Genomic DNA, 57,671 nt, shown 5'->3' with positions numbered 1-57,671 from the left:
GCCCAGAGATTTGTGAGGGTGTGCCACCAAACAACGCGGCGAAGAAACCCACCGCAATAGCGCCATAAAGGCCGGCCATCGGACCAAGTCCTGAGGCTACCCCTAGCGCTAAGGCTAGCGGCAAAGCAACAATACCGGCGGTTAAACCACCGGTGATGTCACCACGTAAATTACTTACATTTAACTTAAACATGAAATGTTTCCTAAATTCTTATCGCGCAAAAGTGCTTATCGCTTAAGCTGCGCTTCTGCGTGAGATTGATCCATTACCTCAAACTCACCAGACTCGCTGTTGTAGCACAACACTTCGCCACTACCTATATTATAAACCCAACCATGAAGCGTAACTTGTTTGTTTGCAATTTTTGCGGCAACAGCAGGGTGTGTACGTAAATGCTGAATTTGCTGTACCACGTTTTCTTTCGTTACATCTTCTAGGTGATCGTGGGTTAGTTCAGAACAACCACTACGCTCTTTAACAACTTCAGTCGCAGCGCGACAATGGCCCAGCCATTCTTTAACGTGCGGCAATGAAGAAAGCCCTTCTGGCTTTAATGCGCCTTTCATTGCACCACAGTCTGTGTGTCCACAAACAACGATATGCGTAACGCCTAGTGCTGCAACAGCAAATTCGATTGAGGCAGTCATACCGCCCGTTTGGTTGCTATGCGGCGGCACGATGTTGCCCGCGTTACGACAGATAAACAATTCACCCGGCTCGGTTTGCGTTACCAAGTTTGGATCTATACGAGAGTCTGAACACGTGATAAAAAGCACTTCTGGGTTCTGACCGTTCGCCAGTTTTTGGAAAGCTGCTTTTTTTCCTGGATAAACTTCTTTCTGGAATTTAGCTACACCTGAAATAACGTGATCCATAAATATCTCCATTGAATAATTATTTTTTTACTGTCTGCGCCAGTGTCGCCTGATAGATTAATAGTTTAATATACCAGCTCGTGATAGCCTACACCTATCAAGCGTAAGAATTATAAAAATTAGGCGACGTAATAACCATGTTACTAAACGGTAAAACTCCATCGATTAACCAAATTCGTTATTTTGTTGCTGTAGCTAAATACTTAAGCTTTCGTCAAGCTGCCACAAGCCTAGGAATTAGTCAGCCTACTTTAACGAGTCAAATTAATGCCCTTGAAAGCAGTTTGGATTTAGTCTTATTTGAACGTTCAAGAACTGGCACCTTATTATCGCCTCAAGGCAAAGCGCTACTCGAAGCGGCGGAAGAAGTACTTCAAGCTAATCACCGTTTCAATGAAATAGCACGGGATCTGGCTGAAGGTGAAGTGGTTACCTTCCGCCTTGGTATCCCCCCTACGCTTGGTCCTTACTTGTTGCCCCATATTTTACCCGAATTGCATCAGCGCAAGCCAGGGCTTCGATTCTACGTGCGAGAAGCTGCACCACAGGCACTACAACATGGATTGCTGCACGGTGAATACGACTTAATTATCTCACCACTTTCCAGTGAATATTCGCAGCTTATAACTGAGCCTCTGTTTAACGAACCGCTTAAATTCGTTGTGCCTTCTGATCATAAGCTTGCCGGAAATGCCTTTGTTCGCCCCGAGCAAATTGCTGGAGAAAAGGTACTCACGCTAGAAGATAGACACCACTTTCATCATCAAGTGCAACATATTTGCGATGAAATTGGCGCAAACCTGCAACGAGATTATGAAGGAACAAGCCTAGATACACTGCGCCAAATGGTAGTAATGGGAATGGGCGTAGCATTTTTGCCTGGGCTATATATTCATTCAGAGTTGCATCACCCTGAAGCACTTCATGTTTGTGAAATAGAGGGCATGCCTATTGAAAGGCAGCACTCCTTGGCATGGAGAAATACCGCTCCCGGTCGCAAAACCTTTAGGGAAATTACCTCTGTGATAAGGGATATTATAGGTAACCGACTTTCCACTGCGGTGGATGTCATTAACGATTAATCACTTGTCTATGCCTATATGTTATCGCGAGCTACCTCACGAGCATGACAAAATTGATTAAAAATAATGGTATATTTACGGCAATGCATGAGAAAAATTCATAAATTATGATTGAACGTCAGCACCTTAAAATAATTAGCGCTATTCATAAACACGGCACAATGACAGAAGCCGCCAAGTCGTTGTTCGTTACCCAGTCAGCGCTTAGTCATTCGATGAAAAAGCTTGAAGCAAGCTTTTCGTTGCCACTGTGGCAAAAGGAAGGGCGAACGTTAGTGTTAACCCAAGCTGGCAAAAGCCTGGTTGGGCTTTCTCAGCGAGTGCTTCCTCAATTCGAGCATATCGAAGCACAGCTTCGTCGCATGGCGGAAGGCAAGCAAGGTATATTGCGTATTGGTATGGAATGTCACCCTTGCTTTGAATGGTTGCTAAAAGTCGTTGCGCCTTTTTTAAAGGCCTTCCCTGATGTAGACGTTGATGTAAGACGTGCTTTTTCATTCGGAGGCTTACAAGCCTTGCATGGTTACGACATCGATTTATTGCTAACGCCCGACCCATTATATTTAGATGCAATAAGCTACACTGGCGTATTAGATTACGAGCAGGTATTGGTGATGCACAATGAACACCCTTTGACTGAATACGCCTACATTAAACCAGAGCAATTGACCAATGAAGTGCTGATTACCTACCCGGTGGAAACCAATCGCTTAGATATTTTTGCTGGGTTTCTTACCCCAGCTGGCGCAAGCGTAAAACAACACAGAACCATTGAAACCACTGAAATTATTTTGCAAATGGTGGCCGCAGGGCGCGGTGTTACCGCACTACCTAAATGGTTGGTTGATGAAGCGAAAGAAAGTGCGGTGTTAACGTATAAGCCCTTAGGTGAAAAGGGCTTACAAAAAACCTTGTATTTAGGACACCGAAAAGAGGTAGACCCGATAGGGTTTGTTGACGAATTTATAACCTTAGCCAAAGCTAGCAGTCTGAAATAACACATTCATTACGTCGATTTTGTTACTACCGCTTATGCCATTCCAGCAATAAATTATTGGCAGGCATCTTATGTATTTCACGCAGCACCAAATCATTACTCCATGCTGTCAGCTCGCTGATATCACGATAGCCACCATATCCACGTTCGATAAGTGATTCATGAAATACTCTGTTACTTTCAGAAGAGAATTCGCCGCCAATAGTAAAGGGGCCATATTGACAAAAAACACCACCCGAGGGTAAGTATTCACTTACTGATTTCATCAACAGTTCAGCTTCATGACGCTGCATAATGTGGGCGGTATTAGCACTGTAGATACCTTGAATGGGTAGCGATGGAAAGCTGTCTTTACCTATAGTTAACGCCACGGGCTTTGTGACATTGAGTAACGAAGCTTCTTCTAACCAGGCTATAATACCTTCATGATAGTCAGGTTGGTCGCTACAGTACCATTGCAAATGCGGCAAGTTTTCAGCGAAATATACCGCGTGCTGACCTGTCCCACTGCCAACTTCTAATACGCCTTTACAATTAGCAAACGTGCGATTAAGCACAGCTAAAATTGGCGCTTTATTGTTTTCGCACGCTTGGCTAAACGGCTTTGAGAACGACTCAGTCATGTAAATTAGGCCCCAACCATTTCTCAGCTTCTTCCAGTGTCCAACCTTTGCGCGTGGCATAGTCTTCCACTTGGTCTTTTTGTATTTTAGCCACGGCAAAGTATTTACTTTGAGGGTGGGAGAAATACCAACCCGACACCGCCGCACCTGGCCACATGGCGTAGCTTTCGGTTAGTTTCATGCCGGTGTGTTGTTCCGCCGATAATAAATCCCAGATAAGCTGCTTCTCGGTATGCTCTGGGCACGCGGCATAACCTGGCGCAGGGCGAATACCTTGGTACTTTTCACGAATAAGATCGTCATTGGTTAAGTTTTCACTCTCGGCATAGCCCCAATACACTTTACGCACTTGTTCGTGTAGGTATTCGGCAAATGCTTCGGCTAACCTATCAGCCACGGCTTTCACCATAATACCGTTGTAGTCATCACCTGCCTTAATAAAACTATCGGCAAGTTCATCTTCGCCTATTCCGCCAGTCACGGCAAAGGCACCAATATAGTCGTTGATGCCTGATGATTTCTCGGCAACGTAATCAGCCAAACAATAGTTAGCAAATTTATCTTTCAACGTTTGTTGACGAAGATGATGCGCTACACCTTGCACTTCTGAGCGCGACTCATCGGTATACACTTCAATATCATCATCTACGCGGTTGGCATGAAACAGGCCGATAACCCCTTTAGCGGCTAAAGAATTGTTAGCTATAATGTTATCTAGCATCTCGTTTGCATCGGCGAATAAAGATCTTGCTTCTTCCCCGACCACTTCATCTTCTAAAATTCGTGGGTATTTACCAGCCAAAGACCAAGTTAGGAAGAAGGGTGTCCAGTCGATATACGGACGCAGCGTAGCGATATCTACATCCACTGGCGTTACGCCTAATTTTTTAGGGGTTACCGGTGCTTCTGTAAAATCTGGCGCGAAGGCATTAGCTCGCGCTTGCGCTAAGGTCACAGGCTTACTTCGAGGCTTCTTACGAGCATGCTGGTCGCGTACTTTGTCGTATTCTTTTGCCAGTTCTTCGGCGTAAATATCCCGAGAACCTCGGTTGAGCAGCTTTTGGCAAACGCCAACGGCGCGACTCGCATTGGGAACATACACTACAGGTGCATGGTAATTTTGCTCAATTTTCACCGCGGTATGTGCTTTAGATGTGGTTGCACCGCCGATTAGTAGCGGTAAGTCGAAGCCTTGGCGCTCCATCTCTTTTGCCACATGCACCATTTCATCAAGTGAAGGCGTAATAAGACCAGAAAGGCCTATCATGTCTACGTTTTCATCTTTTGCCACTTGCAAGATAGTGGCGGCGGGAACCATCACCCCAAGATCAATCACTTCAAAGTTATTACATTGCAGCACAACGCCTACAATGTTTTTACCAATGTCGTGTACGTCACCTTTCACGGTGGCAAGCAATATTTTGCCATTGCTCTTAGTACCATCGGATTTTTCGGCTTCAATGTAAGGCTGTAAATGAGCCACGGCTTTTTTCATTACCCGCGCCGATTTCACAACTTGAGGCAAGAACATTTTGCCTTCACCAAACAAGTCGCCAACAATGTTCATGCCGTCCATCAACGGCCCTTCAATTACATGCAGCGGGCGCTCAGCTTGTAACCGGGCTTCTTCAGTATCATCGATGATGTAATCGGTAATGCCTTTAACAAGCGCATGGGCCAAACGCTTATTGACGTCTTGCTCTCGCCAGCTTAAATCTTCTTTTGCCGCTGCTTTGCCGTCGCCTTGATAGTTAGGGGCGATATCGAGCAAGCGTTCAGTAGAGTCACTACGGCGGTTAAGAATGACATCTTCTACCGCTTCGCGAAGCTCCTTTGGTATTTCATCATAAACTTCAAGCTGCCCCGCATTCACAATAGCCATATCCATACCAGCACGAATGGCGTGATACAAAAACACCGAGTGCATCGCTTCGCGTACAGGGTTGTTACCTCTAAACGAGAACGATATATTAGAAAGCCCCCCCGAGATATGCGCATAAGGGCAAAGCTCGCGAATTTTTCGAGTTGCTTCTATAAAGTCTACGGCGTAGTTATCGTGCTCTTCTATACCCGTTGCTACCGCAAAGATATTCGGGTCAAAGATAATGTCTTCTGGCGGAAAGCCGATAGATTCGGTCAGTAATTTATAACTGCGCTGACAAATCTCAACTTTTCGAGCTTGCGTATCGGCCTGCCCAGTTTCATCAAATGCCATGACTACCGTGGCAGCACCATAACGTTTGATTTTTTGTGCTTGGGCAAGAAAGCTTTCTTCGCCTTCTTTAAGGCTGATTGAGTTTACAATCGCCTTGCCTTGCACGCATTTTAGCCCCGCTTCAATCACTTCCCATTTTGATGAGTCAATCATAATAGGAACCCGACTGATATCAGGCTCTGAAGCAATCAGGTTTAAAAAGGTGACCATGGCCTGCTTGGAATCAAGCAAGGCCTCGTCCATATTGATATCGATAATTTGCGCGCCGCTTTCCACTTGCTGGCGGGCAACATCAAGAGCCGTTTCATAATCACCCTCTAGAATAAGGCGTTTGAAACGTGCTGAACCGGTAACGTTAGTACGTTCACCAATATTAATAAATGTAGAAAATTGTGCGCTCACGCTGCCTCCTAATGTACAAACGGCTCAAGGCCAGACAAACGCATTTTGGGTTCGAACTTAGGCACCTTTCTTGGTGCTATGCTGCTTACCGCCTCGGCAATAGCACGAATATGTTCTGGCGTACTGCCACAGCAGCCGCCCACAATATTCACTAAACCTGACGCTGCCCACTCTTTGATATGCTCGGCCATTTCAGGCGCTTCTAAGTCATATTCGCCAAACTCGTTAGGTAAACCCGCATTGGGGTGAGCAGAGACAAGGCACTCGCTAATAGTTGAGACTTCTTCGACATACTGGCGTAACAAGTCAGGCCCCAAAGCGCAATTCAAGCCAAACGAAAACGGGCTAATGTGGCGCATTGAATAATAAAAGGCTTCAGAGGTTTGCCCCGAAAGCGTTCTGCCTGAGGCATCGGTAATGGTGCCTGAAATCATCACTGGCAAATACTTACCTAGTTTTTCGAACACGGTTTCCACGGCGAAAGCTGCCGCTTTAGCATTTAGCGTATCGAAAATGGTTTCAAGCATAATCAAATCTACGCCGCCTTCGATTAGCGCTTCGGTAGACTCTGTGTAAGCTTCTACTAAGGCGTCGAACGTCACGTTGCGCTTACCTGGGTCGTTAACATCAGGAGAGATAGACGCAGTACGATTCGTTGGACCTAATACACCGGCAACAAATCTTGGTTTATCAGGGGTTTTCGCTGTGAACTCATCAGCCGCTTTTCTGGCTAATTTGGCGGCAGCAATGTTGATATCTCGGGACTGCGCTTCCATGTCGTAATCCGCCATGGCTATTGTGGTGGCGTTAAAAGTGTTGGTCTCAACGATATCAGCGCCAGCTTCAAAGTAATCGCAATGAATTTGGTAGATAATATCTGGCTGTGTGATGGCCAAAAGGTCGTTATTGCCTTTTACATCACAATGCCAATCGGCAAACTGGGTGCCGCGATAGTCTTCCTCTTCCAGCTTATGCTGCTGGATCATGGTACCCATCGCACCATCTAATACAAGAATACGTTGTTGAGCAGCGCTTAGCAGTGTTGCTTGCGCGCTAGAATCTGGATGTTGACTCACGCGTCACCTCTTTGGCTGTGATTTTTCAGCTAACTGATTTAAGTCATACGGCGTTGTTTGGTAAACATAGTAGTTTAACCAGTTTGTGAAGAACAGACTCCCGTGGGAGCGCCACCTGACGATGGGTGGCTTGGTCGGATCGTTATCCGAAAAATAATTTTTTGGTATGGCGGGTGACTGCCCAGCTTTAACATCCCTGAAATATTCATCTCCAAGGGTATCAGCATCATATTCTGGATGGCCCGTAACAAACACCATGCGCTTATCTTCTGAAGCAACAATATAAGCGCCTACTTCTTCAGACTCTGCCACCACATGTAACCCATCTACACTATTATAATTCGTGGTATCAATATGACCATACCGGGAATGAGGCGCATAGAATACCGGGTCGAAGCCACGCAATAATTCATTATGAGGGTCATTTACTTTATGCTCAAACACGCCAGAAAACTTTTCTTTGCGCAGCGTGCGGGTAAAGTTATAGAAGTGGTACATGGCAGCATGTGCAGCCCAACATAAATATAGCGTTGAGTTAACGTGACGCTGTGCCCATTCTAAAATGGTGGTCATGGTATCCCAGTACTTTACGTCTTCGTATTTTAGCAAAGCTAGAGGTGCGCCAGTCACGATAAGTCCATCGTATTTTTTGTCTGCCACTTGCGAAAAGTCGTGGTAGAAAGCATCCATGTGAGACTGAGGTGTATTTTTGGGCGCCTGATTATCGATACGAATAAAGTCCACATCAATTTGAAGTGGCGTGTTAGAAAGTAATCTCAACAGCTGTACTTCAGTCTCAATTTTATTAGGCATCAAATTTAAGATACCCACTTTAAGAGGACGTATATCCTGATTCGCCGCCCTATTGCTCTCCATGGTGAATATATTTTCGCCCAATAACACATTCTGCGCAGGCAGTTGTTCTGGTATACGAATTGGCATAGAAGGCTCCAGTCATAAATTACTATGACTGTATTGTGGCAATTACCACACAGATGTCAACATCTTTACGTCTAGACGTCTAAACGTGCGTTTGAGTGTATTATTGGGAAGGGGATTGTTTGTGTACCATAAACAACATTTCTGCTTCGGCACGGGGAATATCACAGGCTTCCATCACTTCTTCGATACTTGCGCCTTGCTTTACTAACTCGGCCGCTCGCTGATAGAGCCTCAAAGAGGGGTCTTGGAGTTTTAGTTCGCGGATCTGATTTTCGAAATCATCTTGCTTAGCTTGAAGGGCTTGCAGATGGCGAGTAACCACTAAGCTTCTGGTTTGCGCTTCGTTTTGTTGATGACCAAAATTTCGAATCTGGGTATCCATATCGTCGGTACGACGAGTTACAAGGTCTTGAAGTTCAACTATCGCCGCATGGTTTTTTCGCTCTTTTAACGTCAACCATATCGCAAAAATACCAAGCACTATTACAAGTGCAAGCAATAGTAGTTCGTTGACTGTTGGAGCAATAAACTGCAGATCCATATGCGAAGATGCCTTAATTCGTACCTATATAAACCGGAAATAAAAAAGGCAGATAACCCAGTTACCTGCCCTTTAGACGTGTAGGCTGACTAAATTGAACTTAGTTCATCCCACTCTTCGTCACTTAAGAGTTTGTTTAAATCAACTAGGATGAGAAGCTCACCGTCTCGGTTGCTTACCCCTTGGATAAACTTAGCACTTTCTTCAGTACCCACGTTTGGCGCACTATCAATTTCAGACGAGCGAAGGTAAACCACTTCAGCCACGCTATCAACAAGTATACCCACGACTTGTTCATCAGATTCGATGATAACAATACGGGTATTATCTGTTATTTCTGTTGGTGGTAACCCAAAACGTGCACGTGTATCAATGACCGTAACAACATTACCACGTAGGTTAATAATACCTAGTACGTAGTCAGGTGCGCCGGGTACAGGTGCAATTTCAGTGTAACGTAATACTTCTTGCACTTGCATTACGTTAATACCGTATGTTTCTTCACCTAAGCGGTATGTCACCCATTGAAGGACTTCATCATTACTATCGGTGGTATTACTGTTCGTTCTTTCGTCGCTCATGAACCTGGCTCCCAATACTCGGCGTCTGGTCGTTACTGCCTAAGCCTTTGTTAAGCATAGATATTAATTCGTTAACGTCAATTAACGCGCACATTTTCTCTTTAACCATCCCTGCTAACCAGGGACGCTTACCGGTAGACTCACGCCATTTGACGTCAGCTTTTGCCAAGGTGACCGTGTTGACCAGTTTCTCGCTGGCCAATCCCCACGAACTATCCCCTAACATAATAAGATATCGGTAGTTCAATGACTCTGCGAGACGCTCATCATACTTTTCTGGCATGACCCACCTTGCAGAATCTACAACGCTAAGCTTTTCTTCGCGATGTATCATCACCCCCATAAACCAATCTGGTTTCCCAAATAAAGGGCCTATCTTTTCAATTTGATGTATACCACCTAGGGTGGTTAATGGCACCGCTAACGTTAGCCCTGCCACTTCAAAAAATAATGCCTGAAAATTATTTTCAAGGCTGTCGACCAACAATTCTTTTTCTTCTGATTGCCCCTCTTCTGAGGAGGCATTGACTGACTCTGCAGTCTCATTATCTATTTCATTGTAGTCGCTTTTTTCGTATTGCGTAGTTTCTTCGACATCTTTGCCTGTGCTAGATGACACTGCTTCTATGATGGCTTCTTCAACCACTATTTGTTCAGTGGTAGGTGCTTCATCAATCGTTGCCTCTTCGGCTAACGTTTGCACTGCCTGCTCAAGCAATTTTGCCGTTCGCGCAGTAACGTCTGCCGGATCATCTGGCTCTTTTAATAGGCTATCGAGATAAGCCTCTACAACGTCTTCCCGTGCAAAAGGTCCTTGATTGCTCATCTAACTTTACTTCTCCAAAACCTCAAGTAACTTGCTGTAAGCCGTTACCCCTCGGGTTTTCGGGTATGCTGCGGAAATTGGCAACTGTACTAAACTCGCATCTCTAAAATGCGTATCTACGGGAATTACACCTTGCCAAACCCGCTCTCCATAATCGCTCATTAAACGCTTTCTTGATTCAAGTGCTGCGTTAGTGCGTTTGTCGAACATAGTAGGAATAATTACAGTGTCAAAAGACTTTTGCAGAGAGCGCCCCATTATTTCCATGGTGCGTATCATTCTATCTAAGCCTTTCAGCGCCAAATACTCTGTTTGTGTCGGCACTATCACTTTGTTACATGCTGCCAATGCGTTGACCATAAGTACACCAAGTACTGGCGGGCAATCAATAATGACGACATCAAATTCATTCTCTACTTTGGCCAGCGCTTTTTTCAGCACTAAGCCCATTCCTTGCTCGCTTCCCATTGTTCTGTCTAATGTGGCTAATGCCATGGTAGCGGGCAAAACGTACAAATTATCTAGCTTAGTTGGACACAAACAGTCCATGACCATATCGGCAGTGATGTCAGAAGACTTAATAAAAATGTCGTAGACAGATTGACTCAGCAACTCTGCATCTATGCCGAAATAATAACTCAATGAGGCGTGGGGATCGGTATCAACCATCAATACTCGCTTCCCGCGCTGAGCTAACAAACCACCTAAGGTTACTGTCGTTGTTGTTTTACCAACTCCGCCTTTCTGGTTTGCAACTGTCCACACCTTCATCGTTTTAATTCCCAGCTTATATTTACTTGGGTTGTTGTTCATTCAAAGACAGCACTAACGCTGCATTTGAGCTATCTCATTTCGGTTAGAATACAGCTGCTCATGTCATCTATATCTATACTATTAACCGATATGTTTGCAGCAGCTACCGCTTGAGGCATGCCATAAACAACACATGAATCCTGATCTTGAGCCCAAATGGTAGCGCCGTTATCTTTCATCGAACGGCAGCCTTCTCGTCCATCAGCGCCCATGCCAGTTAAAATAATACCCAATAAATCGCCACCATAAGCTTTGGCTAGCGAACCGAAGGTTAAATCAACACTCGGCTTATAATTGATTTTATCAGACGGGTTAGCGTCGGTAATTACTACTTTCTTATGAGAGCCGGAACCCTCTATCAACATTTGTTTGCCACCGGGGGCTAAATAAGCACACCCTGGTTTTAATATGTCGCCATGTTCAGCTTCTTTAACCCTAATGTCGCAATGAGAATTAAGCCGCTGTGCAAATGCGTTAGTAAAGGTACCGGGCATATGTTGTACCAGTACAATTGGATAAGGAAAGTCTGATGGCAGTGATACCAATATCTTCTGCAATGCCACTGGACCACCCGTAGATGCACCAATTGCTAAACACTTATACCTTTTACCAGAAGCCTTAATCGAGGAAACTGTGGGCTGCCTCGTGGCATCTTTCCTTCCGCTAAGTAGACTAGAACTTTTGAAAAACGCTTGTTTTGGCGCGTTATCAGGGAACTTTCTACTTTCAATACGCTTTAATACAGGGCGTTTTATGCCGACACCACGCCGTGCAATCAATCTCACTTTTGTACAGAGCAGTCGTGCTGCATCTTTACGGTCTTGGGCGATATCTTCGAATTTCTTTGGCAGAAAATCTAATGCACCGGCTTCTAACGCATCTAGCGTTGCTTGCGCACCATGGTGCGTAAGAGACGAAAACATCAAAATAGGCACCGGCCGTTTTTCCATAATGGCTTTTACCGCCGAAATACCATCCATTATCGGCATTTCCACATCCATTGTAACTACATCAGGTAGCAGTGTATCTATTTTGTCTAGAGCATCTTGCCCGTTACGAGCTTCACCAATAACTTCAAGTTCTCTATCATCGTCGAGAATTTCACGAACTCGACGACGATAAAAAGTAGAATCGTCCACGACCAGGACTTTAAAGACCATGGATGTTAATTTCCTATCTGTTACGCCGTATTACTTTAAAGGCTTTCGAGCATAACGCTTCAGTAAGCTAGGGACATCTAAGATGAGTGCAATTCCACCGTCAGATGTAATAGTTGCTCCCGCCATACCAGGCGTTCCCTGTAATAAGGCATCTAATGGTTTTATAACCACTTCTTCTTGGCCTATTAGCGCATCAACAACAAATCCAACTTGCTGGGTGCCTATTTGAACCACGACGACGTGACCTTTTTCTTTGCTTATATTTTTAGGTCCGCGGATCAACCATTCTCCGAGGAAGAACAGTGGTATCGCTTTAGAACGAACTATCATGGTTAATTGGCCATCAACCGTATTGGTTTTCTTGATGTCCATATTGATAATTTCGTTGACCGCTCCTAACGGTAACGCAAATGTTTGTTTGCCAACCACAATCATTAGGGTAGGTAATATCGCAAGCGTTAGTGGAACTTTAATATCGAGTCGAGTACCTTTTCCAAGCTGGGAATCAATATTAATAGTACCGTTAAGCTGGTTAATTTTTGTTTTAACCACATCCATGCCTACACCACGACCCGAGATATCACTTATCTCAGTTTTGGTTGAGAACCCTGGTGCAAAAATAAGGTTGAACGCTTCAACATCAGACATACGCGCAGCCGCATCGGCGTCTAAAACACCTCGGCTTATAGCAATCTCTTTTAGTTTTTCTGCATCCATTCCCTTACCGTCATCTTCGATGGTAAGTAGGATATGGTCACCCTCTTGAGAAGCCGATAGTCTCACGGTTCCCATTCGAGTTTTACCTGTAGCCACACGATCATCTGGCATTTCAATACCGTGATCTACCGAATTTCTCACTAAGTGAACCAGTGGGTCGGCAAGTGCTTCTACCAGATTTTTATCTAAATCTGTCTCTTCACCTTCTAATTCTAAGGTGATTTCTTTTTTCAAAGTACGTGCTAAGTCTCGAACAACGCGAGGGAAGCGGCCAAACACTTTCTTAATTGGCTGCATACGGGTTTTCATAACCGCACCCTGCAAATCGCCCGTTACCACATCTAGGTTAGCAATTGCCTTCGACATACTTTCGTCGGCATTGGTTATTCCTAAACTCAGCAAACGATTTCGTACTAATACTAACTCGCCAACCATATTCATAATTTGGTCTAGGCGTTTGGTATCAACACGCACTGTGGTTTCTGCTTGAGGAGGAGCAGGCGTTGCTTTTTTATCGTCTTTTTTAGCAGCGGGTTTAGCCGGCTCTGCCGTCTTCTTAGCTGCTGGACTAGGTGCGGGTGCTTTCCCGGCAGGCGTTGATTTAGCAGGCGTACTAGCGGCAGATTGTTCTGCTTTAGCCTTCTGAATCGCTTCCGTCGCTTTTTTATCTACAGGCGGTGTATTTGCTTCAGGCTCAGTCCCTTGAGCCGTAGGCCCTTGCCCTGAGCCATGTAATTGGTCAAGTAGTGCTTCAAACTCATCATCGGTAATTTCTTCACCACTAGGTGCTGCCGCTTTCGGTGCAGCCGCAGGCGCTGGTTCTTCTTCTTTGAATTTACCTTTGCCGTGGAGTTCGTCTAACAGTGCTTCAAATTCATCGTCGGTAATATCATCACCTGAACCACCGGCTGCCGGTGCAGCCGCTTTTGGTTCTGCCTTAGGCGCAGGTTTGCCCGGCGCACTCGAACCATGAAGTTCATCAAGCAAGGCTTCAAATTCATCTTCAGAAATTTCGTCAATGCCGCCATCGCCACTATCAGCAGGCCCTTCAGATACGGGCGCTTCTTCCAACGCGAACTCTTCCTCGGCAACAGGAGTTTCACCCGCGTCACTGCTGTCACCAAAGATATTTTCGTCTGGGGTTTCTGGGGTGCTTAACTTATGTAGCAAATCAACAAGTTTTGCGTCTGCAGGCACTAGGGGTTCTTGCGCTTTAACACGCTCAAACATCTCTACGACTACATCGGTGGCCTGAAGAATGGTGTCCATTAATTCAGGCGTAAGAGTACGTTGTCCGTTTCGCATTACATCGAAAACGTTTTCTGCACCGTGGCAAATTTCAACTAATTCGGTAAGCGACAAAAAGCCGGCGCCACCTTTTACGGTATGGTAACCACGAAAGATAGCATTAAGTAAATCTGCATCTTCAGGATTATTTTCCAGATCAACGAGCTGTTCTTGTAATTGTTCAAGGATCTCCCCAGCTTCAACTAGAAAGTCCTGTAATATATCCTCGTCAACATCAAACGCCATGCGCCCGCTCCCCTAAAAACCTAAGCTAGACAAAAGATCATCTACGTCATCTTGGCCAGATACAACATCATCGCGTTGGTCTGCATCAATAATTGGACCTTCGGCTTCGACACTATCGATCTTGTTAACTTTTTCGACTTTCGCTTCAGATGGCTTGCCTAGTTCCGCCTGTTCGGGTTCACCGAACATCGTAAGCATATTAACTAAGCTATCTTCCACTTCTTTTACGAGTTCAATCACTCTGCGAATAACTTGACCGGTAAGATCTTGGTAACCTTGTGCCATTAACACTTCGGTAAGCAATGATGTAAGCTTAGCCGATTGTTTCGATCCGTCTTCTAGCAATTCGTCTAAATCTGCACATAAAACTTTGAATTCACCCAACTCAAGTTGACGATTCATCAGTTTTTTCCACTCCGGCATGATTTTCTCGATGCGGGTAGAGAGCACTTCAGCAATTGGCATACTCTCTTCAACTGCATCCATGGTGGTATTGGCAGCTTTTTCCGTTTCTTCGATAACGTACATGAGTCGCGTTTGCGCATCAGGAATGTCATCAACGGTTAAATTTTTAATACGTTCATCGATTTGGAAGTTATTTAACGAGTCATGAAGTTGACGCGTTAATTTACCAACTTCAGCAAAGAGCTCAATGGACTCTTTCATCGAAACAGCTTCTAAGACAGCGTTCGCTGATGCGTTATCGCCCTCTTCAAGATACGCTACCAATTTTTTGGCTTCTTCGAGCGTTATAGAGACACTTTCATTTGTCGACATCCAGTAAACCTCATTTCTCTGGTGAGCGTCTGGATCAACCTAAACGTTCGAAGATTTTATCTAATTTTTCTTTCAACGTAGCGGCAGTGAAAGGTTTAACAACATAACCATTCACACCAGCTTGCGCTGCGGCAACGATTTGTTCTTTCTTCGCTTCTGCTGTCACCATAAGAACCGGTAGGTGTTTCAACTTATCATCTGCACGTATAGCGCGTAATAAATCGATACCTTGCATACCTGGCATATTCCAATCTGTTACAACAAAGTCAAAATCACCTTGTTGTAGCATAGGTAGCGCGGTGTTACCGTCGTCCGCTTCCTGGATATTGGCAAAACCCAAATCTTTTAGCAGGTTCTTTATGATACGTCTCATGGTAGAAAAATCGTCAACCACGAGAATTTTCATACTTTTATCCAAAATAGCCTCCAATGAGGGGTTAATTGTTATTAATTTCTATTCTTCGTCAACTTGCCACGATTTCATTCGTGATTTGAGTTTTAACATGGCCTGACTATGAATTTGGCTCACTCGCGATTCACTAACATCAAGAACTTCGCCAATTTCTCTAAGGTTCAGTTCTTCATCATAGTATAAAGAAAGTACAATCGCTTCCCGTTCGGGTAATGTAGTAATAGCATGTGCTAGCGCTTTTTGGAAAGCCCCTTGCATCAAATCTTCTAACGGCGCGTCGCTACCTCGGTTTTTTTCTGTAGAAATAACATCTTCAGAAACCCCTAAATCTTCGATCCCCACCAATTTACCGGCATTCACTTCGTTAAGCATTTGATGATAATCTTGCATGCTTACATTCATTTTAGCTGCAATATCAACATCTCGCGCGTCACGACCAGTTTCACCTTCAACTTGAGAGATTGCTTCGGTAATGGCTCGTCCGTTTTTGTGCACGGAACGAGGTGTCCAATCACCTTTTCTGATTTCATCAAGCATCGCGCCACGAATACGTATACCCGCAAAGGTTTCGAAGCTTGCGCCTTTGGAACCGTCAAAATTTCGTGCAGCTTCTAGCAGTCCAATCATACCGGATTGGATTAAATCGTCGACAAGTACACTGGCTGGCAGTCTCGCCATTAAGTGGTGTGCTATTCGCTTCACCAGCGAAGCGTGACGCTCAACTAACTGTGACTTGTCCGTTTGCTGTTGATAAGCGGCTGCTTTGCTATTCAACGCTGACTTCCTACTGCTTTATCTGCTATTAGTTGTTCAATAAAAAACTCTAAGTGACCTCCTGGTTGCGCAGGAATAGGCCAAGATGCTGCTTTGGCTGCTAGCTGGCTAATCGCCACTGCCGCAGGAGAACTTGGATAAGCATCTACAATTGACGTTTGCTTACGTACCGCTCGTCGTATGTTCTCGTCAAAAGGAACCGTTGCCACCAATTCTAGCGCAACATCCAAAAATCGCCCTGTTACTTTCGATAGTTTGCTGAAGAGTTCCTGCCCTTCTCTAACATCGCGGACCATATTGGCGACCACTTTGAAGCGAAAGACACCGTGCTCTCTGTTAAGAATTTTAATTAACGCATAGGCATCGGTGAGTGAAGTAGGCTCATCGCACACTACCACCATAATATCTTGAGAGGCTTTGGAGAAACTTAGCACCATATCGGAGATACCTGCTGCGGTATCGACGATAAGCACATCAATGGGCGAACGCAATTCGCTGAAAGCTCTAATAAGCCCTGCATGCTGCGTTGGTGATAGCTCTGCCATTGATTGAGAACCTGATGTGGCTGGTGCTATTTTTATACCGTGAGGGCCCGTAACGAGAACATCGTCCAAGGTACACTCACCAGATAATACGTGGGAGAGGTTTTTCTCTACTCGCAATCCTAGCATTACATCCACATTGGCCAGACCTAAGTCTGCATCCAATACCATTACCCGCTTTCCCTGCTTTGCCATAGCAATAGCCGTGTTTAGCGTAATATTTGTTTTACCAACGCCACCTTTACCTCCGGTGACGGCGATAACTTTGATTAATCGTGATTGCTTCATTTTTCGTAAGCTACTCGCTTGATCATCAATCATACTGCTCGTGCTGTTTTAACCACATTGTTACTAGTAGTATGATTCAAACCGTACTTTTTATAAAGCTTTGCAGCAGCAGATACTAAAGATTTTGCTTCTGCAATCTTAATGTCTTCAGGAACTTTCTGTCCATCTGTTACATAACTGACAGGTAACTGGTACTCCACCGCTGCGCTAAGCACTTCGCCTAGAGAGTAGCACTCATCAAGCTTTGTAAAGATACAACCGCTAAGTTCCACCCCTTCGTACGCATCTATAATACGTTGTAACGCAGCATATTGGGTATTCGCTTGCGCTACTAGGTATTTTTTCACTGGCTGCATTTGACCGTTATCAAATTGATTTATCTGTTTAATTAATCGACTATCTCGCTGACTAAAGCCTGCCGTATCAATTAACACTAGTCTCTTATGGCGTAATTGAAACAATAAATCTGATAATTCTTCACTACTTTGTGCTTTACGCACTGTGCAGCCAATAATTTTTCCATATGTGGCTAATTGCTCAAACGCTGCAATACGATAGGTATCTATCGTAATCATGGCAACGGAGTCAGCACCATATTTCTGTGCATAGCGAGCAGCTAATTTAGCGACTGTGGTGGTTTTACCTGTTCCGGTAGGACCCACTAACGCAACTGCGCCCTTTTGCGTAAGTATATCGTTACCTGTCACATTAATGCGATTAGCCAATAGGTTTAAAAGATAAACCCAAGCGTCACGCTCGTTGTAATGCGACGGCGTGTAACTAATTAGTTGCTCTGCCAGTGATTGACTCAGTCCCATATCGGTTAGACGCTGAATCAAATAGTGATGTACAGGTTGCTGACGACGACTTTTTGCTTCCATCAAATCGGCCACTTGGTATTGAAGTACATTTCGTAGTGACGCCAACTCTTCTTTAATCTGAGACAATTCGTCAGACTGAGGAGCTCTGCTTTTATCAATACTTTCATTCAGGCTAGATGCCTGATGGCTAGGGAATTCAGAGGTGTTTTGATTTGCTTCTACATCGTCGATAAAGGCTTCTGAAAAGTCTAAGTGCGAGGCAATTTGATTGGCATGCTGAGCGTTGGCACTAGGTGCTGAAGATGAGCTTTGAATGCTGCCACCATGTTGTTTTTCCAACAGTGCTTTTAAGCTATCTGGACCATCATCACCGATGATTTCACTAAGACTAGGTACAGCCGCTTTCGCTTGACCTGGTGCTCTAGGTACAGGCTTTTTAATCGACAGTTTGGCTTCTGGCTCTTTATCGTAAGCGGCTACCAGCTCGATACCGTCAGCAAGCTTTCGGTTCGACATGATAACGGCATCGCTACCCAATTCCGCTTTAACTTGGCTTAAAGCTTCTCGCATATCTTTGCCAAAGAAACGTCTGATTTTCATTGAAAACTCTCCAATCACCCAGTGTCAGATTATTGACCGACCGAACTGACTATTTTTATCTGCTTATCGTCGGGTACTTCCTGATAGGAAAGTACATGTAAACCCGCGACCGAATACTTTAAGAAGCGAGATAGTACGGGGCGCAACATACCGGAAGTGAGAAGTACCGCAGGCTCACCTTCTAATTCTTGTTGCTGACTAGCTTGCTGCAATGATTTTTGCAGCTTATCGGCCAGTCCTGGTTCTATACCAGCGCCATCTTCGCCACCTGCTTGTAATGACTGGTGCAACATCTGTTCCAACTCTGGCGCCAAGGTTATGACGGGTATCTCTTTCGCCCCTTGGGTAATTTCTTGGGTGATTAGACGTTTAAGCGCAATTCGTACCGCAGACACCAGTACATCTGGGTCTTGGCTACGTGGGCCGTATTCGCTCAGGGTTTGTACAATGGTACGCATGTCACGAATAGGCACCCCTTCAAATAGCAAGGTTTGCAGCACTTTAACGATAGTGCTCAACGGCAGAATATCAGGGACTAACCCTTCAACTAATTTAGGATGCTGCTTGGCTAGCATATCTAGTAGCTGTTGAGCTTCTTCATGTCCAAGTAGTTGGTAGGCGTTGTTTGTCAGCAATTGACTTAAGTGAGTAGCAACCACAGTAGCAGCATCAACCACGGTATAACCCAGTGTTTGCGCATGCTCACGCTTATTCGGTTTGATCCATACCGCATCTAAGCCAAAGGCAGGGTCTTTGGTAGCACGACCTTCCAGTTTGCCAAATACTTGACCCGGATTAATCGCAAGCTCTTCATCGTGGCTTATTTGCGCATCGCCAATGGTTACACCCAACATCGCAATGGTGTACAGGTTAGGCTCTAAATCTAGATTGTCACGAATGTGTACCGGTGGAATAAGAAAGCCTAGCTCTTGAGATAACTTCTTACGAACCCCTTTAATACGAGTGAGCAGTTCTCCGCCCTGAGACTTATCTACTAAGGGGATTAGTCGGTACCCGACTTCTAAGCCGATGGTGTCGACATGCTGCACATCATCCCACCCAAGCTCTTTTATTTCAGGCGCAACAGTGTCATCTTTCACTATGTTTGCTGGGGTTTTAGGCTTTTCTGCCTCGCGTTTAGCCGCAACCCCCTGCCAGTAGGCGTAACCGGCTATAAGCACTGAAAAACCAATAAAGGCTAAATGAGGCATGCCGGGGATAATACCCATAACGAATAACACACCAGAGGCAATATAAAGGGCTTGGCTATTACCCAATTGACTACGAATTTCTTTGCCCATTTCTTGGGTTTCGTTTTCTCGGGTAACAATAATAGCGGTAGCCACAGACAGTAACAGTGAGGGTATTTGCGCCACCAAACCGTCACCAATGGTTAAAATGGTGTAAACCTCGATGGCATTTCCAAAACTTAACCCGTGTTGAATCATGCCAATAAAAAGGCCACCCACAATATTGATAAGCATGATAAAGAGGCCGGCAACAGCGTCACCTTTCACAAATTTTGACGCACCGTCCATCGAGCCATAGAAATCTGCTTCGGCGGTTATTTCTTCTCGGCGAGCACGCGCCTGATCTTGGTCGATATAACCCGCATTCAAATCGGCATCAATAGCCATTTGCTTACCTGGCATAGCGTCAAGAGTAAAGCGAGCACTTACTTCTGAAATTCGACCTGCACCCGCGGTCACTACTTTAAAGTTGATAATGAGCAAGATAGCAAAGACCACCACCCCCACCGCATAGTTGCCTCCAATTACCACAGCACCAAATGCTTCGATAACCTTACCTGCAGCATCCCCGCCTTCATGTCCATATAGCAGGACGACACGCGTGGAGGCAACGTTTAACGCCAACCGCAGTACGGTAGCAATCAACAACACAAGGGGAAAAATACCGAAATCAACCGGTTTTTGGGTTAATACCGCCACCAAAATAATGACTAAAGACAGCGCAATATTGAAGCTGAACAATACGTCGAGTAAAAATGGCGGCATGGGAAGAATAACCATGCCCATAATGGCAAGAAGAACAATGGGAGCGCCTAAGCCACTGGTAATGTTCTGCAGCTGACTTTTATCGAATCGCTGTAGGTAACCGGATAACTGCATTGCAGGGAGTCTCTCTATCGGAAAATTGACGCTAAACGCTATCTTTCAATGACTATTACAACTACCGTGCCAGATTTATACAAAACCGATTAAACGTAAGTGGGGGCCGCAATTCGCAGAACTACAGTTAAGAGTGGCTCGCTATAAGCTTCGATTTAAGCGTTAATTTAAGCTGATAGCAGCGCCTTAGCGGCGCAGTTCTGGTGGTATGGGTAAATCACGTTTAAGCGGCTTGGGTCGTTTTCCTTTACCCGCTCTGTGTGCTTTTAACTGATAAACGTGCGCTAACACTTGCGCTACCGCCATAAACAAGGCGTTAGGTACTTCACCATCAATTTCAGTAGAGTAGTACACTGCGCGGGCTAGCATTGGTGATGGAATAAGTGGCACATCGTTGGCGGTGGCTATTTTACGAATATGCATCGCCAATTCATCGGTACCTTTTGCCACAACCACTGGGGCGCGATTGCCGCTGTCATCATACTTTATGGCGACAGAATAATGGGTAGGGTTGGTCACAACTACATCGGCCTGAGGAACTTCTTGCATCATGCGCTTGGTGGCAGCTTGATACTGTAAGCGACGAATTCGCCCTTTTACCAAAGGATCACCTTCAGAGTTTTTACGCTCGTCTTTCACCTCTTGTTTAGTCATCTTTATTTCTTTGTTGTGCTTATACATTTGATAAGGCACATCAATAAGTGCAATAGGTATCATGCCGCAAACCAACATAATAAAGGCCCACTTCAGTATATCTAACGCGTGAAAAATATTGCCTGGGTACAGCTCTAAATCAAGGTGTAGCGCTTCATCTTCAAAAAACAGCAGTGCGCCTAACGCCATCCCAACGATAACAACCACTTTGGCGATGGATTTAATTAACTCAACCAAACCATTCATGCCAAACATACGCTTAAACCCACTAAGCGGGCTCATTTTAGACCCTTTGAACTTGGCACCTTCCCACGTAAAGTTGTAGCCGCCTAATGCGATAGAACCGTATATTCCGGCTAGCATGGCCACCGTCATATAAACCAATACAGGTACGCTGACCGTAGAAATGGCTTCGCCCCATGCGCCAAACATATGGGTGGTATCGTAGGTTTCATCTCGCGACAAAACGAACATACGTTGCGTCAGCTTGAATACCGACTCTGCAATCCAGCCCCCAACGAACAAAAACATAAAGGCACTGACCACCAGCACTAAAGTTGTCGATAGTTCTCGGGATCGGGCTATCTGCCCTTTTTTTCGAGTGTCTTCGAGTTTTTTCCCCGTGGGGTCTTCTGTTTTTTCGCTAGAATCGGAATCAGCCATGTATCACCTGACTTATTTTCATGGGCAAATCCTAAGAAGTTGACACATAAACTGCTCTGCCCGCAGCCACTGCGTTTCAAAATGCGCGGTAAAGTTATCTAGGGTTATCCAGATGATGAGCAAGCCCATCACCTGTGCAATAGAAAAACCAATACTAAAAATATTAAGTTGAGGTGCCGCTTTGGTCATTACACCAAACGCTAAATTCACAATAAGGAGTGAAACAATGGGCGCCAATGATAGCGTAATCGCGGAGATAAACATCCACCCGCCCCAGTGGGCAATTTCCCTAAACTGCTCCCCTGTCCACCATGCTTCTCCTATCGGGAACGCATGAAAGCTCAACACAATCATGTGGATCATAGATAGATGCCCGTCTAACGTCCAAAAAAGCAAGGTAGCTAGAATTAAGTAAAACTGCCCTACGGCCGGGACGTTAATACCATTGACTGGGTCTACAATTGAGGCGAAACCTAAGCCCGTTTGCATAGCAATAATTTGCCCAGCCAGTACAAAAGTATTTAACACCATCATGGAAATAAACCCGATAGCTACGCCAATTAATAGCTGTTGAATACCTAGAATAAAGGTGCCTAAATTGACTAAATCATCAACGGGGGCTGGTGGCACTACCGGCATAATAATCAGCGTAAGCATAATGCCTAGCAGAGCACGAACTTGTGGGGGAATAGATTGTGCGCTTAGGCCAATCATTGCCACAAATAAGCCACTAATACGCATAAAAGGCAGCATTAAATCAGCAAGAAACTGATTGATGGTAGCCAGTTCAACGACCATATTAACCAACAACCTGAGGTATCATTTCTACCATGTGGAAAGTGAAGTCCATTAACTTTTGTACTAACCAGTTACCACCCCAGCTAAGCGCTAGTAGTGTAACAAGTAAGCGCGGCAAGAAACTCATGGTCTGTTCGTTAATTGAGGTTGCCGCCTGAAACACGGCAACCACTAACCCTACAATGAGGCTTGGAACAATTACCGCAGACACCAGAACGATGACCATAAACATGGCTTCACGGAGTATTTCAACAAAGACTTCTGGTGACATAAGCCCTCCTACACACCCATACCGAAACTGGTAGCTAGTGTGCCAAATATGAGATTCCAGCCATCGACTAACACAAACAACATGAGTTTAAATGGCAAAGAAACAATCATGGGTGAAAGCATCATCATACCCATTGCCATCAATATTGAGGCCACAACAAGGTCGATAATAAGAAACGGGATAAACAGCATAAATCCGATTTGGAACGCGGTTTTTAGCTCGCTGGTCACAAAGGCAGGAATAAGGATAGTTAGCGGTACTTCGTCTGTATCTGCATATTTCCCCTCATCACCAGCAATACGCACAAAGGTTTCTAAATCTTTCACTCGGGTTTGCGACAACATAAACGCACGCATGGGCCCTTTAGCTTGCTCTATAGCATCCATGCTTGTCATTTGCTCAGACAAATACGGCTGTAATGCCCGCTCATTAATTTCTTCAAACACCGGCGCCATAATAAACATAGAAAGAAACAAACTCACTCCTACCAAAATTTGGTTTGAAGGAGATTGCTGCAAACCAATGGCTTGTCGCAGAATTGATAACACCACTATGATACGGGTAAAAGACGTCATCATCATAATAAACGCGGGAATAAGACTGAGCGCTGTCATGATAAACAGCGCTTGTAACGTCATGGTGTAATCTTGCGAACCGTCATCGTTAGTCACGACGGTAACAGCTGAAATGCCTTGCTGTGCCAGTGCAGGCTCAGCAATCGCCAAAGAAGCTAACACTACAAAAAATGCGGTCCAAAACTTACGCATCGTTTTTATCTTCCTTTATTGAAGGGTTCAGCTTACCTGCCATGGCGGCAACCAGCTTTTGTTTAAATGCGTCACCGCTGCCCTGCTGCCCATTTGCCACTGGCGTTTCTAAGTGCTTTTCAAGTTTACTTAAATGGGAAATATTATGACTGGTCACGCCCACTAGGTGTTGTTCGTCGCCCACCTGAATAACCATTATTTTTTCTTTCGTGCCTGCCACCATACTGGCGACCACCTTCATTTGCCCACCACCCATGGTACCGACATTAAATCGACGCATAAGGTAAGCGAGCGCAAAAATAATTCCAACCACTAAAAGAAGTGATAGAAAAATTGACACTACAGAGGTGGGATTAGTGATTGATTGGGTAGATTGCGCATTCACTACTTGCGTAAATATAAGGGGCAGCATTGCGCAACCCCTTGCTATGTAAGAAGATTTATCGAAGCTTCTTGATTCTCTCGATTTGACTAATAACATCCGTTAACCGAATACCGAATTTATCGTTGACCACTACTACTTCACCATGAGCAATCAACGTGCCATTTACCAATACATCTAATGGCTCACCAGCAACTCGGTCCAGCTCCACCACAGATCCCTGGTTCAACTGTAGCAGATTTCGGATACTTATTTGACTACGCCCTACTTCCATCGAGATAGTGACTGGAATATCCAAAATGGTATCCAGCTTCTTTTTCTCTTCTTGGGTTATGGGTGTGTCGTCGGTTAATTCGTCGAGTTCTGCAACCTGAACATCATCATTTTCCTGATCGTCAGCTTCAGAATCGGCTTGCTCCGCCATGGCGGCAGCCCAATCGTCCATACCGTCTTCACTCATGGGATATTCCCCTCACCTTACAGGTCTTCTTCGAGTACTTGCAGCTCGGCATCATTATCTATAATGCGCCCGCCGCGGGTTAATAATTGTAACTCAGACTTCACAGAAGTCGGTCTTGCAATCTTTTCTACTATCTTCAGGGCTAAGTTATCTCGTGAACGACCTAGCTTAGCTCTGAACGTAGGTAAATCTTCAATTAGCACCGTAATGGTTTCTGGCATTTCCACAGGAATAATTTCACCTGGTTTAAATTCCATTACTTGGCGTAATGACACATCCACATCAAGCATGTGGGTTGTCAGTGCCACTTTTACGTCCATGATTTCATCGCGAAGTGCTTTACTCCAGCGCAAATCGGTATCTTCTTTATCGCTTTGCACACCCGCATCTAGCAATTCGCGGATAGGCTCTAGCATTGAGTATGGAAGTGACACGTGGAAATCGCCACCACCACCGTCAAGCTCTATGTGAAATGAGCTGATCACGACCACTTCAGTGGGGCTCACAATGTTCGCCATCGCCGGGTTTACTTCTGAGTCTAAATACTCAAAAGACACATCCATTACTGGCGCCCACGCTTCTTTGTAATCTTCAAAAATAATCTTAAGCAGCATTTGAATAATACGCCGCTCAGTTGGCGTAAATTCGCGCCCTTCAATTTTTGCATGATAGCGGCCATCACCACCAAAGAAGTTATCTACCAGAATGAAAACCAAGCGGGCTTCCATGGTAATAAGACCGGTACCTTTAAGCGGGCGAAATCGCACCATATTCAAGCTGGTGGGTACAAACAACGTATGAATGTATTCACCAAATTTAATCATTTGAATACCGTTAATTGACACTTCCGCAGAACGGCGCATCATATTGAACAAACTCACTCGCATGTGACGAGCAAAGCGTTCATTAACGATTTCAAGCGTAGGCATACGCCCACGAACAATCCTATCCTGTGAGGAGAAGTCGTACTCTAGCGTAGAAGCATCGGAGTCGGCTTCGCCAACCTCGTCTTCTTCTACATCGTCTACCCCGTGTAGGAGGGCATCGATTTCATCTTGAGATAATAAATCACTCACAGTTATCTACCTGTTATTGCATCACAAAACCAGTGAAGAGCACACGCTCAACCACATCACTTCCCGCGATGTCTTTAAGCACTTTTTGTACTTCAGTCACCGCTTGTTCACGCAGTTCAATTTTTCCTGCTTCAGTCACCAAGTCATCGGCATTTGATGTACTAAAGACTTGCAGCAAAGTGCCTTCAATCAACGGTATGTGGGTTTTAGCCAACTCTTCATTGTCTGAGCCTCGCACTAGAAGCTGCACTTTAATTTGCACTAAACGGTCTCGACCTGAGCCCGGAACGTTAAAAACGAAAGGGCGTGGCATGGCGACATATAAGGCGGTACCTACTTCAGCACTTCCCCCTGGGGCCGCTGCTTCAGTGGCCACCTGCTCGTCGGTTTCGGCAAGTTGCTCTGCAGCTACAGGCTCTTCACCACCAGCAAATAAAAGAAAATAGGCTGCTGCACCACCGCCAACTAACACTACGGCGATAATAATAATCAGCATCATTTTGCCTTTCTTTTTACCACCTTCTTCAATCTGTAACTCTTCTTCAGCCATGTCTAATCCGTCAATATCCCACGAGGAACTCGTATTATCAGGCTTACGACGCAAATGGCAACGTAAGCCTGCATAAATTTGCAGTTCTTATAGCAGATAGCGCAATTGTACATCAACCCTACTTAAGTCTTTGCCTTCGCTATCAACCTACTAAGCGTAATAGTCTATACCGCCTTTCGCTTCCCTTGTGACAGACTGCTCTATCACCGTGGAACCCTCGTCGAACTCACCGTCGATATCTTGGCTAGGTACACCGTTACCTGCAAGTTGCTGGCCACTTCCATCACCATTTTGTGATGAGTTATCTTTACGCACTTCTGATTCACCTAAATTAATGCCTTGCTCTGCTAACATATCTTTTAACCTAGGCATGGCATCGGCTAGTGCATCTTTAGCGTGCTGCGACTGCACAATGAAGCTCACACTGGCTGCATCACCCGATACATTCACTCGTACCTGCATACTGCCCAGTTCAGGCGGATCGAGCCTAATTTCTGCCATACTGTTTCGCGCATTCACCATCCAGCGAATTTTCTCATGCAATTGTTGCTGACCTTCGGGCTTTAAAATATTGACGGGTTTGTCAGCGCCATCAAATTGAAGCTGGGTCTTGGTTGACTCCGCACGAACTTGATTACTTTCATTCATGAGAGAGTCAATGCTAACGAGTTCACTTTGCAGTACTTGATGAGCGCTTTGTTGGGTACCGTTTACCAATTGCATAAACTGCCCTGCTAGTACGTCAGTTTGCCCCGCTACATTCTGCATTTGCGTTTGTGTTAACCCCGCTTCAGAAGCCGCATCGGCCACAAGTGCCGAAAGATCTATCCCAGGCTCCCGTCCTTGAGCGACTTGTTGCTGAAACTCATTAATACCAGCAATCAAGTTAGACTTAACCGCTTGTTGTTGGGCTGCGGTTGTCGCAGTAGGTAAAGATGCCGCTACGCGCTCGGCAAATGCTTCAGCCGCCTTTTGTGCACTTTCTGGTGACATCATCGCAATTGACTGCAATAAAGACTCACCTTGGCTATCGGTAAGTATATCGCTAGCTTCTGTGGAGACTGTATCGACAGGGTTGCTATTCGTTTGCGTTGTTGCAGTAGATTGGCTTGAAACACCGTTAGCTAGCGCTGCATTTAGTGCTTCTTTGGTGTCAGTTTGCGCAGTAATTTGCTCTTGAAGAAGACTTAATACTAACGCCTCATCGGCACTCAAGGCTTGTTCATTTGCTTCTTGTTCGGCTAATAGATCTTGCTCTGAAATTTGCGTCTGAGCATCAGAACTTTCGTCTTCATTTTCGCTAGCATCACCCAAAAACTGCGCAAGCAGGTTAGCTAAGGGGTCGACTTTTTCAGACTGCCCCGTATCGACTTCGCTCGGTGCAGTGTTTTCATTTGCTTTAGCCAATAAGGCCGCAGTGAGTGCTTTTATTGCTTCTAAGGTTTCACTACTAAGCCCTTCGCCTGCATCTTGACCAAGTTCATCACCGGCTTGATTCTCTAGCAAGTTCATTAAATAAGCGGTTATTTCTGTTGCAGAGCTTGTATCAACATCCTCAGGAAGATTCTTCGAGGTTAATGCACCGGTTACTACTGCATCGCTTTCGTTACTACCGTTATTAGACGCCAACGCACTTAATACATCCTCGCCCGCCAATTCATCACCCGCTAGCAAAGCTTGTGCTAATTGCTTCGCGGCTAATTCGGCATCCTCTATCTCGCCTGCGTCTAATAAATCATCAGTAATTGCGGTAGCCTCTGCATCTGAAGTAACGGTGTCATCGCCAGACGCGCCCATCATGGATGTGACATACTCAATCCAATCTGTGGGGCTTTCGCTATCCCCGTTTCCAATACTTGTTAACTCTTCTGGTGGTAAATCAATATGGCCGCCAAAGAAGTCTTTTTTGTTGTCGCCGCCATTTTGGCTGTCCTCTTTGCCTGTACCTTTATCATCAATAAGGAGTGAGCCATCTTTCTTTGCGTCAGTGTCGATTCGACGTGACTGTGCATCGGCAATGATTAATTCATCCGTGCCTTCGTCAGGTGATGTTAACTCGCCTTCTTGGGCTTTTTTGTCTGTTTGATCACCATTTCGTGCTTGTGTTTCATCATCTTTCACCGGAGGTAAATCAACATTCCCCCTCTCTGGGTCGGGAGAATGTCTATCAGCGGATTTCTTATCAATAGCAGGGTTTGTACTGTTGTTCACCGATGCGCTGGTGTGTCGCGTGGAATGACTTTTGTTCTGGGCCTCGAGAGACTTTGTACTCGATTCTTTTGCTTGGATATAAGCCGCTTCAAACGCTTTATTATTCTGCGATGAATCTTCTGAACCCATACCAGCTTCTACGGCTTTTGCCGTTGATGAGGCCGAAAAAGGCAACGCGGCAATGTCTGTTTTTTGTGCGGCAACTTGTTGCATCATATTTTTACCGTCCTGCTAAGACTTTGAAAGTCAGAACCATGAAAACCCAGATTGAATCGTTTTATCTCTACACCCCCTGTGTCCGTGGGCTGCAGGCCGATACTTAGCTAATAAAAGTTCCCGTATCGGTATTCAAGTTAGGCGTATAAACACGTTAATTAGTAGTGAGTTTGCAAAGAGTGTTCCATTGTGGAGGTTAACCGACGAGATATTTAAAAAATCGAAAGGATTGAACGACTTGGGGTAAGTAGCAAATTGGATAAACTGCCTAGAAGAATGTTTTTCCGCTTCTAAAAAATTTCTGTGTGGCAAATTCGTCCATCATGGCTTGCTCTGCCCTCGCTTCTTTTGCCACTTTAGCTAAATGGCGTTTATTAAGAAGCAACTCTACCGCTTTCACTTTTTGCTGCTGCTTTAGCCAAAGTTGCTTGCGTTGATCGGCTGCCATATTAGCCTGTGCTATCACATTCATTTGCTGCTCGCAGGCTTTATCTAATTTGCCTACAAACGATAAATGCTGTTGATAATGGGTAGCAGTAACACCCGCTTTTCCCGTTTGCTGAATGCCTTTTAAGTAATCAATTCTATATTGCTCAAGGCTTGTCAGCTTTTGTTTCTGCTGCATCACATTTTGCTGCGCTTGTTGGAACATTTGCGCAATGCGCTGCTCTCTTTCTCGTTCAAACTCAGCCAGACGCTCTAGTTGTTTAGACATAATTGATTACCCTTGCCCTAAGCCTTTCGCTAATGCAGCCATGCCTTCAAGGCACTCATCATAAGGCAACACATTTTTCATACCTTGTTGCAAGAACGCATTGATTGCAGGCTCTGCACGAATGGCTAAATCGATGCGAGGATCTGAACCTTTTGCATAGGCACCAATAGAAATGAGGTCTTGGTTTTGTTTATAGTTCGAATAAACTTGTCTTACTCTGCGTGCCATTTGTTGATGTTCATCGCTGACCACCATAGGCATTACACGGCTAATAGATGCTTCAATATCGATGGCGGGGTAATGACCGCTATCAGCGAGCGTTCGCGATAACACAACGTGACCATCTAAAATCGCCCTTGCGGCATCGGCGATTGGATCTTGTAAATCGTCACCTTCGGTAAGTACTGTATAAAATGCGGTAATAGACCCTTGTTTCTCGCTACCGTTACCAGCCCTTTCTACCAATGCGGGTAACCTGGCAAATACCGAAGGCGGATAGCCTTTTGTTGCGGGTGGTTCACCTACTGCTAATGCAATTTCACGTTGGGCCATGGCATAACGAGTAAGAGAGTCGATAAGCAGTAATACTTTTAAACCTTGATCGCGAAAGTATTCAGCAATGGTAACTGCCGTTTCGCAGCCCTTTAAGCGCATTAACGGTGAAGTATCAGCAGGCGCTGCTACCACTACCGCACGGGCACGCTCTTCTTCGGTTAAGATATCGTGGATAAATTCTTTTACTTCTCGACCCCGTTCTCCCACCAAGCCAACCACAACCACATCGGCTTCGCAGCCCCGGGTCATCATACCGAGTAAAACACTTTTCCCCACGCCACTGCCTGCAAAGAGCCCCATACGTTGGCCTACCCCAACGGTATTCAGTGCATTAATGGCGCGAACACCCACATCCATAGGTTGGGTAATAGCGCGGCGAATTAAGGGGTTAATAGGAGGCCGCGTAGTAGGTACGCGGGTTTCAGTTTGAATTTCGCCAAGCCCGTCTAAAGGGTTACCGTTTCCATCAACCACACGACCCAACAGCCCCATGCCAACAGCAAGACCACTTTGGCGGTTTAGTGGCATTACCCGACTTCCTGGTACGATGCCCCGTACTGCTTCGGTAGGCATAAGATAGGTGATATCGGCACCAAACCCCACCACTTCAGCTTCAATTTCGCCTTCAATGGTTTGCACAAGACACTGGCTACCTACGGGTAATTGGCACCCAACAGCTTCAAGTGTAAGGCCTATGCCTCTGACCAGTTTGCCTGCGGCCACAATAGGCGGCGATGACACTTGTTTCTGCAAACTATCAAAATGTGCATGCCAAGGGCTACTCATCTGATAAACCCTGATTCACCATGAACTTATCGATTACGTCGCGACAGCGGCGTTCTATGGAAACATCTACGGCGTTTTGTTCAGTCGCAATGTCACAGCCACCGCGCTTCATGGTAGGCGCTTCAATGAATTGCCACTCTTTCTCTTTCAACGTTGCTTCCGAATAATGTTCAGTTACTAGCGCTATATCATCAGGATGCATATGAATTTGATACCGTGTTTGATTTACCGGCAGGGCTTTCATTCCTTCGCTAAGGGCTTGTAAAATCACTTGATGATTCGACGTGATTTCGGTTTTAATCACCGATTTAGCAAGGGTAACTGCAAGCTTTACTAATTGGTCACGGGTTTCGTCGTTGGCTTGTGATAATGGCGTATGAAGCTTTTCAATAAGTTGCTGCCAAACTTCAACTTGCGCAGAAATTAAGCCCTTACCTTCTTCTAACCCTTGTTCAAGACCCTCAGCGTGTCCAGACTCACGTCCTTCACTAAGCCCCAACTCTAGGCCTTCGGCTTTTCCTTCTTCGAAACCTTGCGCCTTGCCTTGTCCGTAGCCTTCATCATGAGCAGCTTGTCTAATCGCTTCAATTTCTTGTGCAGTAGGCGGAAGAATTTCAGCTTCTTCCTCTTCTGGAGGCTCGTATTTCCAATCTGAACGGAAATTTAACGCATTGGTTTTGTCTTTATCTTGTGGCTTTTCGGGCTGTTCAACGAAGGGCAAATCCCAAGGTCTTGCATCATTTAATTCGTCGTCGCTGAAGCCTTTATTTGATGACATCAATCTACCCAGGTAACGTTTATGAGGCCTTTGGAAAATTAACGCAAAGGCCTATTTTAACCACAATGGCGAATAAATAATGAAGGGTTATAAGAACTCTTCACCGCCTCCACCGCCCAGCATAATTTCACCTGAATCGGACAGTCTTCTGGCAACAGAGAGAATTTCTTTCTGTGCGGTTTCAACTTCAGATATACGTACAGGCCCCAGGGCTTCAAGGTCGTCGTTAAGCATTTCTGCCGCACGCTTCGACATGTTTTTCATAATCTTGTTCTTAAGCTCTTCATCGGCGCCTTTAATTGACTTAAGCAGTGCATCTTGTTGCACTTCACGCAAGATAGCTTGAATGCCTTTGTCGTCTACATCGACTAAATTGTCGAAGACAAACATAAGATCTTGAATTTGCTGGCTCATCTCTTCGTCTTGTTCACGGATGGCATCCATCAACTGACCTTCAATAGCGGTATCAAGGTAGTTCATGATATTTGCAGCAGATTTCAGGCCGCCCATTTTAGCCGCTTGCGTACCCGCTTGACCGGCGAACTGTTTCTCCATGATTTCGTTAAGCTCTTGCAGTGCAGCAGGCTGAACTTCTTCAAGGTTAGCAATACGCATTAACAAGTCTAGGCGCACTTTTTCTGGGAACTGCGCCAATATTTCGGCACTCTGCTCTGGCTCTAAGTACGACAATACAATGGTTTGAATCTGAGGGTGCTCGTTTCGAATGATACTGGCCACCTGCTTCGAGTCCATCCACTTCAATGAATCTAGGCCTTTCGCCCCACTTCCCATCAGAATTTGGTCAATTAAGTTAGCCGCTTTATCTTCACCTAATGCAGCGGTGAGCGCTCGCTTAACAAAGTCTTGGCTCTGGAAGCCAATGGTACTGTAGTTTTGAATCTCTTCAATAAAGTGTTTATGCACAGACGTAATTTTTGTCTGTGTCATATCATCCACTTTTGCCATCTCAGAGCCCAGCTTTTGAACTTGCTTTGGCTCAAGATGTTTTAATATTTGTGCAGCGTCTTCTTCAGACAAACTCAGAAGCAAAATAGCGGCTTTTTCAACCCCTTCTAGCTTACTGACGTCATAGGACGCTTCTTCAGTAGTGGCAAGTTCTTCAGCCATAATACGCTCTCACTTACTCATCTTGCATCAGCCAGCCCTTAACAACTTGGGCTGACAATTCAGGTTCGTTCGCAACCAGTGCACGAACCGCTTTTAATACGTCTTCATCTTTATGTAAATCTGGCAACATTAGTGAGCCATCTGCCGCAAAGCCTACCTGACCTTCATCGAAGTCAGTAGACAGCATATTAATGGTTTCGTCACCAAGATCTAGGCCTTCGTCTGCATCAAAGTCATCAGCTTCTTTCGACTCGTCAGGGTTAATCAAGCGACGTAGCATGGGTCTTATCACAAAGATGATAAGCACAATAATAACTAAACCACCAATGACTAACTTAAGTATAGGCAAAAATGCCGGCTGTTCCCATATTGGCGCTTCTTCAATAACACCATCATCCATGCGGGTGAAAGGAACACTGACCACTTCTAACGAGTCGCCACGAGTCACATCAAATCCAACACCGCCTTGTAGTAAACGGCGGATGTTTAATAACGCTTCTTGATTGCGAGGCTCTGCCGACGTAGTACCATCTTCACCAGCAACTTGAAGATAGTCTACCGCCACCGATACGCTTAACCTGCGGATTACGCCGCTTTGTTTTTTGGTATGGCTAATGGTGGTGTCTAGTTCGTAGTTACGAGTAGATACTTTCGATGTACTTCCTGGCAAAGTAGCTTGTGCGCCTGCTTCTGGATTTTCAGGAATATTCGAGTCTAACGGCGGTTGGTTAGTTAGCGCGCCGGGAATACCCATGGCACCACCACCCACACTATTTTGTTCATTGATCATTTCGCTGCGAACAGCTGGCAAATCGGGGTTATAGCTACGCTGAGTTTGCTCTAGTGCAGTAAAGTCCATACTCACATCCGCTTGCGCGGTGTAGTTACCAATTCCCAAAACAGGAATAAGAATAGCGTCAATTTTTTCTAGGTATTCTTGTTCGCGCTGTCTTTCAATTTCATATTCTTTTCGTGCTCGAGCACTTAGCGAGTCTTGTGAACCCGAATTTAGTAATCGGCCATTGCTATCGGTCACCGTTACCGCAGATGGCTCCATGTTTTGTACCGCTGACGCCACAATATCGATAACTGAGTCAACTTCCTCTCCCGCAATCACTTTGCCGCGCTTAGCGGTAAGTACTACCGTAGCCGAGGCTTTTTTCTCTCGGCGAGCAAATACGTTCTCTTTTGGCATAGCCAACAAAACGCGTGCTTTTTGTATACTTGAGATATCTTCAATAGTGGCGGCTATTTGTTGTTCACGGGCATGTTTCAAGCGTTCCATCTCTACCCGCTGACTTACTCCGAATCCCATGTCCTGCATGATAATATCGGTACCAGCATCAGAAGAGCCGGTTAAGCCCTGACGTGTCATACCCAAGCGTATAGTTTGAAATTCGTCACTTCGAACGTATACCGTGTTTCCCTCTAAACGATATTCAATTTGATTGGCGTCCATATAATCCAAGGTTTCAATAAGCTCTTGGGTTTCCATTTTTGCTAACGGACGAAAATCAGGCTCTTGCGCCCAAATTAATATAAAAACTGCAATCGCGACACAAATAACAAGCACTACCACTAGCGCCATCTGGCGCATCATGTCAGCACTGCCTAAGGTATCCATGAATCCTGATTTATTCTCAGGCTCGTTATCGTTCCCCATGGAAGGGTCGTTAACGGTTAAATTTGTGCCTGTTGCTTCAGCCATGACTTACTCCAACTACACCGGCATGTTCATAATGGTTTTATACGCTTCAAGCACTTTATTTCGTACTTGAACTGTGGCCTCAAAGGCTATGCCTGCTTTCTCTTTTGTAAGCATAACTTCAGCGAGGCTCAATGACTGGTCACCCATTTCAAACCGCTGTTGTGCATCTTTAGATTCTAATTGCATGCCATTAACCCCATCTACCGCTTGTTTAAGCATGGTAGAAAAATCACTCGCTGAGGGGTTAATCTCATTTGAGGGTTGAAGTTCGTTTGAAGGCATACGAGTTTGCCCAATCATGCTCTGCATTTCTTGGTATAAACTATTGGCTTTAACGTCCATAACCACTCCTTAGAATATTGATGGGGAATTGTCGTTTAATGACAATGCGCTCTGATGACTAACACTTAACTATAAGACAACTACTTATAACTATAAGACTACTAGCAAGTGGCAAGCCAACTTTAAAATTCATACAAAAGCCATTTTAAAGCAATGACTTACGCAATTTTTTAAGGAAGTAGCCAATTTTATGACAGAGAGGGGGAAATAGCGTCAAGAAAGTGAATAGGTGTAAAGTGGTGTAAATGCGCAATGTAAAATAGCTCGGAGCAGCGCAAAACGCTCCGCACGTTACCGTGACGCACAACCAAGTGCAAGGCAAGGCAAGGCAAGGCAAGGCAAGGCAAGGCAAGGCAAGGCAAGGCAAGATACACTACAGCAAAGTAGATATCCCGCTAAAAAATAAGGGCCTAAAATAAAGAATAAAAGCCCCCTCTTTGTTACCAAGCTAGTTTGATATGTTAAGCAGGTAATTCAATCCCATCTTCACGCATTCGGGCCAATTTATAACGTAAGGTTCGAGGGCTGATACCGAGTTTTTCTGCCACATCTTTACGCTTACCGTTACACAGGGTAAGTGTATCGAGGATGATTTGATGTTCTTGCTGGCGAAGCTCTGAGCCTAAACGACTATTATCTTCGGGCTCGTCCTGCTTTACTGCCATCTCGTCATGCACCGCCATATCAATCATTAAGTCACCAGACTCTATACTGCCGTCTTCACACAGTATGAGTGCCCTCTGAATAACATTTTCAAGCTCTCGCACGTTACCTGGCCAAGTGTATTGCGCCAATTTATTTCGTGCAGCGGCACTGAGGCGAACATTGCCTAAGCCTTGTACGCTAGTGTGACGATTAATCAGGTGTTCAGCTAGCGGTACAATATCACCTGGACGCTCAGCAAGTGGCCGCCATGTGATAGGAAAAACATTTAAGCGGTAATATAAATCTTCTCGGAAGTTTCCTAGCTCTACCGCTTTACGTAAATCGCGGTTACTGGTGGCAATCACCCGCACATCTAGTTTAATCGTTTTGCGCCCACCCAGTCGTTCTACTTCACGCTCTTGAATAACACGAAGTAGTTTCGCCTGAAGTGCTAAATCCATTTCGGTAATTTCATCTAATAGCAGTGTACCGCCTTGGGCTTGTTCAAATTTACCTGGGCACGCTTGAATCGCGCCGGTAAACGCGCCTTTTTCATAACCGAACAAGGTAGCTTCAAGCATATTTTCAGGAATAGCGGCGCAGTTAATTGCCACAAAAGGCGCATCGGCGCGAGTAGACTGATCGTGTATATAGCGAGAAAGTACTTCCTTACCAGAACCACTTGGACCCAGTACCATCACGGTCGCTTCTGACTTCGCCACTTTTCTTGATAATTCGAGTAGTTTTAAACTAGAAGGGTCAGCCACAATAGGCGTGCAAGATTCTACTTTTTGAGCAGGTGCATAGCGCCCAACAAGATTAAGTAGCACTTCAGGTGCGAATGGCTTAGACAGATAATCAGTTGCCCCATCTCGCATGGCCTGCACGGCATCATCGATGGTGGCATACGCTGTCATTAACAATACAGGCAGTTGAGGGTATTTCGCCTTAATACTTTTCAATAAAGTAAGGCCGCTCATTTCACCCATTTGGATGTCACTCACCACAAGGTCTATCTTTCGACCCGCTAAGACCATTAACGCAGCCTCGGCACAGTCGGCATCTACAACATCGTAATCGCCTAGTAATAGGGTGTCGTACAACGCTTCGCGTAATCCAGCATCGTCTTCCACGATAAGAATAGTTGTTTTAGACATTTCTAATTCTCCTAGCAATTAAGCGACATTTGAGTGAGGCTTATTGTGTTGCCCGATAGCCTGAGTGTTACAAGGCAATGCAAGCGTGAAGCAAGCACCTCCTTCATTAAGATTTACCATGCTAAGCGAACCGTTATGTGCTTTAGCTACCGATTTCACCACGGCTAACCCCAGCCCTGTGCCATGGGTTTTGGTGGTAAAGAACGGCTCGAATATTTTATTGATTAGGGTATTGGGTACACCTGGTCCCTTATCGTTAACGCAAAGTAGCACCCTATTTTCATGTACTACTGCATTAATCGAAACCGTGTAGCCCTTGGGCGTAACTTGACTCGCATTTTGAATAAGGTTCAGCACAGCACCTTGCAGCGCGGTGAGATTCCCAGTGATAAGTGCATCCGTTGAATCGAAGCCATTAAAAGCAATTTGCTGTGCTTGCTGCGCAGTGATGGTTTGCGCATTAGGCTCAATTGCTTCTCGCAAGCTGGCAAGCGATAAGGTATTCACAACTTGTTGTTCACCAGACTTGGCGAACAACAGCATGTCATTAACTTGGCTTTCTAACTCTTTAAGTCTGTCTGTCATCTTTCGAGCAAATTGCTCAGATGCATGCTGGGGTAAATCTTTTCGCGTTAAATTGGAGGCATAAAGCATCGCTGCGGATAAAGGCGTTCGAATCTGATGCGCAAGGGATGCCACCATTTTGCCTAATGAAGATAAACGCTGCATATGGCTGACACTGGCTTGAAGCCGACGTGTTTCCGTCAAATCTGTAATAACAATCAGCTGCCCTGGTTCGTCTTCAAGTGGCGTTATAGAAAGTTTAACGCGACGACCATCTACCAATGACACTTCATGACCATCGTCTGCACGAGGATTAAATGAGCGAGCAATGATGCTACGCCATATTTGTTCTTCTAGCGGCTCACCCAGCAATGCCTTAGCTAAGTCATTGGCTTGACGTACAACCCCTTTGCCGTCAATAACGATGACGCCTGCCGGCATGACTTGAAGCAAGTTTTCCAAACGACTGGCTTGGCGACGAAGTGAGCTCACTTCTGCTTCACTCACATACGACGGTGTTGTAGCCTCAAGCGCATGCTCGACACTAGGCACATCATAAGATGAAGTGAATTGTTCAGAAGACGAAGTACTGCTGTCGTGTGTGCTATCAAAAATCATATGGCTCTCGTCAATTTAAAGACGGTTTGTGTATATGATTTTACTTTGCAGAAGACATGCCAGTTTTTATACTATATTTATCATATGGTTACGATAAATTAAGGAAGAAGTTTAACGTCAGGTAATTGACGTTAAACTTCTTCCATACGCTGAATATCGTACTTACGCATTTTCTCAACAAGGGTGGTTCTGCGCATTCCGAGCTTATCCGCAGCGCGAGCAACGACCCATTCTTGCTGCTCTAAGGCTTGGCGAATGAGGGTAATTTCAAGTTCAGACAAGTATTCTTTTAGATTAACCCCTTCCTCAGGCAGCGAAGAAGAAAGAGGTAAACTGTTCTCTTCCTCAGGTTCATCAAAGTGATCTTGCGAAGCTGATTCTGCAAAAAGCGCATTAAACGCGTCTCGCTCTAGCAGTTCTTCGGGGTAATCTGGTTCGTACGCTTGAATTTCACCGTACTGGTATTTCTCTGGAAGGTCGGCCACATCAACGATTTGACCGGGATAAAGTATACTCAGGCGCTCAACTAGATTCGATAGCTCACGAACATTACCCGCCCAATTATGCTCCATTAACGATTCTATTGCGCGTTCAGTGAACCTCACACTATCTACACCATCCCCTTGAATACGGCTGTTGAGTTCTTGCAGCAGTAACGGGATGTCGTCTTTTCGTTGACGTAATGCAGGGCTATCGATAGGGAACACGTTTAAGCGGTAGTAGAGATCTTCACGAAACTTATCTTCTTTGATCATAGTTTCTAGATGACGATGGGTAGCCGCAATAATACGAACATTGCATTGTTGAGGCTTGCTACCACCTACTCGCTCGTAAATACGCTCTTGCAGTACCCGAAGCAGTTTGACTTGCATCTGCAACGGCATGTCGCCAATTTCATCTAGAAATAATGTTCCACCCTCAGCTAATTCAAAGCGGCCTTTTCGAGCACTAATCGCACCGGTAAAGGCGCCTTTTTCGTGACCAAACAATTCACTTTCAAGAAGCTCGCCGGGTATAGCACCGCAGTTAACGGGAATAAAAGGGCCATCTTTACGTTCTGACAAGAAGTGTACATTACGTGCCACCACTTCTTTTCCCGTACCAGACTCCCCCAAAATTAGCACCGTTGCCTCTGTAGGAGCCACTTGCTCTACCAAACGACGCACAACCTGAATTTCATCGCTCTTGCCCACCAAACTTCTAAACAGGCGGGTTTTAGAGCCACCAGCGCGGGTTTTACCCGGCTTTCTGCGGCTATATTCTTGGCATCGGTGAATTGATTGCGTAAGTACTGGGTAAGTAAGCGGTAAGGTGATCACGCTGACTAAATTGCACGAAGCGGCCACTTCACCATTTGAATGTAAAATGGCGACGAATGGTATGTGTGGAAAACGAGCAACCAGTGAATTCACCACTGACGACGACGCGTACTCAATAAGTACGGCATCTGCACCCTTTTCTTTCAGGTAACTTTCACAGTCAGAAAGCCCTCGTGACTGACACGACTCTCCCAAAAAGGTGACTATGGTTTCTAAGCTATGAATTAGTTCCTGGCTATCACTAACCAGCAAAATATCCTTCATCAAATCCCCGAGAACGCTTTGTTATTATTTACAGTTTAGCGCATTTGTAAATTGTAACGACAAAAGATCGCAGCGCAACTGGTGTTTTCGGAAATGTAGCAATAAAAAAAGCAGGTTTCCCTGCTTCTTTCGAATAACTCACTCAAATTTAATGTTTAACTGAGCAGTGCCAAAACCTGCCCTTGCTGCTGATTCGCTTGGGCTTGAACCGTTAAAGCCGCTTGCCCTTGGACATTATTTGCCGCTTGTTGAGAGCTTGCTTGAGCGTAATCTAAATCTTGAATTCGACTACGTGCTTCTGCCGTGTTCACATTGGATTGGGTTAAATTTCGAGCAGTACTAGCCAAACTATTTTGCGTAGCACCTAAATCGCCACGTGCGCCACCTAAAATTTCAATCGCTTCGTCGGTAGCATTTAACGCATCATCAATACTGCTACCAGAAGTTAAATCGATAGAAAGTACGTCAGATAGTTGGCTACCAAGATCTTGGGTTTTAACATCAACTGAGTTGCCACCATTCGCCCCAACTTGAAAACTCAACGCGCCATTGTCAGACAACAAAGGTTTACCAGCAAAATTGGTTTGCTCAATGGTAAAGCTGATATTCTCTTGAAGCTGTGATATTTCAGATTGCAGCGCTTGACGGTCGCCGTCGCTTAACACACCGTTACCAGACTGAATAGTAAGCTCGCGTATACGATTTACATCATCGTTAATGTTGCTTAAACCGCCTTCAGCGACTTGAGCTAACGAAATGCCATCATAAACGTTGTTCACAGCCTGACGATTGCCTTCAACCTCAGACGTTAAACGGTCAATAATCTGCTGGGCCGCTGCGCCGTCTGAAGCATTATTGACCTTTTTGCCAGACGCTAACTTTTCAAACAGATCAGTCTGTTTATCTTGAATTTGATTGAATAAGGATGATGTGCTGCTGTTATTTACCTGCATAATTGCCACCATTTTAAACTTTTCCATGATGTATTATAGCATGATACTGCTCAACATCTAACCAGTTAAGCGTATAAACCGACATACCTTGATATCACTTTCTATAAACCTGCCTTTTACCTAGGATTTATTGATAAAATATTTGCCAATGAATCACGAGAAGTGCAGGAAATAAAGGCGTTCGTAATGAAAAGTAGGACACCACCACGCCGCTATAATTATTATTCTGTTCACAGATAGTTGTATAGTTAATAATGAAGGATTTTTGGCGGTTTTTATCAGTCGTCGAGCGTGTTCTGAAAAGACCTTCTAAGTCACACTATAAATATACGAAAGGTAAAATACTGATGGCACGCACTGCCCTATTTTTAGTTCAAACTCCGCTACATGTTATTAATGCGCTAGAAGCAATAACAGAGTTTAATATTGAACAAAGTACCTTTTTTATCGTGGCAAGCGATCACAACCCTAAGTGGCGGTTAATGATAAAACAACTTTTGCCTCCCCATGCAAAAACTATATTTTGTACTCGTAATGATCACGATATTGAAGAAGGTACTAAGGCATATGCTCAACATTTAGATACGTTGAAAGCAGAGTCTTTAGACTTTGTCTTTTTTGCTGATGCACGCCTCTACATTTTTGTGGATATCGTCAACTCTCTTCAAAATCCCTCGACCATCCTCATGGATGATGGCACTGGAACATTATTAGCAATTCACAGTTTAACGAGGTATGGCCTCTATTATGACATGTCAGTTAGCCGCAACATTGAAAGGCAACGCACTATTGAAGCTGTTAAAATAAAATATGGTCTATGGAACTTAAAGCCCGTTAGATATGACCTCTTTACCGTGTTTGATTATGAAGCTTGTGATTATTTTAACGTCGTGAACAACCCGATGAAGCAACTGTGTTTTACCCATGATGACCAGAAATCTGATTCCGTTCTTTTTTTGGGTCAACCGTTTGTAAAAATAAATCACATGACCGCTAGCGATTACGAAATATGTTTAAATGAGATTTGTGACCAGTTCAAAGGTAAGCGAATGCTCTACCTGCCACACCCGAGAGAAGATCATACTTTGATCGAATCACTTGCAGCAACGGGAAAAATTACGATTATACACACTGAACTAACAGCCGAGAATTTCCTGATAAGTCAAACCCACGCGCCTAAAACAGTGTGTGGTTTTTTATCTACGTCGCTTTGGAATATTGTTAAATTTCAGAAAGGGATAGACGTTCATGCTTTCAAAATACCAGCACATAGATTTAACGAAAAACTGGCAAAAAATCGTTCGAGAAGCAGTCATGTAACAGATTTAGAATTTATTAATCTTATTTACGACTATTACGAAAAACGCTTGCCAGTACATTTATTGAAATAAAGCTGCAAAACAACAGAAATTATGCGCGTTTATAAAGCCTGGTCATCATAGATCCCCAATAAGCGTGTCGCTTTTGTGAATCTCGTTTGTGCACGGAAGATAACCAGTTTTCATTGTCCTGATCTGAACGGTAGACAGAGTCTCGATAGAGATCCACATGATCAGCAAGTACAAAATTTAGCTCAGCAAACAATTCATCAACCAATGCCGCTGAAAAATGTTGAAAATGGCTAGGATAATGATGTTGAACCCATTCATCCCGATACAAATTGGCGACCGTAGAGCTCGAATCTGGTGTTGCAGTGATAAAGAAATATCCCTCTTCTGACACTAAATCCGTAAGCTGTTTTAATAACGCCCTAAAGTCCACCAAGTGCTCTAACACTCCTCGCAGAACGACAAGGTTCATCGTCCCCTTTCCTACTTTATCAACACTCAAGTGATATCCTTTCTGTGTCAATGTCTCTACCGCGCCAATGGATAAGTCATCTCCAAAGGCCCGTACGTTTTTAATTCCACCGTGTTCAACCAAGGCATCTAGGAAGTAGCCACCAGAGGCACCATAGTCAAATACAGGCCCTTCTAATGGATCGGTAATTTGGCTTTTAATCCAATCCACTTCTTGTATGTAAGATACTGCGCGCGCCTTATTTTTTACTTCCGAAGCCTGATGATTTTTTTCATGGTAATGCGCGTAATGGTTACTAATTTCAGTTGGCGTTGGTACAGGTACCGTGCAAATATACAGGCAGTCATTACACCGATAATAATTACCCGTCCAAATTTTCAAATCACTACCCTGACAGAAGCGGCATATTTTCATAATTAATTACTCATCAGTCTATTGGTTAACGAGAACCAAAACGATTTATCTACGTGTGTGTTAAGCGATTTACCCGCCAACGACATACGCTGACGCAATTGAGGGTCATCGGCAATTTTCTCAATAGCATTTATCAGCGATGGAATAGTATTTTCTGTTGATGGCAGTGCACACCCATATGAATACAAAAAGCGATATGCCTCACTAAAGTTTGTTCGCCGACGAATCACGGTCGGCATTCCCATTAACGCTAATTCAACAGCACTAAGACCACCTTGACATATAACTGCGTTGCACGCCTTTAGGTCACTATAGGAGAAAGCTTGCGATTCTTTATCTTTCAGCTTACGGTGTAAAAACTCGTTAAGCGATAGCGATTTATTTTTCTGAGGTGGATAAACAAGTGGCTCATATCCTTGCTCAGCTAACGCATCAACGATAGAAGGCGCCACTCCATCTGCATCACCTCCCCCCATACAAACACCTATCAGTCGTGTATTACGGGCTTTGATAGGCTTCGAAGCACTTTCCATCCATTTCGACGAAGGGATGTTGCATAGCACAGCAGACAAATCCGTGAGAAAGTGAGCTGGTGCAGTCATCCCATTTAAGCTAGGTGCAACAACGTAATCGACATCTTCATTAACATCTGAAATATAAGACAGCGATATCTTCTTCGGCGCCCTTACGTAGCATTCAGTTTCTTTCTTTAGAGATAATCCATCGAGAAAAACGATATCGGCATCAACAATATTGCGCAGAGCGTACTCATCTTCGAGCAAGGGATCACCCCACGGCTCTCGATTAACGACTTTTAACGTTACAGCCATTTTAGGCGAAAGTATTTCTCTCAAAAGTTGAGCGCGAGCAACATGGCCCCACCCCACATTTTTTCCTATTTCGGCAACGATGAGTACGCTTGCAACAATGTTCATTTAATATCTGTTTTGTCTATAGGCTTACCTGCAGTGGCATCAGTAAGCAGAGTCTGACCAACAACCACATCTAATGACTCCAGAGGAAAGTCCCTTTCTGGACGCAAATAAGCTATATCCTCTTTGGTAATAACGTGACCTTTAGGCAGTGCGTGCCTGAAGTAAAGTCCTCTGCGCGCTCTTTTTGCGGTATAAAGTTCCGCTTCAGTTGGCTCTGAGCGTACACTTTGCATCGCACTTTGGGTATCTTTTACCATTTTACAAAACACAGCGAGCGCTTCCCCGTCTAGGGAGTGCTTTACATCAAGACCGCCATTTGCGGGTGATAATGAAAAATGCTTTTCTATCCATTCCACCCCTAAAGAAGCCGCTAAAACTGCGGCGGCGTAACCGTCAGAGTGGTCAGAGAAACCAATAGGAATACCGTATCGATTTTGTAACCAAGGAATAGTGCCCAACATGGCGTTAGACAAATCATGGGGGTATTCCGCCACACAGTGCATGAGAACGATATTGGAAGTATGACTCAATAACCGTTCGACCGATTGATCTATTTGCTCAATGGTTGACATACCGGTGGAGAGAATTACTGGAAAGCCACTGGATCCAGCAGCATCAAGAAGATCATTGTAATTGTTATCACCGCTCGCAATTTTTATGAATGGAGGTTCTGTTTCGATAAGCTCTTCAAGCGATAACAAATCGAAAGGGGTTGATGTAACACAGCGATATCCCCTTTTAGTGGATGCACGCTCTACAATACTTTTATATTGTTCATGAGGAATTCGAGAGTGGTGCCTTAACCAACGAACATCATCAATATCGTAGGTGCCATATTCGTAATCACCTGGGGCATATAGGGTTTCATCGCGTATTAGTTGAAATTTTACGTAATCAGCACCAGCATTTAACGCAACCTCTGTATTGGTCCACAGCAAAGGAACTGAACCAAAGTGATTCATGGCCGCTTCAGCAATTATTTTCATTTTACCGGCCTCAATTTAGTCAAGAAACGATTGATTCCTTCGACTTGAATATCATGAAGGGTATCCCAACAAGGGGGGATAGCGACAGATTCTGGCATATTCTCAACATGATTTTTTAAATCTTCGAAGATTGTTTCTCGGCGCTCAATAATATTTAAGTCGCACGCTTCCATTCCCAGTGTGTTAATCAGGCTTTCCGAACGTTCATCATAAGAAAGGTTTAGAGTAGGTCTTCTAAGCGACCAAAGCGGTAGACTTGTATGTACACGAAATGAGATAGCGGCTTCAACGCTATTTAAAATATTGAAGTATTCATACACGTCGCTTGTGTATAGGATATCTCGTCCAAACGACATAGCATATTCAATATCTCTTTGATCGTTGCACAGTACGCGCGCCGGTTTATTGGTTCGTGATTCAAGTAAATCAAGACACCGCTCTGACAGATGGTGCATCTTCATTTTTTGAGATAGGGGAATATTCATCTGATCGGGATTACGTACCGCAAGCAACGGGAAACGCGCTTCTTGCTGACCATCTTTTGAAAATTCTCTGTTAGCTAAATCAGAAATGTAGACTGAAGGACACCCACCGACAAGATGATCGGGATGGCGCATGAGCGATTCGATATGATTATACGTTGCTGCATCTCTTGAGAGAACGACATCAGCATGCTCCAACAGCGTCACCAAGTCGCCGTCATTGATTGCATCTGTTCGCCTTACATACGATAAATCTGAACCGTAAATATTTCCGTAAGACGTTGAGTAAACCATCATAGGCTTTCTCAGCGCTCTTAATGCCCCTTTATCAAATTCTATTTCGCCATTTTCAAAGAGGTTGCCGCCACCGATAATGACGCCTGATGCCGTTTGATTTATATCGTATATTGTTTTTTTGGTTAGGCCTGACTTTGCACCAAACCCCGCAGCAGGTATGGTAATGAAATTCACCGCGCCGTTACATTGTCGCTCCACCATTCGTCGAACCGCCTGCTGAATCAGGAAGTTACCTATATTAAAGCCATGTCCAAATGGACAAATGTGGTAAATATTATATCTCATAATTTAATTCGTTCTTTGTATGCCATAGTAATTCGCTCAATACTTCCAACCTCAGTACTATCAAATACTGGATGTAGCCAGAGCGAACCAAAAAAGTCGGCGTCTTCTTCATAGTCAATGGTTAAGCGTACGGTTGAGTCAAAATCTGGAATGCTTAAATCATTGGCCTCGATGTTACAAATATTGTCGTTATTTAGCCTCTTACAAATTGGCGTAATATGTTCTCTTTCTTCTTCTGTATGGCTGCTGTTAACTATTTCACGTAGCCATCGTGAACGATACATTTCTAAAGAGATCCCATAAGGGAATGTCCTCTTATTCAAGTTAGTGATCAATTGCGTGGCGTCATCCATATCGCTCAATTTTGAAACGATGTGCTTAATGAGAGGGAATAAAATGAGCGGACTATCTGCATTAAGCCGCCATAGCCACGTATCCACATTTGCACTCGCTAACTCACACAACCTAAGCATGGGCGACAAGGCGCCTCTATAAACTTGCACACCCTTGCCTTCTCCATATCGTGCAATACTATCATCCACAGAGCGAGTTGATGTGGCTATTACTGGCTCTGCTATTGCACTCTCTTCATAGGCCAGAGCGCGAACTTGCGTAATAATACAATCAATGACGGAATGACTGCCTAAAATTGGCGATAATACCTTTCCAGGAAGCCGGCTAGAGTCGGCTCTAGCAAATACGACTGGCAGTATTCTCATATTTTTGACGCCTTATTTTTCATAATCGACTTCAGCAAAAGTTATGCCAGCAACTTTAGGGCTTCGTAAAGTTCGTTTCTAAATGAAAGTGACTTTTGGAATACATCCCCCCTAAAACGCGTTCAATTGTTTTATTATATCGACAGCTTTTTAAAATTCTTTTGCTTTAAATGCGAGGACGAATTTTGGGCTTCGGATGAGGTGGCAGGTAAGGTAAACAGAATTTTATTTTGACACAAGCGACATATCTATTTTTTTGTCCGACTCCACTCTTAATCCTGCGTCTTTAAACTCACTAAATTCAACAACCTGTGTATTTGCATAATCCGTAAACGTGATATTTTTCTTCGGTACATTCCAGTCTGAACCATACAAAAAGGCTAAATATTCACTGGATTGCACTGGCGTTTGAACTTGGCAAGTGTTCCAGTTGACCAATGCCGTACCGTTAAAATGCTTTTCTGGCGCAAACCACATCCCCAAGCTAGGAAGGTGGATAGATTTACCATCTTTGACTTCTCGCGCACTAAACGTTGTTTTGAACTGAGCTAGATTATTAAGGGGGTCGTCAAACTCCAATACAATACCAATACCTCTATTCTTTTTATCTAGGGTTTTTGAGACTTTCCAGGTTAAGTTACTTACGTTATTTTCGACAAATGCCTCGATAACATTCAGTACACTCTGGAAATAATGTGTGGGCATTGAAAAGTCGATATCGTCATCCCACTCGATAATATCTTTGTCTCGAATGATACCCAGCAATGTTCCAAAATCGAGCACAAGAGGAACACTCTCATTTATGGCTATTGAAGATAGCTCGCTAATAATGTTGCGACCCAATTGTCGGCTTGCGGCATTATAAAATGGTGGAGTTTGTTTTTTTAAGTGACTTTTAGGTGGCACAACGATTTTTTGATGCGGGACATCGAGTTCATTGAGTAACTGCGCTTCAACTTCTACTGCCCACTGGGTGGTTATTACTATTTCATCGAATACTAAGTGTCCAATAGCGGCAGGGCTAATAACTGGCACGCCTTCGATAAGTAACCCTTCTTTCTGTTTATCGTTATCAACAATACCAATAAACTCTCGGGACGTTTCATTATTAGAGATATACGTTTTTGAGCTTTCGCCTGCCCCAAATAATAGCGTTTTTGTTTTCATGGCCGAAAATGCCTATTTTTCTCGTAGTTAAGACAGACTCTCTTTAATGATGGCTTTAACTAAATCTGGCGTTACTGCCGTTGTAAAATTACCCGCCCGGGAAGGATCGAGTTCGCGGTCAACAGCTTTAAGCATTTGCGGTAATTCTGCAAACTTCTTCATTTCGTCGTTGAGGCGTAATGCATCCAAGAGATTAATTATCCTATCGACCATGTCTTGGGATAACTTTAATCTGTTTGCCCCTACAACCTTTAACATTGCCGCCAAAGTAAAACTACAGGCTAAACCGTGGGGTACCTTAAATTCAATGGTCAAAGGATATGAGATTGCGTGGGCAAGTGCAGTTTTAGTTTCTGAAATCGCAAGACCTGATAAAAATGCCGCGAATTGCAGAGCCGCTCGGCCTTCAATGTTCTTAGGTTTTTTAAGCACGGGCCGCAAATGCTCACAAATTAGTGCTATGGCTTGCACTGCATAGCGCTCAGAAGTGTTCGACCGCCTTACATTCCATAATGATTCGATAGCATGGGACAAAGCATCTAATGCTGTCACCATGGTTTCATAAGGCGGTAATCCTACCGTTAAATTCGGATCTAAAACAACCTTATCGCTTTCAGCATGGTCAATAGAATATTTCTTTTTATCACCCGTATCCCATACTGTAGCAAATGGGGTGATTTCAGCCCCTGTTCCCGAGGTGGTGGGGATGGCGATTAACGCCACAGAATTTGACACTGCTTTTCGTGCAGCCATAAGTTGGTGTAGGCCGCCGCTTTGTGTTTGCAACATAACCCGAAGTACTTTAGAGGTGTCTAACACGCTACCACCGCCTAGCGCGATAATATGAGTGACTTTACTTGTTTTAAATCGCGCATAAAGTCCATCGATATAGGTTAACTCTGGATTAGGGGTTACATCATCAATCACGTGAAAACGTTCACATTTCAGTTTGGCTTTGAATGCATCCACAACACCACGCTTAACAAACCCCTGACTTGTAACAAGTAGAACCTCAAGGTTGGCTTCTATCAGTTTACTCACACTAGATAAGTAATCATCTGATTGAATTAACCGCTCGTTTAAGGCTTTAGTTAGCATGGGCGGCATGAAACTCATATCATTCGCCATGACTGTGCTGCATAAATGCTAATTTATTCTCGATGGGGGTAGACGTAGGACGTCCCAAATCACTTCTTGCACCTTGTTTAATTTTAACTTCAAACAAAATTGGACCTTTACATTGAGGCATTGCAGCAATAATCTTTGACCACGCTTCAGTAAGTGAGTCACTATCATCACAACAATAATACGCGTCGTATTTGCATCCTAATGCAATGCTTTCTATGTCAATACCTCCAGCTACAGTAGGCTGCCCACCCACCGAGTCATGGCATTGATTATTGAGTACCACATGGATCAAGTTGTCAAGGTTACTTGCTCCAGCAATAGCTAGTGCCCCCATGTGCATTAGCATCGAACCGTCACCATCAAGCGCTATCACTTGACGGTTTGGTTTTACACGGGCTACTCCCATCGCAATGGATAAGGTATGTCCCATTCCACCAACGGTAAGGAAATCTGTATTATCTTGGTTATTTGTTTGTCTAATTTCAAACAATTCCCTTGATGTTTTCCCAGTGGTTGAGATGATTAACTCTGCACCAGACATGTTTCCCAGCAAAAGAGACAGGGCTTCCTCTCTGCTCATCTCACATCGGTTTTCAACTGACTTACTGCTAGCCGAGTCCGTAGCTGAAAAGGTGTCTTTTCTAACCAAAATGGCTACAGGACATGTATTGGTTTTCATGGTTTCTAGTAATGGTGGCAAAGCATCTTCTAGAATCGAACCCGAATCTATCGTGATATAAGGGATTCCTAGCACATCCAACTGCTGCTGCGTTATTTGACCTTGTTTTACATGCTGTGGTTCGTCTTTAACATTAGGCTCACCTCGCCATCCAATCACCATCAACATTGGAATCCCGTAAACCTCTGGATCAGCAAGTGACGTGAGTGGATTTATCGTGTTTCCCAATCCAGAGTTCTGCATATATACGACAGCGGGTTGCCCTGCCCCTAAGTAATGACCTGTCGCCATTCCAATAGCATTGCCCTCATTAGCGGTAATCACATGCGCGTTAGATTCAAACGTAGAATCGATATAAGCACACAAATTTTTCAGTAGCGAGTCTGGTACACCGTAATAGTTGCTCAAGCCATGTTGGGCGAGTAAGTGACAAAACAATTCAGGGGATACCATAGTGCTACTTACCGCCCGGTATCAATTCTAGAATTTGTTTAATAGGCATCATTTGGGCATCAACTTCTGAACTTCGCCCATGGCGTAAAATAGACTCTGCAGTGTTGCACATTGCTGGGTATGCGCTTCGCAGTAATTGATTAGCATAAATAACTACATTCACACCCCGCGCTTGAAGCTCATGTTCAAAGACGGTGTTATAACTAGAAGGCACCACTACCAACGTTTTTTTGTTTTCGAATTTTGCATAACGGTCACAAAATTCAAATATTTCATCTGGTGATTTTTCTCGGCTATGGATCATAATGCCATCAGCCCCTGCCTCTAAAAATGCTTTAGCTCGCTCGAGAGCATCATCAATACCTTTGCCTAATATTAAGCTTTCAATACGGGCAATAATCATAAAGTCATTGGTAGCTTGAGCACTTTTACCCGCTGATATTTTTTGGCTAAAAGCTTCAATTGTATCTTGAGTTTGCGCTACATCAGTGCCGAATAAAGAGTTCTTTTTAAGTCCGGTTTTATCTTCAATAATAACCGCAGACACACCCAGCCTTTCTAAGGTCTTCACCGTGAAAGTGAAATGCTCTGTTTTTCCGCCCGTATCGGCGTCATAAATAATCGGTTTTGTAGTAACTTCTAGCACTTCATTTAAGGTGCTCATACGAGAAGATACATCTACGGCTTCAATATCGGGTTTTCCCTTTGCTGTTGAATCTGTAAGGCTACTTCCCCACATCCCATCAAACTCTTTAACCCCAGTATCCGTTTCTATCTTTGTATTCTCGATTATCAACCCTGACAAGGCGTTGTGAATATCCAAAAAGCGAACCAGAGGCTTAGCAGCCATTAATCGTTTTAAGGATTTCAATCGAATGGCAGGCGTGGTCCCCACTTCTTTCATCGCTTGGTGTAATTGTGAAGAAGAAATACCTTGGGTATAAGGCACTTCTATGAGCTTCCCTCCCCATTGGGCCAAGCAATCGATAACCCGCTGTCGAGTTTTCTGCTGAACACCCGTTTTCCAATCATCACCATGCACGACATAATCAGGTTTCAATGTCTCTAGATTAGGAACATAGTCTAATGTAGTTTGAGGTATTACAGCATCCACACCTTTTATATTTTCAATTACAACTTTCCGTTGCTCAAACTCCATAAAAGGCACTCGCTTATAACTCGCGATTGCAGCGTCGGTTAAAAGCCCGACGGTGACGTCGCCTAATTTGGCGGCGCTCTTGAGAACATTAAGATGGCCAGGATGAACCAAATCGGCACTCATTCCTACATAAACACTCTTTGTCATAATAATTTTTCCATACCTCTATCGCAAAGTCTTCTGGTGACGAGTTAATATCGGCACAAAAAATAAAACTTTAAATTTAAGTGTATTGGCAAAGTGGACTGTATTGAGTTAACGACACTAAGCATTAATATCAGATATCATGTTTTTCACACGGGTTTCATTTGCGTCTTCTAAAAGTAATGAATCTATCTGTATATTTCCTCTGCACACCTTACCTCTATTTCCAATATTATCGCATGCTAAGCTAGAAGCTAGAACGCCTTTACGAGGGATAGCAATATACCTTGCATATTCTATATATTCTTCAACCCATGAGAGAGATTCAAGTAATGGTGCTAAGTAGCGTTGCTTTTGAAGTGCACTGCTGTTCGTGAACTCATATTTAGGCAAGAACATGAACACATCTTCTTGATTACAGAGAAAACCTGGCACAAAATGTTGCTTAGCAGTGTGCACAAAAGGTCTATCTCCAGCTTCAAATGAAGGAATATCTAGCGCATTCGGCGAATACCAAATATAAATGCTAACCTTACTCTTAAGTTCGAATAATCGTGTAACAACACTTTCTTCAACAAGACTGAAGGTTCCAACGAGGCTGTTTATTTCGCTACCAATATTGCTCAATAAACTATCCAGAGCAGTTACCTTGCGCCTAAAATGTATATGATAAGCATCACATTCACTACTTTTTGGGGTCTTAGCTAACGATAGTGCCGAGTCAATTGTTTCCACTAATTTCTTATCTGTCTCTTCAATATCTAGGCTGAAAGTTTTATCTCCAGATGTTATCCACGCTTTTATAAACACAGATTCTCTTAAAAATACGCAAGAGCTGGTAGTATCGAATGCCGAAGCATCGCCGATGTAGCTAATTGATACTTTCTCTAATGTATCTAGCCATTGCAAACGCGCTTCATCAAGCGCCGTTAAACTATCCGTTGTGGAGGATAATTTGCTGAAGACTGCATTGGCATAGTTGATAGTTCCATACAGCAAATAAAATAAGAGTGATTTCTTCATTTGATACGACTCGAATATCATCTCCTTTTGAACCTTAATAAACTCATCTGCTTCGTCATTTGATGAGAAGGGTACTTTTACTTTTTCCATGAAGATAGAAAGCTCGTCTTTCAGTGCATCAACATCGAATCTCGCATTAAATAGAGAGGGATATTCATCAGGTTTTTCAATTGGTTGAAACGCATTATTTTTTATAACATCTAGTGCAGCATCTCTTTGACTAGATGATGCAGAAATTAATACCATATCTAAAGGTAAAGGCGTTGCACCGGCTATTTTTGCACCATCGCTGCAGTTGAAACATGTAAGCCCATTTTGCGCTAAGGACTGCTCGATGATCGTTTTGGAAAGTTTAAACTCGTACTTCGTGAACACAGTGGCTCTGAAATTACCAGGCACAACAATTGATGTATTATTGCTGGCCTCATAGTCATAAACCTCTTTACCGTTGACATAGTAGGAAGATTCTTTCGAGTGGTGTTTAGTCTTGTCATAAAAGCCTAAATCTACGCCAAATAAGTAAATCTGATCCATCCCAATTTTTGAAAACAGATTGATAGCTAAATTTGATACCGTCGGGAATGCGAAACGTAACTCTTCATAGTTAGCCCGTCCTAAAACTTCTAAGGCTGAAACGGTGGACGACTCGCCATCTTTAAATGCTATATAAACATCGTTGAAAAGGTCACAAGTGTCAGGGTGAATACCATTAACTGAGATTAAGTTTATTTGTTTGAGATAATTAAAATCATCGACTCGACTACACCAATCAAAGGTAGAGCGATTTTGCTCAATTTCAGCATGAAAATCTGGCGTAATATCGTGTTTATACAATGCTGAAAGCGCAGTTCCGCAAGAGACAACAATTGCATTCTCTCGGTACTCCAAAATGGTTTCTATCGCCGAATCTAAAGACGGGCCATTCCCTACGATAAAAACAGGAACTTCTTTGTTTTCAAAAGATAAATATTGCGCAGGCTTATTACGCAGAAGTGGAAAGCCTCTTTTTAATGCCTCAGTAGTGTGAGAGATACCATACCTTGCATGGTCAAAATATTCCCCCATAGAAATAACGACCTGAAGTTGTTCCCTCAATTGAGCAATTGCCGACACTAATGCTGAATTGTAATAGCTCTGATAGAAATAGGTATTCGCAAGTATATAGGGGCCAATAGAATAAAACTGATTTAGCAAATCTTTAAATAAATTAGTGCCATCGTCACCGATGTTAATGTACAAACGCCCTTCTTTTTCATCAATACCAGATAAAATTTCATCCCACTTTATGGCAAATAAAGATGCGTAAAAAAAATCTTTATTAGGTTCGCATACAAATAACTTTTCTACGTCGTGATTATTGAACAAACGCTCTATTTGGTAACCCACTCCAACGCCAAAAAGAATCATGGACTTCAGCGTATCTGGCAATTGTCCTTCATCTTGCTCTACTTGTTTTAAGAGCGATTCTGTTTTATTGACAAATTGATAGTGGATATATTTCTTAAGCTTTTTCCCTTTATAGCCAAGTATTAGTCCGTCTTTATTCGGCTGATCACTAAAACTGTCAAAATTTAGCGCGCATTCCTGTTTGGGTGATTCTCCATACCAAGAAACCAGGGAGTCCTTCTTCACTAAATTGATTTCACCATTGCTGTCTTCTACAGGCAACCATGTTTGCGGTTCGTAATGACTAAAACTGTTAAAAATATCGGGAAAATATTTTTTGAAGGCAGCGAGGTTACTTTTCAGTCTACCTTGTGCTTCTGCACTAGGATCCTGGTAATTTTCTAATTGTATTGATTGCGTCCAAGGTGGCACGTATTCGGTTGGACTTCTTAGTTTATATGAAGTAATACCAGTACTCTTAAGCCGAGCCCAACCGCCCTGAATACATTTTTTTTCTATGGTATCGAAAATAGGAGAATTGTAATGTTTGTATAAATAAAATCCCCCTATGTCGAAATGCTGTCTAAGCTCTTCAATATCGCTAACAATATTTCGGCCATCTTTTTCGAGTTGAAAAAATAACCGCGTACCTTTGTCGTTAGCTTCTGCCAAAACGTCGTTCCATTTTGAGCAAAATACCGAGCATTTGAAATATTGTGCTTCAGGCTCGTAAATAACTAAGTTGGTTATAGAGTGTTTTTTTATTAACTCAACAATATGGAAGCCTAATCCAACCCCTAACACTACAAGAGTATCTATGGTCTCGGGTAAGGCACTTCGTTGTATAAAATGTTGATATGAAAAAGTATTCGCTAAAGATCCCTCTAAACTTTCATTAGTTTCGACCTCTGCCGGATTAGTTTCATCGCATTGCTTAAGGTCGACAAAAATCGAGTGGGTACTATTTACCAAATATTGTTTACTGATTTCCGCTTCAGGATCTAGCCCATAAAGCGTTCGCCCGATGCCATAGTCGACTAAGTTAAACTGCCCGTTTTTGTTGCAGATAATAGAAATATTGTCATTGTTTATTTTTTGTATATTAGCTATTAGTGACGGTATAAATTGTCTAAAAGCAAACAGGTTTTTCTTATACTGTCGATCGATTAGCTCGGCGGTATACTTTTCGATTTGCGCTTGTTTCTCTTCATCTTTAAAAATATGCAATCGAACATTTTTAAGCATTTTTGGCGATTATCCTTTGTAGAATTTTGAGGTATGGCCTACTCAAAGTCAGCCAAAAATGAAGAAAAGCGTTTCTTTTGCAACCAGTCTTCTTTGTGAAGTTCAAATAGATGTAAATCATACCACTCGTCGTTTTTATAAATATGTGATTGATATACACCTACATCTCGATAAGCATGTAACCTGTGTAACTTCATTACTTTTTCGTTATTGCTCAAAACTTCAGCTGTAATTTTGTTAATATTTTCACTCGCAAAAACATAGTTGTAGAAATAAGGAGGGATTAATCCGCCTAGCTGTTTTAAATTTGGATCTCCAATATAAAACCCCCAGCTACATCTTTTGTGTTCTACGCTAATTTCAGATTGATTAAGCACACCAATAGACTGATGGTTGTACTCAATAATCCAATACCCACTTTTACGATCAGACTGAATGGCTTGGAACCATTTCTTTTGCTGTTCAAGATCATAGCTCACGTCACTTAGCATAAACTTATTCACATCATCGCTTGTTCGCCATTTTAAAATAATAGCTAAATCATCGGGAGTTATATGGCGAAACTTAAACACTAAAGTACCTTTTATAGAGAACGTTGTTTTTTAAACCTTGGGCTAAATTGCACATTATCATCGAAGATAAACTTAGCGGGTACTTGGAAGTTTTCTAGGTGCGCTTTACAAAAGCGTTTAATCGCCGCCTTGAGCTCTTTTTTATTTTCATGCAGTGATCCTTCGGTGCTATCAACCAGCCTAATTTTGCTATATACCACATTACCCAACAGAGCATTTGGTTCGCCATACACTTCAGCTTCAGCGATATAGTCAAGTTGTTGTAATACACTTTCTACTTCCGCAGGGTATACCTTTTGACCACCAACATTGATTATTTCTGAGTCTCGCCCTAGCACCTTGATATATTCACCATTCACCTCGACCTTATCGCCGGTATGAAACCACCCATCAGGGGTATAAGGGCTAGGCGCATTCAAATAACCTAACATACCCGAATATGACTTCACCTCTAAAATATTATCGGTGGTTATTCTCGTCTGGAAACCTTCCCCTCCTACTTTCATCCAAAGTGAAGATGACGACTTAGATTTAGAGCGTAAAATGCCAATCTCGGATAGGCCGTAGGTTTGGAGCAATTTGATGTCAGGAAATAACTGATTAAACCTAAGTAAAACTGATTCAGGCATGGGTTCGGTGCCGTATGTAACAGTACTTAATGAGCTAAGATCGTAACGCTTGTAGGCTTCACTAATGAGGATTAAGTTGATAAAGGTTGGTGATGTAGGTAGGAGTTCGGCTCTAAACTTGTCAACGGCTTCAAGAACGGTGTCAGGTTTACGATCTGTTACGGTAATAACGCATCCGGCGTTAGACAAGGTATACAATAAAGTATTAACCCCACCTATATGGTCATACAACAAAAAAGTGATTGCACGTAATGCATGCCGGCCGACTTTAAACTTTTCGAGTAACTTTGCCATGTCATGAACAGCAGCTTTACTTTTGCCTGTCGACCCAGATGAAAATAACACAAGACCCGGTATTTTTTGCCCGCGTAAGTCAGCTATGAGTTCATGAGAAGCCTTCGTTGATAACGTATCGATTTCATACTCATCGTTATCTTTAATTGTCACCACAACTTCGACCTGTGCAGTTTCAATAAACTCATCCCTCTTATGCGCTACAGAGGTAGTGGTTGGAACTAATATAGTGGCTCTTTCAATAAGTGCCAGCAGTAACGCCACCGAGCTTGGAGAATAGTCAGCGTCTACCATCACCACAGTCCCTTCGGTAACGCCATAGTTGGCTAAAACATCTTGCCAAAACTGCGTTTTTTCTAGGAGCCATCCGTATGAATATGCCTGATCTCGCCAAACAATAGCATCGCTATTCTTATTCTTTTCAAATATTTCCAGAAAAAAATCAATAAACATCAGGCTCCCCCTAAATATAAAATTTGTCCTGTAATGAAACTGCTTTCTGGTTTGATATAAAAATCGATGACATTAGACACATCCGCCATTTCGCCGAATCTCTTTATACTCTGCTTTTCGAGCAGTTTATTTAACTTATCATCAGGAACATTTTTAATTAGATCCGTTTGAATTGGCGTTGGGCCAATGGCGTTCACAGTAACGCCAAATTCTGAAAATTCTTTCGCCAATGTTTGTGTCAGGCTTTCTACAGCAGATTTTGACGCGGCATAAATGGCTTCGCCTTCTAAAGCAAAAGGCACGGCAACTGTAGAGAAGTTAACAATTCGCCCATATTGATTTTTACGCATTAGCTTGACCGCTTCGCGGCAAAATAAGAAACTCGCAAATACATTAGTTGAGAAAATTTTCTCTACCGTAGATAAGGGCGTCAACATCGCGTGATTCATAGCCGCTATGCCAGCATTGTTGATAAGTACATCGAGCCGCTTATGACGCTTACGAATTGACGAGAAAAGAGATTTGACGTCAATTTCACTTGCCACATCTAAACTAAAATGTTGGTAATTTTGGTGTTCAATTGATAATTCCGAACGGCTACACCCAATAACAATATGACCTGCATTTAAATAGTAATGAGTTAGGTATAACCCTATTCCCCTGCTTGATCCGGTTATCAAAATGACTTGTTGAGTATGTGACGTATCCATTACTGTTCATTCAACGCATTAGTTAAATACGTCGCCAGCGTATCAATCGTTTTAAATGGGCTATTTTTTTGAGACAACGCTTTTTCATTCGCAATGACATATTCAACCTCTAACTCATCTTCAAGCAACTCCTCAAGTGTCAGAAGAAGGTTAACCAAATCAACGGAGTCTAATAGACTAGCAGAGCCATACAGCGCTGTGTTTTCGTCTTTCACTACTTGTTCACCTTCCCGAGTAGCATTAAGCTCATCGATTGCAGAATAAATTAACGCGATAATTTGCTGATTAGTGATCATTAGTTTATTTTTCCAACGAAGTTACTAGTTTGGTAAGGGTACTGATAATATTATCGGCACCATTAATGGTGGCTTGAGACATATTGGCCTTTATCATGTCCATTAGCT

Annotated in this window: 55 protein-coding genes (2 of these 55 cut by a window edge); 3 read left to right on the top strand and 52 right to left on the bottom strand. The window is 43.7% G+C overall.

The features are described from left to right. Window positions 1–193 carry the 5' end (the start) of a SulP family inorganic anion transporter gene (locus FLAVO9R_RS05180; RefSeq protein ID WP_159529412.1) on the bottom strand. The gene continues 1,445 nt to the left of window position 1, outside the view, so the window shows 193 of its 1,638 coding nt (coding positions 1–193); it begins with the start codon at window positions 191–193; the stop codon falls past the left edge of the window. Window positions 194–228: 35 nt separating this feature from the next. Then, window positions 229–876: a carbonic anhydrase gene (locus FLAVO9R_RS05175; RefSeq protein WP_159529410.1), complete on the bottom strand. Its 648-nt coding sequence runs from the start codon at window positions 874–876 to the stop codon at window positions 229–231. Window positions 877–1,013: 137 nt separating this feature from the next. Here FLAVO9R_RS05175 and FLAVO9R_RS05170 point away from each other — a divergent pair, with 137 nt between their 5' ends. Next, the gene (locus tag FLAVO9R_RS05170) at window positions 1,014–1,958 is read left to right on the top strand and encodes a hydrogen peroxide-inducible genes activator (RefSeq protein WP_159529408.1); all 945 of its coding nucleotides are present in this window, start codon (window positions 1,014–1,016) and stop codon (window positions 1,956–1,958) included. A 107-nt stretch (window positions 1,959–2,065) separates the two neighbouring features. Further along, the gene (locus FLAVO9R_RS05165; RefSeq protein ID WP_159529406.1) at window positions 2,066–2,956 is read left to right on the top strand and encodes a LysR family transcriptional regulator; all 891 of its coding nucleotides are present in this window, start codon (window positions 2,066–2,068) and stop codon (window positions 2,954–2,956) included. Between the two features lie 25 nt (window positions 2,957–2,981). Here FLAVO9R_RS05165 and FLAVO9R_RS05160 read toward each other — a convergent pair whose 3' ends face one another. The 35 genes from FLAVO9R_RS05160 to FLAVO9R_RS04990 form a co-directional block, all read right to left on the bottom strand. Beyond that, the gene (locus FLAVO9R_RS05160) at window positions 2,982–3,578 is read right to left on the bottom strand and encodes a DUF938 domain-containing protein (RefSeq protein WP_159529404.1); all 597 of its coding nucleotides are present in this window, start codon (window positions 3,576–3,578) and stop codon (window positions 2,982–2,984) included. Continuing rightward, the gene (metH, locus tag FLAVO9R_RS05155) at window positions 3,571–6,195 is read right to left on the bottom strand and encodes a methionine synthase (protein WP_159529402.1); all 2,625 of its coding nucleotides are present in this window, start codon (window positions 6,193–6,195) and stop codon (window positions 3,571–3,573) included. Before metH ends, FLAVO9R_RS05160 begins: the two co-directional genes overlap by 8 nt. Window positions 6,196–6,203: 8 nt before the next feature. Then, complete coding sequence (locus FLAVO9R_RS05150) at window positions 6,204–7,271, bottom strand: homocysteine S-methyltransferase family protein (RefSeq protein WP_159529400.1); 1,068 nt, start codon at window positions 7,269–7,271, stop codon at window positions 6,204–6,206. A 3-nt stretch (window positions 7,272–7,274) separates the two neighbouring features. Beyond that, the gene (metA, locus tag FLAVO9R_RS05145) at window positions 7,275–8,213 is read right to left on the bottom strand and encodes a homoserine O-acetyltransferase MetA (RefSeq protein WP_159529398.1); all 939 of its coding nucleotides are present in this window, start codon (window positions 8,211–8,213) and stop codon (window positions 7,275–7,277) included. A gap of 100 nt (window positions 8,214–8,313) precedes the next feature. Further along, window positions 8,314–8,754 (bottom strand): DUF2802 domain-containing protein, encoded by a 441-nt coding sequence (locus FLAVO9R_RS05140; RefSeq protein WP_159529396.1) that lies wholly within the window; start codon window positions 8,752–8,754, stop codon window positions 8,314–8,316. Between the two features lie 89 nt (window positions 8,755–8,843). Then, entirely contained in the window at window positions 8,844–9,335 is a 492-nt protein-coding gene (locus FLAVO9R_RS05135; RefSeq protein WP_013785082.1) for a chemotaxis protein CheW, read from the bottom strand. Further along, window positions 9,310–10,161, bottom strand: coding sequence for a chemotaxis protein CheW (locus tag FLAVO9R_RS05130; RefSeq protein WP_159529395.1), 852 nt, complete (start codon window positions 10,159–10,161; stop codon window positions 9,310–9,312). The genes FLAVO9R_RS05135 and FLAVO9R_RS05130 overlap by 26 nt, the downstream gene beginning before the upstream one ends. A 6-nt stretch (window positions 10,162–10,167) precedes the next feature. Continuing rightward, window positions 10,168–10,932, bottom strand: coding sequence for a ParA family protein (locus FLAVO9R_RS05125; protein WP_057793285.1), 765 nt, complete (start codon window positions 10,930–10,932; stop codon window positions 10,168–10,170). Between the two features lie 71 nt (window positions 10,933–11,003). Next, on the bottom strand, window positions 11,004–12,134 hold the full coding sequence (locus FLAVO9R_RS05120; protein ID WP_159529393.1) for a protein-glutamate methylesterase/protein-glutamine glutaminase: 1,131 nt from the start codon (window positions 12,132–12,134) through the stop codon (window positions 11,004–11,006). Window positions 12,135–12,164: 30 nt separating this feature from the next. Further along, window positions 12,165–14,384 (bottom strand): chemotaxis protein CheA, encoded by a 2,220-nt coding sequence (locus FLAVO9R_RS05115; RefSeq protein ID WP_159529391.1) that lies wholly within the window; start codon window positions 14,382–14,384, stop codon window positions 12,165–12,167. Between the two features lie 12 nt (window positions 14,385–14,396). Next, entirely contained in the window at window positions 14,397–15,161 is a 765-nt protein-coding gene (locus FLAVO9R_RS05110) for a protein phosphatase CheZ (RefSeq protein WP_159529389.1), read from the bottom strand. Window positions 15,162–15,195: 34 nt separating this feature from the next. Next, window positions 15,196–15,579 carry a chemotaxis response regulator CheY gene (gene cheY, locus FLAVO9R_RS05105; protein ID WP_013785088.1) on the bottom strand — a complete coding sequence of 128 codons (384 nt, stop codon included), beginning with the start codon at window positions 15,577–15,579 and terminating at the stop codon, window positions 15,196–15,198. Between the two features lie 36 nt (window positions 15,580–15,615). Further along, entirely contained in the window at window positions 15,616–16,347 is a 732-nt protein-coding gene (locus tag FLAVO9R_RS05100) for an RNA polymerase sigma factor FliA (protein WP_013785089.1), read from the bottom strand. After that, window positions 16,344–17,210, bottom strand: a complete 867-nt coding sequence (locus tag FLAVO9R_RS05095; protein ID WP_159529387.1) for a MinD/ParA family protein — start codon at window positions 17,208–17,210, stop codon at window positions 16,344–16,346. Before FLAVO9R_RS05095 ends, FLAVO9R_RS05100 begins: the two co-directional genes overlap by 4 nt. Beyond that, on the bottom strand, window positions 17,207–18,598 hold the full coding sequence (flhF, locus tag FLAVO9R_RS05090) for a flagellar biosynthesis protein FlhF (RefSeq protein WP_159529385.1): 1,392 nt from the start codon (window positions 18,596–18,598) through the stop codon (window positions 17,207–17,209). Before flhF ends, FLAVO9R_RS05095 begins: the two co-directional genes overlap by 4 nt. Window positions 18,599–18,627: 29 nt before the next feature. Continuing rightward, window positions 18,628–20,727, bottom strand: a complete 2,100-nt coding sequence (gene flhA, locus FLAVO9R_RS05085) for a flagellar biosynthesis protein FlhA (RefSeq protein ID WP_013785092.1) — start codon at window positions 20,725–20,727, stop codon at window positions 18,628–18,630. A 186-nt stretch (window positions 20,728–20,913) separates the two neighbouring features. Beyond that, window positions 20,914–22,044 carry a flagellar biosynthesis protein FlhB gene (gene flhB / locus FLAVO9R_RS05080; RefSeq protein ID WP_159529383.1) on the bottom strand — a complete coding sequence of 377 codons (1,131 nt, stop codon included), beginning with the start codon at window positions 22,042–22,044 and terminating at the stop codon, window positions 20,914–20,916. An 18-nt stretch (window positions 22,045–22,062) separates the two neighbouring features. Then, window positions 22,063–22,842 (bottom strand): flagellar biosynthetic protein FliR, encoded by a 780-nt coding sequence (fliR, locus tag FLAVO9R_RS05075; protein ID WP_159529381.1) that lies wholly within the window; start codon window positions 22,840–22,842, stop codon window positions 22,063–22,065. A 1-nt stretch (window position 22,843) separates the two neighbouring features. Continuing rightward, window positions 22,844–23,113, bottom strand: coding sequence for a flagellar biosynthesis protein FliQ (gene fliQ, locus FLAVO9R_RS05070; protein WP_013785095.1), 270 nt, complete (start codon window positions 23,111–23,113; stop codon window positions 22,844–22,846). A gap of 8 nt (window positions 23,114–23,121) precedes the next feature. Next, a complete protein-coding gene (gene fliP / locus FLAVO9R_RS05065; protein WP_159529379.1) occupies window positions 23,122–23,880 on the bottom strand; it encodes a flagellar type III secretion system pore protein FliP in 759 nt (252 codons plus the stop codon). Further along, window positions 23,873–24,292: a flagellar biosynthetic protein FliO gene (gene fliO, locus FLAVO9R_RS05060; protein WP_062087066.1), complete on the bottom strand. Its 420-nt coding sequence runs from the start codon at window positions 24,290–24,292 to the stop codon at window positions 23,873–23,875. The genes fliP and fliO overlap by 8 nt, the downstream gene beginning before the upstream one ends. Before the next feature lie 28 nt (window positions 24,293–24,320). Then, window positions 24,321–24,722 (bottom strand): flagellar motor switch protein FliN, encoded by a 402-nt coding sequence (fliN, locus tag FLAVO9R_RS05055; RefSeq protein ID WP_013785098.1) that lies wholly within the window; start codon window positions 24,720–24,722, stop codon window positions 24,321–24,323. Window positions 24,723–24,739: 17 nt separating this feature from the next. Further along, window positions 24,740–25,798 (bottom strand): flagellar motor switch protein FliM, encoded by a 1,059-nt coding sequence (gene fliM / locus FLAVO9R_RS05050; RefSeq protein WP_159529377.1) that lies wholly within the window; start codon window positions 25,796–25,798, stop codon window positions 24,740–24,742. A gap of 13 nt (window positions 25,799–25,811) precedes the next feature. Further along, window positions 25,812–26,348 (bottom strand): flagellar basal body-associated protein FliL, encoded by a 537-nt coding sequence (fliL, locus tag FLAVO9R_RS05045; protein WP_159534395.1) that lies wholly within the window; start codon window positions 26,346–26,348, stop codon window positions 25,812–25,814. A 150-nt stretch (window positions 26,349–26,498) separates the two neighbouring features. Further along, window positions 26,499–28,775 carry a flagellar hook-length control protein FliK gene (locus tag FLAVO9R_RS05040; RefSeq protein WP_159529375.1) on the bottom strand — a complete coding sequence of 759 codons (2,277 nt, stop codon included), beginning with the start codon at window positions 28,773–28,775 and terminating at the stop codon, window positions 26,499–26,501. A gap of 268 nt (window positions 28,776–29,043) precedes the next feature. After that, window positions 29,044–29,490 carry a flagellar export protein FliJ gene (gene fliJ, locus FLAVO9R_RS05035; RefSeq protein WP_013785102.1) on the bottom strand — a complete coding sequence of 149 codons (447 nt, stop codon included), beginning with the start codon at window positions 29,488–29,490 and terminating at the stop codon, window positions 29,044–29,046. A gap of 6 nt (window positions 29,491–29,496) precedes the next feature. Continuing rightward, complete coding sequence (fliI, locus tag FLAVO9R_RS05030) at window positions 29,497–30,831, bottom strand: flagellar protein export ATPase FliI (protein ID WP_159529373.1); 1,335 nt, start codon at window positions 30,829–30,831, stop codon at window positions 29,497–29,499. After that, window positions 30,824–31,609, bottom strand: coding sequence for a flagellar assembly protein FliH (gene fliH, locus FLAVO9R_RS05025; protein WP_159529371.1), 786 nt, complete (start codon window positions 31,607–31,609; stop codon window positions 30,824–30,826). Before fliH ends, fliI begins: the two co-directional genes overlap by 8 nt. Before the next feature lie 87 nt (window positions 31,610–31,696). Further along, window positions 31,697–32,737, bottom strand: coding sequence for a flagellar motor switch protein FliG (fliG, locus tag FLAVO9R_RS05020; RefSeq protein WP_013785105.1), 1,041 nt, complete (start codon window positions 32,735–32,737; stop codon window positions 31,697–31,699). Between the two features lie 13 nt (window positions 32,738–32,750). Beyond that, window positions 32,751–34,445 carry a flagellar basal-body MS-ring/collar protein FliF gene (fliF, locus tag FLAVO9R_RS05015; protein ID WP_159529369.1) on the bottom strand — a complete coding sequence of 565 codons (1,695 nt, stop codon included), beginning with the start codon at window positions 34,443–34,445 and terminating at the stop codon, window positions 32,751–32,753. A 12-nt stretch (window positions 34,446–34,457) separates the two neighbouring features. Beyond that, the gene (gene fliE, locus FLAVO9R_RS05010; protein ID WP_159529367.1) at window positions 34,458–34,787 is read right to left on the bottom strand and encodes a flagellar hook-basal body complex protein FliE; all 330 of its coding nucleotides are present in this window, start codon (window positions 34,785–34,787) and stop codon (window positions 34,458–34,460) included. Between the two features lie 461 nt (window positions 34,788–35,248). Beyond that, a complete protein-coding gene (locus tag FLAVO9R_RS05005; RefSeq protein WP_013785108.1) occupies window positions 35,249–36,589 on the bottom strand; it encodes a sigma-54-dependent transcriptional regulator in 1,341 nt (446 codons plus the stop codon). 18 nt (window positions 36,590–36,607) lie between these two features. Beyond that, the gene (locus FLAVO9R_RS05000) at window positions 36,608–37,771 is read right to left on the bottom strand and encodes a sensor histidine kinase (RefSeq protein WP_159529365.1); all 1,164 of its coding nucleotides are present in this window, start codon (window positions 37,769–37,771) and stop codon (window positions 36,608–36,610) included. 131 nt (window positions 37,772–37,902) lie between these two features. Then, a complete protein-coding gene (locus FLAVO9R_RS04995; RefSeq protein WP_159529363.1) occupies window positions 37,903–39,354 on the bottom strand; it encodes a sigma-54 dependent transcriptional regulator in 1,452 nt (483 codons plus the stop codon). Between the two features lie 155 nt (window positions 39,355–39,509). Continuing rightward, window positions 39,510–40,307, bottom strand: a complete 798-nt coding sequence (locus FLAVO9R_RS04990) for a flagellin (RefSeq protein WP_159534393.1) — start codon at window positions 40,305–40,307, stop codon at window positions 39,510–39,512. 347 nt (window positions 40,308–40,654) lie between these two features. Between FLAVO9R_RS04990 and FLAVO9R_RS04985 the strand changes: the two genes are divergently transcribed. Then, on the top strand, window positions 40,655–41,698 hold the full coding sequence (locus FLAVO9R_RS04985) for a glycosyltransferase family 52 (protein ID WP_159529361.1): 1,044 nt from the start codon (window positions 40,655–40,657) through the stop codon (window positions 41,696–41,698). Window positions 41,699–41,717: 19 nt separating this feature from the next. On the opposite strand, the gene FLAVO9R_RS04980 is transcribed toward FLAVO9R_RS04985, so the two are convergent. From FLAVO9R_RS04980 to pseG, 15 genes are all read right to left on the bottom strand, one after another. Then, a complete protein-coding gene (locus FLAVO9R_RS04980; RefSeq protein ID WP_159529359.1) occupies window positions 41,718–42,488 on the bottom strand; it encodes a class I SAM-dependent methyltransferase in 771 nt (256 codons plus the stop codon). Window positions 42,489–42,523: 35 nt separating this feature from the next. Further along, window positions 42,524–43,456 carry a hypothetical protein gene (locus FLAVO9R_RS04975; protein WP_159529357.1) on the bottom strand — a complete coding sequence of 311 codons (933 nt, stop codon included), beginning with the start codon at window positions 43,454–43,456 and terminating at the stop codon, window positions 42,524–42,526. Continuing rightward, complete coding sequence (locus FLAVO9R_RS04970; protein ID WP_159529355.1) at window positions 43,453–44,442, bottom strand: N-acetylneuraminate synthase family protein; 990 nt, start codon at window positions 44,440–44,442, stop codon at window positions 43,453–43,455. Before FLAVO9R_RS04970 ends, FLAVO9R_RS04975 begins: the two co-directional genes overlap by 4 nt. Then, on the bottom strand, window positions 44,439–45,506 hold the full coding sequence (locus FLAVO9R_RS04965; RefSeq protein ID WP_159529353.1) for a polysaccharide pyruvyl transferase family protein: 1,068 nt from the start codon (window positions 45,504–45,506) through the stop codon (window positions 44,439–44,441). Before FLAVO9R_RS04965 ends, FLAVO9R_RS04970 begins: the two co-directional genes overlap by 4 nt. Continuing rightward, window positions 45,503–46,225 (bottom strand): cytidylyltransferase domain-containing protein, encoded by a 723-nt coding sequence (locus FLAVO9R_RS04960; RefSeq protein WP_159529351.1) that lies wholly within the window; start codon window positions 46,223–46,225, stop codon window positions 45,503–45,505. The genes FLAVO9R_RS04965 and FLAVO9R_RS04960 overlap by 4 nt, the downstream gene beginning before the upstream one ends. Window positions 46,226–46,450: 225 nt before the next feature. Next, window positions 46,451–47,392, bottom strand: a complete 942-nt coding sequence (locus FLAVO9R_RS04955) for a nucleoside-diphosphate sugar epimerase/dehydratase (RefSeq protein ID WP_159529349.1) — start codon at window positions 47,390–47,392, stop codon at window positions 46,451–46,453. Between the two features lie 27 nt (window positions 47,393–47,419). After that, window positions 47,420–48,508: a phosphonoacetaldehyde reductase gene (locus tag FLAVO9R_RS04950; RefSeq protein WP_159529347.1), complete on the bottom strand. Its 1,089-nt coding sequence runs from the start codon at window positions 48,506–48,508 to the stop codon at window positions 47,420–47,422. 1 nt (window position 48,509) lies between these two features. Next, complete coding sequence (gene aepY, locus FLAVO9R_RS04945; RefSeq protein ID WP_159529345.1) at window positions 48,510–49,652, bottom strand: phosphonopyruvate decarboxylase; 1,143 nt, start codon at window positions 49,650–49,652, stop codon at window positions 48,510–48,512. Between the two features lie 4 nt (window positions 49,653–49,656). Further along, window positions 49,657–50,958: a phosphoenolpyruvate mutase gene (gene aepX, locus FLAVO9R_RS04940; protein WP_159529343.1), complete on the bottom strand. Its 1,302-nt coding sequence runs from the start codon at window positions 50,956–50,958 to the stop codon at window positions 49,657–49,659. 117 nt (window positions 50,959–51,075) lie between these two features. Beyond that, window positions 51,076–54,609 carry a motility associated factor glycosyltransferase family protein gene (locus tag FLAVO9R_RS04935; RefSeq protein ID WP_159529341.1) on the bottom strand — a complete coding sequence of 1,178 codons (3,534 nt, stop codon included), beginning with the start codon at window positions 54,607–54,609 and terminating at the stop codon, window positions 51,076–51,078. A gap of 38 nt (window positions 54,610–54,647) precedes the next feature. After that, entirely contained in the window at window positions 54,648–55,181 is a 534-nt protein-coding gene (gene pseH / locus FLAVO9R_RS04930; RefSeq protein ID WP_159529339.1) for a UDP-4-amino-4,6-dideoxy-N-acetyl-beta-L-altrosamine N-acetyltransferase, read from the bottom strand. An 11-nt stretch (window positions 55,182–55,192) separates the two neighbouring features. Continuing rightward, window positions 55,193–56,557 (bottom strand): ANL family adenylate-forming protein, encoded by a 1,365-nt coding sequence (locus FLAVO9R_RS04925; RefSeq protein ID WP_159529337.1) that lies wholly within the window; start codon window positions 56,555–56,557, stop codon window positions 55,193–55,195. Beyond that, entirely contained in the window at window positions 56,557–57,267 is a 711-nt protein-coding gene (locus tag FLAVO9R_RS04920; protein WP_159529335.1) for an SDR family NAD(P)-dependent oxidoreductase, read from the bottom strand. The genes FLAVO9R_RS04925 and FLAVO9R_RS04920 overlap by 1 nt, the downstream gene beginning before the upstream one ends. Then, entirely contained in the window at window positions 57,267–57,563 is a 297-nt protein-coding gene (locus tag FLAVO9R_RS04915) for an acyl carrier protein (protein ID WP_159529333.1), read from the bottom strand. Before FLAVO9R_RS04915 ends, FLAVO9R_RS04920 begins: the two co-directional genes overlap by 1 nt. 4 nt (window positions 57,564–57,567) lie before the next feature. After that, window positions 57,568–57,671: the 3' portion of a UDP-2,4-diacetamido-2,4,6-trideoxy-beta-L-altropyranose hydrolase gene (pseG, locus tag FLAVO9R_RS04910; RefSeq protein ID WP_159529331.1), read on the bottom strand. Its footprint extends 949 nt past the window's final position; the window shows 104 of its 1,053 coding nt (coding positions 950–1,053); the start codon falls outside the window, past its right edge — the gene reads right to left on this strand; the stop codon is at window positions 57,568–57,570.

Origin of the sequence: Alteromonas sp. 38, assembly GCF_902506055.1 — a bacterium.
GTDB classification, from domain to species: domain Bacteria; phylum Pseudomonadota; class Gammaproteobacteria; order Enterobacterales; family Alteromonadaceae; genus Alteromonas; species Alteromonas lipotrueae.
The sequence above is the reverse complement of the archived record's forward strand: the minus strand, read 5'-3'. Positions and strand labels throughout refer to the sequence as shown.

What these genes read in the sequence shown, in the direction of transcription:
- FLAVO9R_RS05175 (WP_159529410.1), bottom strand. Translation starts at nt 876, where the DNA reads ATGGATCACGTTATTTCAGGTGTAGCTAAATTCCAGAAAGAAGTTTAT.
- FLAVO9R_RS05170 (WP_159529408.1), top strand. Translation starts at nt 1,014, where the DNA reads ATGTTACTAAACGGTAAAACTCCATCGATTAACCAAATTCGTTATTTT.
- FLAVO9R_RS05165 (WP_159529406.1), top strand. Translation starts at nt 2,066, where the DNA reads ATGATTGAACGTCAGCACCTTAAAATAATTAGCGCTATTCATAAACAC.
- FLAVO9R_RS05160 (WP_159529404.1), bottom strand. Translation starts at nt 3,578, where the DNA reads ATGACTGAGTCGTTCTCAAAGCCGTTTAGCCAAGCGTGCGAAAACAAT.
- metA (WP_159529398.1), bottom strand. Translation starts at nt 8,213, where the DNA reads ATGCCAATTCGTATACCAGAACAACTGCCTGCGCAGAATGTGTTATTG.
- FLAVO9R_RS05140 (WP_159529396.1), bottom strand. Translation starts at nt 8,754, where the DNA reads ATGGATCTGCAGTTTATTGCTCCAACAGTCAACGAACTACTATTGCTT.
- FLAVO9R_RS05135 (WP_013785082.1), bottom strand. Translation starts at nt 9,335, where the DNA reads ATGAGCGACGAAAGAACGAACAGTAATACCACCGATAGTAATGATGAA.
- FLAVO9R_RS05130 (WP_159529395.1), bottom strand. Translation starts at nt 10,161, where the DNA reads ATGAGCAATCAAGGACCTTTTGCACGGGAAGACGTTGTAGAGGCTTAT.
- FLAVO9R_RS05125 (WP_057793285.1), bottom strand. Translation starts at nt 10,932, where the DNA reads ATGAAGGTGTGGACAGTTGCAAACCAGAAAGGCGGAGTTGGTAAAACA.
- FLAVO9R_RS05120 (WP_159529393.1), bottom strand. Translation starts at nt 12,134, where the DNA reads ATGGTCTTTAAAGTCCTGGTCGTGGACGATTCTACTTTTTATCGTCGT.
- FLAVO9R_RS05115 (WP_159529391.1), bottom strand. Translation starts at nt 14,384, where the DNA reads ATGGCGTTTGATGTTGACGAGGATATATTACAGGACTTTCTAGTTGAA.
- FLAVO9R_RS05110 (WP_159529389.1), bottom strand. Translation starts at nt 15,161, where the DNA reads ATGTCGACAAATGAAAGTGTCTCTATAACGCTCGAAGAAGCCAAAAAA.
- FLAVO9R_RS05095 (WP_159529387.1), bottom strand. Translation starts at nt 17,210, where the DNA reads ATGATTGATGATCAAGCGAGTAGCTTACGAAAAATGAAGCAATCACGA.
- flhF (WP_159529385.1), bottom strand. Translation starts at nt 18,598, where the DNA reads ATGAAAATCAGACGTTTCTTTGGCAAAGATATGCGAGAAGCTTTAAGC.
- flhA (WP_013785092.1), bottom strand. Translation starts at nt 20,727, where the DNA reads ATGCAGTTATCCGGTTACCTACAGCGATTCGATAAAAGTCAGCTGCAG.
- flhB (WP_159529383.1), bottom strand. Translation starts at nt 22,044, where the DNA reads ATGGCTGATTCCGATTCTAGCGAAAAAACAGAAGACCCCACGGGGAAA.
- fliR (WP_159529381.1), bottom strand. Translation starts at nt 22,842, where the DNA reads ATGGTCGTTGAACTGGCTACCATCAATCAGTTTCTTGCTGATTTAATG.
- fliQ (WP_013785095.1), bottom strand. Translation starts at nt 23,113, where the DNA reads ATGTCACCAGAAGTCTTTGTTGAAATACTCCGTGAAGCCATGTTTATG.
- fliP (WP_159529379.1), bottom strand. Translation starts at nt 23,880, where the DNA reads ATGCGTAAGTTTTGGACCGCATTTTTTGTAGTGTTAGCTTCTTTGGCG.
- fliO (WP_062087066.1), bottom strand. Translation starts at nt 24,292, where the DNA reads ATGCTGCCCCTTATATTTACGCAAGTAGTGAATGCGCAATCTACCCAA.
- fliN (WP_013785098.1), bottom strand. Translation starts at nt 24,722, where the DNA reads ATGAGTGAAGACGGTATGGACGATTGGGCTGCCGCCATGGCGGAGCAA.
- fliL (WP_159534395.1), bottom strand. Translation starts at nt 26,348, where the DNA reads ATGGCTGAAGAAGAGTTACAGATTGAAGAAGGTGGTAAAAAGAAAGGC.
- FLAVO9R_RS05040 (WP_159529375.1), bottom strand. Translation starts at nt 28,775, where the DNA reads ATGATGCAACAAGTTGCCGCACAAAAAACAGACATTGCCGCGTTGCCT.
- fliJ (WP_013785102.1), bottom strand. Translation starts at nt 29,490, where the DNA reads ATGTCTAAACAACTAGAGCGTCTGGCTGAGTTTGAACGAGAAAGAGAG.
- fliI (WP_159529373.1), bottom strand. Translation starts at nt 30,831, where the DNA reads ATGAGTAGCCCTTGGCATGCACATTTTGATAGTTTGCAGAAACAAGTG.
- fliH (WP_159529371.1), bottom strand. Translation starts at nt 31,609, where the DNA reads ATGTCATCAAATAAAGGCTTCAGCGACGACGAATTAAATGATGCAAGA.
- fliG (WP_013785105.1), bottom strand. Translation starts at nt 32,737, where the DNA reads ATGGCTGAAGAACTTGCCACTACTGAAGAAGCGTCCTATGACGTCAGT.
- fliF (WP_159529369.1), bottom strand. Translation starts at nt 34,445, where the DNA reads ATGGCTGAAGCAACAGGCACAAATTTAACCGTTAACGACCCTTCCATG.
- fliE (WP_159529367.1), bottom strand. Translation starts at nt 34,787, where the DNA reads ATGGACGTTAAAGCCAATAGTTTATACCAAGAAATGCAGAGCATGATT.
- FLAVO9R_RS05005 (WP_013785108.1), bottom strand. Translation starts at nt 36,589, where the DNA reads ATGTCTAAAACAACTATTCTTATCGTGGAAGACGATGCTGGATTACGC.
- FLAVO9R_RS05000 (WP_159529365.1), bottom strand. Translation starts at nt 37,771, where the DNA reads ATGATTTTTGATAGCACACACGACAGCAGTACTTCGTCTTCTGAACAA.
- FLAVO9R_RS04995 (WP_159529363.1), bottom strand. Translation starts at nt 39,354, where the DNA reads ATGAAGGATATTTTGCTGGTTAGTGATAGCCAGGAACTAATTCATAGC.
- FLAVO9R_RS04990 (WP_159534393.1), bottom strand. Translation starts at nt 40,307, where the DNA reads ATGCAGGTAAATAACAGCAGCACATCATCCTTATTCAATCAAATTCAA.
- FLAVO9R_RS04985 (WP_159529361.1), top strand. Translation starts at nt 40,655, where the DNA reads ATGGCACGCACTGCCCTATTTTTAGTTCAAACTCCGCTACATGTTATT.
- FLAVO9R_RS04975 (WP_159529357.1), bottom strand. Translation starts at nt 43,456, where the DNA reads ATGAACATTGTTGCAAGCGTACTCATCGTTGCCGAAATAGGAAAAAAT.
- FLAVO9R_RS04970 (WP_159529355.1), bottom strand. Translation starts at nt 44,442, where the DNA reads ATGAAAATAATTGCTGAAGCGGCCATGAATCACTTTGGTTCAGTTCCT.
- FLAVO9R_RS04965 (WP_159529353.1), bottom strand. Translation starts at nt 45,506, where the DNA reads ATGAGATATAATATTTACCACATTTGTCCATTTGGACATGGCTTTAAT.
- FLAVO9R_RS04960 (WP_159529351.1), bottom strand. Translation starts at nt 46,225, where the DNA reads ATGAGAATACTGCCAGTCGTATTTGCTAGAGCCGACTCTAGCCGGCTT.
- FLAVO9R_RS04955 (WP_159529349.1), bottom strand. Translation starts at nt 47,392, where the DNA reads ATGAAAACAAAAACGCTATTATTTGGGGCAGGCGAAAGCTCAAAAACG.
- FLAVO9R_RS04950 (WP_159529347.1), bottom strand. Translation starts at nt 48,508, where the DNA reads ATGAGTTTCATGCCGCCCATGCTAACTAAAGCCTTAAACGAGCGGTTA.
- aepY (WP_159529345.1), bottom strand. Translation starts at nt 49,652, where the DNA reads ATGGTATCCCCTGAATTGTTTTGTCACTTACTCGCCCAACATGGCTTG.
- aepX (WP_159529343.1), bottom strand. Translation starts at nt 50,958, where the DNA reads ATGACAAAGAGTGTTTATGTAGGAATGAGTGCCGATTTGGTTCATCCT.
- FLAVO9R_RS04935 (WP_159529341.1), bottom strand. Translation starts at nt 54,609, where the DNA reads ATGCTTAAAAATGTTCGATTGCATATTTTTAAAGATGAAGAGAAACAA.
- FLAVO9R_RS04925 (WP_159529337.1), bottom strand. Translation starts at nt 56,557, where the DNA reads ATGTTTATTGATTTTTTTCTGGAAATATTTGAAAAGAATAAGAATAGC.
- FLAVO9R_RS04920 (WP_159529335.1), bottom strand. Translation starts at nt 57,267, where the DNA reads ATGGATACGTCACATACTCAACAAGTCATTTTGATAACCGGATCAAGC.
- FLAVO9R_RS04915 (WP_159529333.1), bottom strand. Translation starts at nt 57,563, where the DNA reads ATGATCACTAATCAGCAAATTATCGCGTTAATTTATTCTGCAATCGAT.